A 57063-nucleotide genomic window follows, 5' to 3' on the forward strand; every position below is an offset into this window, starting at 1 on the left:
GCCGGGATGGCCATGAGGGAACCCGTCTCGGTGGTCGGGTCCGTGCTCGGCGCGTACCGGTTCACCGAGGCGATGGGCACGCCGAGACGCGCCGCGACCTCCTCGATGCTCAGGTTCTGGGCCCACCGCAGCACGCGGATCTCGCTGATCTGCGCCGTGGTGAGCGCCGGTGCCTGCTCCGCGGGCGCCGCGACAGGCGCGGGGGCGGGGGACGACGCGACCTCGGTGGAGAGCTCCTCCCAGTCGGCGACGGGTGCCTCGACGGGCTGGCTCACCGGCAGGGCGGTCCGGTCCGCCTTCACGGGCGCGTACTTGTCCTGCAGGTGCAGCCGCTCGGCGCTGATCGTCTCGGCGGCCTCGGCCTGGGCCGGGGCCGCCTCCGCGGGGGCCTCCTCGACGCGGGCCTCCTGGGCAGGGGCCTCCTCGTCCAGGACTCCCTCGACCGGGCTCCCGTCCTCCGGGTTGATGGGCAGCGCGAGCTTCGGCAGCACCATCTCGGTCAGGGCGGCGGCGCGCGCGGCGGCCTCCTCCGGGGTGCGCCGGGGCGCGTCGGGCTCCGGCATCCACTCGCCGGCCAGCGTCGCGGCCTCCTGGACGACGTCGCGGATGGTGCGCTCCGACTCCAGGTGCGGGCGTGTCACCTCCGCGGTCACGGCCGCGGGCACGTGCCGGTGGACCCGGCCCACCGCGGCGTTGACGTCGGCGATGCGGGCCGCGCGCTCCTCCTCGGGGGCGATCTGCGCCAGCCGCACCGCGTCGAGCATGTCCAGCACGGCCGTCTGCCGGTCGTTGTGGATCTCCGCGGCCCGGTCGAGGGCGCGCGAGCTGGAGGCCGACTGGAAGAACAGGTGGACCGCGACCGCGGCCAGGACGGGCGCGACGGCGCGGGAGATGGCGAAGATGCCCTCTCCGAGCAGCCAGCCGTGCCAGGCGGCGAGCGCGCCGGAGAGGATGCCGACGACGATCGCGCCGCCGAGCCAGCGGGCGTGCCCGGACACCGGGCGGCCGGTCTCGAGCGCGCGGTCCGCGCGGCGGCGGCCCTCCCAGGCCAGGCCGATCACCAGCGCCTCGTAGGCGACGCCGAGGGCGTAGCCGAGCCGCGGGCCCTCATAGGCAGCGATGGTGTGCGACATGCCGATGTAGGCCCAGGCCGAGAGCCCGAAGGCACCCAGGGCGAAGCCCGGGTTCCTCCGCGTGTCGGCGATGACCGCCGGTACGCGTCGGGGACGTTTCTCCGATGCCATGTTGGGTAAGTCCCTTTCGGTCAGAACAGGTGAGTGACGGTTGGGATGGTGCAAGGCTGATCTTCGTCTACTTTGCGTCCTATGCGCTCTTCACGCCGAAGATCGACCTCAATCTTTTATCGAACGATCTTCCCGGGCGCTCGAATCGGGGCTAAAAGTTATCCACAGATGATCCCGGGTGATCCGGCAAGATCATAGTTCCTGCCGAATGATGTCGCTATGACTTCAACGCTTTTCGCCGCACCCGAACCGGCCGCCGCGCTCGACCTGCTGACGTTGCGCGAGCGTCTCGATCTCGCGACCCGGCTCACCCACCGGCTGGTCGGGCACGTGCTCCGGCCGGCCAACGCCGACGCCGTGGCCCGCCAGGTGGCCTACGTCCGCACCGAGTCGCCCGTGCGCGTGAGCGACGTGGACCCGGAGCAGTACGAGGAGGTGACCCGGGACTGCGCCATCGACATGCTGGTGCACGCCGGACCGCGGGAGACGGGCGGTTCCCTGGTCCGGCGACTGCTCGGGGAGGCCCCGGCCGCCGGGCCGGGCCCCGCTCCCGGGGACGACGGTACAGCCCCGGCAGGCCTGATGATCGACGACGCCGAGCGCGCGCTGCTGGAGCAGTGGCGCGACGGCGGGGTGCTCGGCTACTTCGTCGTGACCGACCTGGTGGACGAGCACGCGGTGCTGCACAACCTGGAGGACGACCTGGAGTACCGCGTCTTCACGGGCCGCTCGGAGATCCGCTCGGTCGCGCTGGTCCCGGGGCTGCTGCTGTCCGGGCGGGTCCTGCCGGTCGGCGCGGCCTGGCTCTTCGCGGGCACGCCGGCGGTCTTCTCGCCGGACGTCATCGACGGCGTGGTGCGCGCCGTCGTCGCGCTGCTGACGTCGTCGCCGTGCCCCGCCTATCGCAACCCGCGCACGCTGGCCCGGGCCCGCGAGCTCGTCGCCGACCACCACCGCACCTTCCGGGACCTGTTCGGGGACGTCGTGGTGGAGGGCACGGCGTCGCACGTCCTGGACTGCTGCCTGCGGTTCAAGGACCGGATCGGCGCCCCGGCGGAGGAGTTCGCCCTGTTCGGCGCCCTGCGCGACGTGCGCCGGCTGCCCGACGACGCCGCCGACCCCGACGACGTGACGTTCGCCCTGGTGCACCACCCGGTGCGGGGGCTGCGGATGCTCGACTGGTACGCGCAGCTCCGCGAGGTGCACACCGCACCGCTGCTGCCGTGGAAGCCCCGGCGGCTCGCGCAGGTGCTCGCCGACCCGGACGCGCCGTCGTGGGTGCTGGCCCTGCTCGCCGAGCGCCACCCGGACCACCTGGACGCGCTGTACCGGGCGGCGTCCGGCCGACCGGGCTTCGTGTGGGCGCGGGACGGCGCCGCGCTCCTGCGGGACCGCGAGCCGGAGGCGGGCCGGGACGAGCCGGGGATCGTCATGGCCTCGTCGATCATGGGGCGGGTGCCGCCGCCGGAGGTCGGCATGACGGATGTCATCCCGACCTCGTGACACCCGGCAGCAGTACCGCCCGCGGCGCCGCAGCAGGGTGGAGGCATGACAACGACCAGCAGCTACGCCATCGAGGCCAGGGGCCTCGTCAAGGAGTTCCGCGGCGCCCGAGGCACCGTCCGCGCCGTCGACGGGCTGGACCTCGTGGTCCGGCCCGGTGAGGTGGTGGCCTTCCTGGGGCCCAACGGCGCCGGCAAGACCACCACCGTCGACCTGGTCCTCGGCCTGGCGGCCCCCACGGCGGGGACGGTCCGCGTGCTCGGCAAGGAGCCGGCCCGGGCGATCGCCGACGGCCAGGTCGCCGCGGTGATGCAGACCGGCGGCCTCCTGCGGGACATCACGGTGGGGGAGAGCGTCGAGCTCACCGCCGCACTGTTCGGCCGCACGAGTCCGGCCGGGCCGTTCCTGGAGCGCGCCGGGATCGCCGACCTGGCCGATCGCACGGTCGGCAGGTGCTCCGGCGGTCAGCAGCAGCGCCTGCGGTTCGCGATGGCCCTGGTCTCCGAGCCGGACCTCCTCCTGCTCGACGAGCCCACCGCCGGCATGGACGTGCGGGGCCGGCGCGACTTCTGGACCGCGATCCGGCACGACGCCGAGGCCGGCCGCACCGTCGTGTTCGCCACGCACTACCTCCAGGAGGCCGAGTCGTACGCCGACCGGGTGGTCCTGATCAGCCAGGGCCGCCTGGTCGCGGACGGCACCGTGGCCGAGGTCAGGGCCCTCGCCGGGTCCGGCAGCCTCGAGGACGTCTTCCTCGATCTCACCGCGGAACCCGCCGCGGACCCCTCCGCCCGAACCACGGCCGAAGGAGGCACCCGATGACCGCCGTCTCCCAGCCCGTCGCGATCCGCGCCTACGTGCGGCTCGAGCTGCGCCGCACGCTGCGCGACCGCCGCACCCTGCTCTTCTCGCTCCTCGTGCCGCCCGCCGTGTTCCTGTGGGCCGGCACCTCCGCCGACCACAGGGCCACCGAGGTCGGCCCCGGCACCAACCTCACGGCCTCGCTCCTGGTCTCCGTCGCGCTGTACGGCGCGCTCCTGACGGCGGCGTCGGGCGGCGCGGGGGTCGCCGTGGAACGTGCCCAGGGCTGGACCCGCCAGCTCCGCCTCACACCGCTCGCGCCGTGGGCCTACGTGCAGGCCAAGGTGCTCGCCGCGATGGCCGTCGGCGCGGGCTCCGTGCTCGTCACCCTCGCGGTGGGCGCGTTCGCGGGAGCCCGGATGCCGGCGTCCGCCTGGGTCCTGTGCGCGGTCGTGGCCTGGGCCGGCTCGCTCGTCTTCGCCGCGTTCGGTCTGCTCATGGGGTACCTCCTGCCCACCGACGGCGTGCTCAGGTACCTCAACCTCCTCCTGACGGCGCTGGCGTTCGCCGGCGGCCTGTTCCTGCCCTTCGCCGACGGCACCCCGATGGCCGCCCTCTCCCGGGTGATGCCCACCTACGGCCTCGCCGAGCTCGCCCGCGCGCCGCTGGGCGGCGGTTCCGTGGAGCTCCTCGCCGTGGTCAACGTCGTGGTCTGGGCCGCGGTCTTCCTCGCCGGAGCGGCCTGGCGGTTCCGCAGCGAGACGGCCCGGGTGTGAGGATGACCGCGTGACGACCGACAACGAACCCACGGGCGGGCGCGTCACCGGCCAGGCGCCGCGACGGGCGTGGACCGGCCCGCTGCTGGCCGCGATCTGGATCATCTTCCTCGCCGTGCCGCTGCGCGATGCCGCCGCGGCGGCGAACGTCCCGCTGCGCGTGGCCGGGGTGGCGGGCGTCGCGGGGCTCGGCGTGCTGTTCGCCTGGTCGTTCGTCCGGCACTGGTCCGGCCGGACGACGACGCGGCGCACCGCGGCCCTGGTCGTCCTCGCCCAGCTCGCGTGCGTCGCCCTGGTCGCGCTCGCCGCCGGGCAGGCGGCACTGATCGGCCTCGTGTTCGTGGCGACGACGGTGGTCACGCTCGCGTCCCCGCGGGTCGCCGCGGCGGCAGTCGTCGCCGTCGTGCTCGCGCTGGTGGCGCTGCCCCGCGTGGTGCCCGGCTGGCGGCCCGACGACGGCCTCGTGCTCACCACCCTGCTCGCCGCCCTCGCCATGTACGCCTTCCGCCGCGCCGCCGAGCGCAACCGCCGCCTCCGCCTCGCGCAGGAGGAGGTCGCCGCCCTCGCCGTCGCGCAGGAACGCGACCGCATCTCCCGCGACATGCACGACATCCTGGGCCACTCCCTGACCGTCGTGTCCGTCAAGGGCGAGCTCGCCGCCCGGCTCCTGCGCCGCGACCCGGCCGAGGACGGCGCTCCCGCCCGCGCACCCGGCGTCGAACGCGCCGAGGCCGAGCTCACCGAGATCCAGGCGCTCGTCCGGTCGGCGCTCGCGGACATGCGTGGCATGGTGTCCGGCGAGCGGCAGGTCACGCTCGCGGGCGAGCTCGCCGCCGCCCGCTCGGCCTTCGACGCCGCGGGCATGGCCGCCGAGCTTCCCGGCACGGTGGACGACGTCGCCGAGGACTGCCGCGACGTGTTCGCCTGGGCGCTGCGCGAGGGCACCACGAACGTGCTGCGGCACGCCGCCGCGCGCCGCGTCGTCGTCGCCCTGACCCCGGCAAGCCTCGTGATCGACGACGACGGACGTGGCCTGCCCCCGGACCGGCCCACGTCGTCGGGCGGGAACGGGCTGCGAGGGCTGACCGAACGGGCCCGGGCCGCGGGCCTCGTGGTCGAGACCGGGCCGAGCCCGCTGGGCGGCGTCCGCCTCGCGGTGCACACCGACCGAGAGGACCCCGCATGATCCGCCTGCTGCTCGCCGACGACCAGGCCCTGGTGCGCGGTGCGCTCGCCGCGCTGCTGGACCTGGAACCGGACCTGGAGGTCGTGGCCCAGGTGGGGCGCGGCGACGAGGTGGTCCCGGCCGCGCGCGAGTCGGCGGCCGACGTCGCCCTGCTCGACGTCGAGATGCCCGGCCTGGACGGCATCGCCGCGGCCGCCGCGCTCGCCGCGACCCTGCCCGGCTGCCGGTCGCTGATCGTGACCACGTTCGGGCGCCCCGGCTACCTGCGGCGCGCGCTCGACGCGGGCGCCAGCGGGTTCGTCGTCAAGGACACGCCCTCGGGCCGCCTCGCCGACGCCGTGCGTCGTGTGCACTCGGGACTGCGCGTGGTGGACCCCGACCTGGCGGTCGCGTCGCTGACCGTGGGGGCCAGCCCGCTCACCGAGCAGGAGTCGCGCGTGCTGACCCTGGCGGCCGACGGCGGGACCGTGGCCCAGGTCGCGGGCGAGGCACACCTGTCGGAGGGCACGGTGCGCAACTACCTGTCCTCTGCCATGGGCAAGACCGGCGCGCGGACGCGCGCCGAGGCGGTGCGGCTCGCACGGGAGAACGGATGGCTGTGAGACCGGTCCGGGCCGGCTACTGGCCGGCCGGGACCCACTCGTCCGGCAGCGTGAAGTTCGTGCCGAACTCGGCGGAGCGGTAGCCGTCCCGCTCCGCGGTCACCGTCACCCGGCCCTGGTTGCCGGCGCGGCCGCCCCCGATCCAGATGCGCCGGCCGGGCGGGTAGTCGGCCCACCTGATGGTCTCGTCACGGGTGACGTCCACCCACGACCACGTGTAGGTGACGTTCGGGTCCTGGTCCACCTCGCAGTACGTCATCCAGCCGGAGTTCACCTTGCCGGGGTCCATCCGGATCGAGCACTGCGGCTGCGGCACGGTGGGCTGCGGCACCGTGCCCGTGGCGTCGGAGAGCACCGCGGCCTCGGCGTACCCCGACCGGGTGGCGGTCAGCCGGACCTGGACCGGCTTGCCCACGTCGCCGAGCGCGACGGTGTAGCTGCACGAACCGAGGTTGTCCCGCTCCTCACCGCCGATGCTCCACACGCACGTGGTGCCGGACGGCTCCGGCGACCAGCCGGTCGCCCTCGCGATGATCTTCTGGCCCACCTGGACCGATGCGGGGATCGACACGGTGCCCGGCCGGAACCGGGCGGGGGCGGCCTGCTCCTCGGCGGGCTCGGCCTCCTGCTCGTCGACGGGCGTGGCGGCCGGGGCGCTGGGGGAGGGCGACGGCTTGCTCGACGGCTCGGTCGCGCTGGGGCTGGGGCTCGGCGTGGCGGACGGCTCCGCGGGCGCGGACCCGTCGGCCCGGGGCGTCCCGACCGTGCCGGGCGTGTCGTCGGGGCCCAGGAAGTGCGCGAGCGCCGCCGCGGCCCCGCCGCCGGCCAGCACGAGGCCGAGCGCGACCAGGCCGGTCAGGACCCGGCGCCGCACCCGGCCCGGCGGGCTCTCCTCCGGAAGGTCGGGAGCGGCCACGGGAGCAGCCGGTCCCCGGGCCGGCTCCGACCCCGTGCCCAGCACCGTGTCCGCGCCGGTCAGGCGGGCGCTCGTCAGGCCGGTGACCTCGGGCTCCACGTACGGCAGGTCGGCGAGCGAGGCGAGCACCGCCGCCGTCGTCGGGCGTGCGGCCGGGTCCTTGGCCAGGCACGCGGCCACCAGGCCGCGCAGGCCGGCGGGCACGACGTCGAGGGCGGGCGGCTCGTGCACGATCCGGTAGGTGACCGACGCCAGGCTGCCCGTCCCGAACGGCGGGGTCCCGGACGCAGCGAGGTGGGTGACGGCGCCGAGCGACCACACGTCGGTGGCGGTGGTGACGGCCTCACCGCGGGCCTGCTCGGGCGACATGAACTGCGGCGTCCCCGGCTGGGCGCCCGTGGTGGTCAGCGAGGTGGCGTCGGAGTCCGCGACGACGCCCAGGTCGATCAGGACCGGCCCGTCGGGGCCGAGCAGCACGTTGGTGGGCTTCACGTCCCGGTGGACGAGCCCTTCGCGGTGGATCGCGTCGAGGGCCTCGGTGAGACCCAGGACGAGCTCGCGGACGGCCTCCTCCGGCAGGCTGCCCAGCTCGGCGATGGCGTGCGCCAGGGTGGGGCCGGGCACGTGCTCGGTGGCGAGCCACGGCGTGGCCGCGTCGACGTCGAAGTCGACGACGGCCGCCGTACGGCGGCTGCGCACGCGGGTCGCGGCCGACACCTCGCGGCGGAACCGGGTCCGGAACTCGTTCTCGCCGGTGCGCTCGGGGTGGATCACCTTGATCGCGAGCAGGCGGCCGCTGCGGGTCGCCCCGAGGTACACCACGCCCATGCCGCCCTGGCCCAGCCGGCCCCGGATCTCGTAGCCGCCGATCTCGGGCGGGTCGTCTGCGGCGGTGGGCGTGATCTCGGGCGCGCTGACACGGCGCGCGACGTCGGACAGCACGGAAGGAGCGTAACGGACCTGGTCAGGTTCACCCGCCGCCAGGGGAGTCCTACCCGCCGCTGACGCTCAGCTCGGCCTCGCGCAGCCTGGCCTCGAACTCCTCCGACAGGTCCCGCGAGTCGAGCCAGCCGTACGGCAGGTGCGGGGTCTTGGGGGAGCCCGCGCGTCCGCGGGGGCCTTCGGCGTCCTCGCCGGGGTAGGGCGCGTCCAGGTCCAGGGCGTCGAGCCGCTCGCGGAGCTCGTCCAGGGTGTCGATCAGGGCGAGCGAGTGGCGCTTCTCGCCGCCGACGGCGTAGCCCTTGAGGTACCAGGCCATGTGCTTGCGCAGGTCGCGCATGCCCTTGCCCTCGTCGCCGTCGAAGTACTCGACCATGAGCAGGCCGTGCCGGTAGATCGTGTCGGCCACCTCGCGCAGCCCGGGCCGCACGCGCAGGTCTGAGCCGTTGAACGCGGCGGCAAGGTCGGCGAACAGCCAGGGGCGACCCTGGCAGCCCCGGCCCACGACGACGCCGTCGGCCCCGGTCTCCTCGACCATGCGCACGGCGTCCTCGGCGGACCAGATGTCGCCGTTGCCGAGCACCGGGATGGTGCGCACGGCCTCCTTGAGGCGTGCGACGGCCTCCCACTCGGCCTGCCCGGAGTAGTGCTGGGCGGCGGTCCGGGCGTGCAGGGACACGGCGGCGACGCCGAGCGACTCCGCGATCCGGCCGGCCTCGAGGTAGGTGAGGTGGTCGTCGTCGATGCCCTTGCGCATCTTGATGGTCACGGGCACGCCGTGCGGCTCGGCGGCCTCGACCGCTGCCTTGACGATGTCCGTGAAGAGCTGGCGCTTCCACGGCAGGGCGGCGCCGCCGCCCTTGCGCGTCACCTTGGGTACCGGGCAGCCGAAGTTCAGGTCGACGTGGTCGGCCCGGTCCTCACCGGCGATGATCTTCACGGCCGCGCCCACGGTCGCCGGGTCCACGCCGTACACCTGCGCCGAGCGCGGCGTCTCCTCCGGGCCGAACGTGACGATCCGCAGGGCCTCCACGTTGCGCTCCACGAGCGCGCGGCTGGTCACCATCTCCGCGACGTACAGGCCCGGGTCGAAGCCGGCCGACCGGCCGGCCTCGCGGCAGAGCGTGCGGAAGGCGCGGTTGGTCACGCCGGCCATCGGTGCGAGCACCACCGGCGTGCCCACCGTGATGGGCCCGATCTGGAGGGGCTTGAGCAGCGGGGTCGGGGCGAGCGCGGAAGTCACGGGTCCATTCTGGCGCACACCGCCGGGAGGCCGCTGCGACGCGGGCCACAGGCCCGCCTTGAACGGTGAAACATCTTTTGCCGACCTCTGTCGGACATGCTTCTAATTGCACTGCTGGGACGTCGTGGGGGAGCGACGCTCCGGGACGTGAAACCGGGCAACCGGACCGTGCACGAGCGCATGGGGGTCTCGCGATGGCGCAGCAGTCCGAGAGCAGCACGCAGGATCGCACGGCGAAGATCAGCGTGGCCACGCTCACCGCGATGGTCGTCGGCTCGATGGTGGGCGCCGGCGTCTTCTCGCTGCCGAGCCGCTTCGCCGGCGAGACCGGGGTGCTGGGCGCGCTGATCTCCTGGACGATCGCCGGTACCGGCATGCTCATGCTCGCCTTCGTGTTCCAGCGGCTCGCGATCCGCAAGCCCGACCTCGACTCCGGGGTCTACGCCTACGCGAAGGCCGGGTTCGGCGAGTACCTCGGTTTCTTCTCGGCCTTCGGGTACTGGGCGAGCGCGTGCGTCGGCAACGTCACCTACTGGATCCTCATCATGTCGACGCTGGGCGCGGTGCTGCCCGTGCTGGGGGAGGGCGACACCCTCGTGGCGTTCGTGGCGTCGTCCGCCTGCGTGTGGGGGTTCTACCTGCTCGTGCGCCGCGGCGTGAAGGAGGCGACGACGATCAACCGCATCGTCACCGTCGCCAAGCTGGTGCCGATCATCATGTTCGTGCTCATCGCGGCCTTCCTGCTCGACCCTCAGGTGCTCGCGGAGAACTTCCAGGGCTACGGCATCACCGGCCCGCTGTTCGACCAGGTGCGCGGCACCATGCTCGCCACGGTCTTCGTCTTCCTCGGCGTCGAGGGCGCGAGCGTCTACTCGCGGCACGCGCGGCGCCGGGAGGACGTCGGCCGGGCGACCGTGCTCGGCTTCCTCATGGTGCTCGCCATCTTCGCGTCGGTCACCATCGTGTCCTACGGCATCCTCCCGATGCAGGAGATCGCGGACCTGCGCCAGCCGTCGATGGCGGGGGTCCTGGAGGCGGCCGTCGGCGGCTGGGGCGCCGTCTTCGTGAGCGTGGGCCTGATCGTGTCCGTCCTCGGCGCCTACCTGGCGTGGACCCTGATGTCGTCCGAGGTGCTGTTCGTCGCGGCCAAGGACCGGGACATGCCGCGGTTCCTCGCGACGTCCGACGCGAACGACGTGCCCCGCGCCGCCCTCCTCATGACGACCGTGCTGATCCAGGTGGTCCTGTTCGTCACGCTGCTGTCCGACGACGCGTTCACGTTCGCGCTCGACCTCACCAGCGCGCTGTCGCTCATCCCGTTCCTGCTCGCCGCCGGCTTCGCGTTCAAGCTGGCGCTGGGCCGCGGCGGGCCGGCGGAGGGCAGCCGCACCACGGGCGACCTCGTCATCGCGTCCCTCGCCGTGCTCTACACGGCGTTCCTGCTCTTCGCGGCCGGGCTCACGTTCGTGCTGCTGTCGTTCGTGATCTACGCCCCGGCCACGATCCTGTTCGCGATGACGCGGCGCGAGCAGAACCGGCGGGTGTTCAGCCGGGGTGAGCTGGTGATCTTCGTCGTGTCGGTGGTCGGGGCGGTGACCGGCGTCGTCGCGCTGGCCACGGGCACGATCTCCATCTGAAGGCGATCTCCGTCCGAAAGGGAAGACCATGACGATCCAGAGCGACGACACGACGCGGCCCTCGGCGGCCTACGGGGTGCACTCGGAGGTCGGGCGCCTGCGCAAGGTGCTGGTCTGCCGTCCGGGCCTGGCCCACCGGCGGCTCACGCCCACCACCTCGGACGACCTCCTGTTCGACGACGTGCTGTGGGTGGACCGGGCGATCGAGCACCACGCCGGGTTCGTCGCCGACCTGCGGTCCCGGGACGTCGACGTCGTGGAGCTGCACGACGTGCTCGCCGCGACCATGCGGGTGCCCGGGGCACGGGACTGGCTGCTGGACCGCAAGATCGTGCCGGGCGTGGTCGGCACCGGCATGATCGACGCGACCCGCGAGTTCCTCGAGGGCCTGGCCCCGGAGCAGCTCGCCGAGTACCTGATCGGCGGCCTGGCCACGCAGGACGTGCCCGACCTGCCGGCCGCCCACCGCTCGCTCGCGGAGTACACGCTCGACTCCCGCGAGTACCTGATGGCGCCCGTGCCCAACACCCTGTTCACGCGGGACACGACCTGCTGGCTCTACGGCGGCGTGACGCTCAACCCCCTGTACTGGCCGGCCCGGCACGACGAGACGCTGCTGATGAAGGCCGTCTACGAGTTCCACCCGGACTTCGTGGGGTCCACCGTCTGGTGGGGCGACCCGGAGACCGACCACCAGCGGGCCACGCTGGAGGGTGGCGACGTGATGCCCGTGGGCAACGGCACCGTGCTGGTGGGCATGAGCGAGCGCACCTCCCGGCAGGCGATCACGCAGGTCGCCGCTGCCCTGTTCGCGGGCGGCGCGGCGCAGCAGGTGGTCGTGGCGGGCATGCCCAAGCTCCGCTCGGCCATGCACCTGGACACGGTCATGACCTTCGCCGACGTCGACACCGTGACCGTCTATCCCCGCATCGTCGAGGCGATCCACGCGTTCGTGCTGCGGCCGGGCAGCGACGGGGAGGTCGCCGTCACCGACGAGGGCGCCACCTCGTTCCTGGACGTCGTGGCGCGCGAGACCGGGCTCGGCGAGCTGCGCGTGATCGAGACCGGCGGCGACGTGTACGAGTCCGAGCGCCAGCAGTGGGACAGTGGGAACAACGCGGTAGCGGTGGAGCCCGGGGTCGTGTTCACGTACGACCGCAACACGACCACCAACGACCTGCTGCGCAAGGCCGGCATCGAGGTCATCGAGATCAACGGCGCCGAGCTGGGACGGGGCCGCGGCGGCGGCCACTGCATGACCTGCCCGATCGTCCGCGACCCGGCCTTCTGAGCGCGCGGTCCCGGTTCGCCCCGGCGCCCGTGGCCGGGCAAGATACGGCCTGACCTGATCTTTGGCCATGGGTAGTTCAATCGTGGACGGGCCCCGCGCCCGGGGATACGGTTCGGCTGCGGTATGCCGAGGGTCGTTGACGGGTGTCGAAGAGGGAGTTGCGCATGGCCGGCCGGATTCTGGAGCTTGACGCAAGACAGTGGGCTGCGGTGACGGCCGAGGCGAGGGACGGCGGCGGCACGACCGCCGTGGGCACGGCGCTTGCGGAGCACCTGGGCGCACCCGTGCGCGCGACCCTGATCGCCACGTCCGGCTCGAGCGGCACGGTGACCCGGCTGACCCTGATCGGCGACCACGCGCTGCTGGTGATCCAGGTGATCGCCGAGCGCGACGGGGAGACCTTCCTGGCGCCCGGCGCCGAGCTGCGGTTCGCCACGGCCGACCAGCTGTGGCCCGCGCTGACCGCCGCCCTGCCGCCGTTCGAGGCCCTGCGGGCCCCGGCGTCGGCCGTGCCCGGCCCCGCGCTGGGCTCGACGCCGTCCACCGGCCCGGTCGTCGACCGGGCCGAGCTGGTCCGGCTGCTCGACGACGAGCAGGCGAACCTCCAGGTCAGCGTCGAGGCGTGGGGCGACTCGGACGCTCCCGAGGTGGTCTGGCCGCGGCTCTGGTCCGTGGTGGACGGCCGCCTGCTCGACGTGCGGACCGACGACGGCGCGGTGGCGCCCGTCGAGCGGCCGGCCGGCTCGGTCGCCGCCGAGCTGCAGTGGGCCCTGGTCGGCGCGGTGGACGCCACCACGCCGGAGCCCGGCACCGGTGCCGAGGGTGAGGCACGGCAGTGAGCGACACGATGCAGGGGCAGGATCCGGAACAGGTACGGGCCCTCGCCAAGATGCTCGAGGACGGCGCCTCACAGCTGGAGTCGGTCAAGTCGATCACCTCCGTCGCCGTCTGGGGCTTCGACGGGGCGGGCCCCAACGTCGAGCAGATGCGCGGCGAGTGGGAGTCGCAGCACGCGCCCATGCTCGGCACCGTCGCGGAGTCGCTGACCACCTACGCCCAGCGGGCGAGGGCCAACGCCGACGCCCAGGACCAGACCTCGAACACGTACGACGGCGGCGGCTTCGCCGGGGTCTCGACCCAGGGGTCGGGCAACACGGGCGGGGACGACGACGGCGGCGGCGTGCTCGACTGGCTCGGGGACAAGGCGGGCGACCTCTGGGACGCCGGCGGCGACGCCGTCGACTGGGTCGGGGACAAGGCCGGGGACGCCGCGGGCTGGATCGGCGACCGGGCGAACGACCTCTGGGACGCCGGCGGCAACGCGGTCGACTGGCTCGGCGACAAGGGCTCCGCCGCGGTCGGCTGGCTGGGCGACCGGGGCTCCGACGTCCTGGGCTGGCTGGGCGACCGCGGGAGCGCCATCGGCGGCGCGTTCATGAACGTGGGCGACGCCGGCCTGCAGCTCTGGGACGCGACCGGTGGGGCGATCCTCGACGGCGAGTGGCCACGGACGACGGAGGTGCTCGCGTCCGGCATCCGGCTCGCGGGCACGACGGTCGGCCTGGGTCTCACCGCCGGCTCGCTCGGCATGTTCGATCCCAAGGTCTTCGACGACGGCGACCCGTACGCGGGGGACCCGACGGACGTCGCCGCACCGCGCGAGCCCTCCAGCATCTCGGAGGTCGCGCTCGGCGTGACCGACTCGTACAACGCCGGCGACGGCAACGTCCGGATCACCACGATCGACGGGCCCGACGGCCCGCGCGTCATCGTCAACGTGCCCGGCACCGAGGCGTGGAACCCCTCGGCGGGCGACAACCCCATGGACCTGACCGGCAACCTGGTCACGGCGGGCGGCTCGCGCTCGACCATGAGCGAGGCCGTCATGCTCGCCATGCGGAACGCGGACATCCCGCCGGGTGCCGAGGTCATGATGGTCGGTCACTCCCAGGGCGGCATGACGGTGGCCGACCTGACGTCCGACCCCGGGTTCGTGAGCGAGTTCAACGTCACCCATGCGATGACCTACGGCTCGCCGATCGACAGCGCGCACATCGACCCGTCGGTGAGCGTGCTGGAGATGCAGCACCAGCACGACGTCGTCCCACGCCTGGACCTCGGCGACTCGCGGTTCCCGTTCCTGCCCGGCGGGCAGAACGAGAGCGCCAACCACACCAGCGTCACGTTCGACGACCCGGGCTCCGCCTTCAACGCCGTGGCCAACCACGACCATGCCGAGGCGTACCCGAACTCCATGGCGAACAGCACCGACCCCGGGTACCTCGCCTACCAGCAGGAGCTGCGGGACAGCGGGTTCCTCACGTCTCCCGACTCGAACTCGATCGTGACCGCGCAGGACGTCCACGTCGGCCGGAAGAACTGATGGGCGAAGGCTGGGCGCGCCGCCGGCGCCGGCTCGTGGACCGGCTCTCGGAGTCCGGACCGGTCGGCGGCGGGCTCGCGGCGCTGCTCAGCCTGGGCAAGGCGCGCAACCCGGACTGCGAGGAGCTGCTCACCACGACGGCGCTCGCCGTCGAGGGCGTCGTCTCGGCGGAGTTCGAGTGCAGCGACCAGTTCGGCGGCGGCTGGCAGCGCGGCAAGGTGGTGGTGCGGGCGTCGTCGGAGGACGAGGCGGTGCGGGTGATGGAGGCGCTGCTGCGGGCCTTCGCGGCCGAGCCGCGGCTGGAGCCGCGCTGGGCCACCCCGCAGGAGTACCGGAACGAGGACGGCTCGGTCGTGGTCGGGGCCCGGCACGCGGGGTTCTCCGGCGTGCCGACGATCCGCCAGGTACGGGAACACTACGAAGAGGGACTGGCTGAATGATGCGACGTGACCGAGCGCGGTACCTGCCCGCCGTCCTGGCGGCGGCGCTGGTGCTGCCCTTGTCGGCGTGCTCGTCGGGCGACACCGACCGGTGCGCCGAGGCGTTCACCGAGGCGGCGACGGCGGTCTCCGGCGTGGTCTCGGCCGAGTGGGAGTGCAGCGACAACTTCGGTGGCGGCTGGCAGCGCGGCGACGTGGTGGTCTCGGCGACCACCGAGGACGAGGCCGTCGAGGTGATGGACGGCGTGCTGCGGTCCATCGCCGCGGCAGGCGACCTCGAGGACACCTGGGCGACCCCGCAGCAGTACGCGAACGAGGACGGGTCGATCGTCGTGGGTGCGAACGACCTCGGCTTCAACGGCCCGCCGACCGTCGGCGAGGCCCGCGAGCACTACGGCATCACGCCGGGCTGACCCACCCACTGACCTGTTGCCGGTCGAGCCTGTCGAGACCCGGGTCTCGACAGGCTCGACCGGCCTTCGGAGCAGCGGTGCGTCAGCCCCGCAGCCAGACCGTCGTGTCCGACGGCAGCTCGCCCGAGCCGGCGTCGAGCTCGCCCGAGGCGACCAGCACCTGCGCCCCGGCGGGCAGCGCGAACGGCGTCGCGCCCAGGTTGGCGACCACGACGACGTCGGCCACGCGGAAGGCGACGACGTCCGGGTGCTCGGCCAGGGAGTCGACCCACGAGAGCACGCCCGCGCCGAGGTTCTCGGCCCGGCGCAGGCCGAGGGCCGCCCGGTACATCTCGAAGGTCGAGCCCTCGACGCCGTACTGCTGGTCGGCGGCGAGCTCGGCGTAGACGTCGGGCTGCGGCAGCCAGGTCTTGCCCGTGGGGCCGAACCCGTTGCCCGGCGCGCCACCGACCCACGGCAGCGGCACACGGCAGCCGTCGCGGCCCGGCTCGGCGCCGTTCGTGCGGAAGAAGGACGGGTCCTGCCGCACGTCGTCGGGCAGGGCGGTATGGTCGGGCAGGCCCAGCTCCTCGCCCTGGTACACGTACGCCGAGCCCGGCAGGCCGAGCATGAGCAGCGTCGCGGCGCGGGCGCGGCGCAGGCCGAGCGCGGCGTCGGGCTGCGGGTCGGTCGCGCCGATGCCGTTGAGCTGGCGTCCGCCGATCTCTTCCAGGCCGAAGCGCGAGGCGTGCCGCACCACGTCGTGGTTGGACAGCACCCAGGTGGTGGGGGCGCCGACGGCCTCCATGGTGCTCAGCGACGCGTTGACGACGGTACGAACGGTCGCGGCGTCCCAGGGCGCCGTGAGGAACGAGAAGTTGAAGGCCTGGTGCATCTCGTCCGGGCGCACGTAGCGGGCCAGGCGGCTCAGCGGCTCGACCCAGGCCTCGGCCACGAGGCAGCGGTCGCCGTCGTACTCGGCGAGCACCTTGTGCCAGGCGCGGTAGATGTCGTGCACGCCGTCCTGGTCGAACATGGGGCCGCGGTTGCCCGCGCCCGTGGAGCCGTCCTCGGGGGCACCCGGGTCGGACTCGGAGGCATCCTCGACGGTGCCCTCGACCATCGCGACCTGGCCGTCCCAGTCGGGCAGGCCCGGGGCCTTGATCATGCCGTGCGCGACGTCGACGCGGAACCCGTCCACGCCCCGGTCGAGCCAGAACCGCAGCACGCCCTCGAACTCGGCGCGGACCTCCGGGTTCTCCCAGTTCAGGTCGGGCTGCGTGGAGTCGAACAGGTGCAGGTACCACTGCGGGCCGAGCGGGCCGTCGTCCTCGCGCGGCGCCAGCCGCGTCCACGCCGGGCCGCCGAAGATCGACTGCCAGTTGTTCGGCACCTCGTCGCCGGCGGGACCGCGCCCGTCGCGGAACATGTACCGCTCGCGCTCGGCCGAGCCGGGGGCTGCGGCCAGCGCCTCCTGGAACCAGGCGTGCTGGTCGGAGGAGTGGTTCGGCACGAGGTCGACGATGACCTTGAGGCCGCGCTCGTGGGCGCCGGCGAGCATCTCGTCGAAGTCGGCGAGCGTGCCGAACAGCGGGTCGATGTCGCGGTAGTCGGCGACGTCGTAGCCCGCGTCCTTCTGGGGCGAGCGGTAGAACGGGCTCAGCCAGACGGCGTCCACACCGAGCTGCGCCAGGTGGTCCAGCTTGGCGGTGACACCCGGCAGGTCGCCGGTCCCGTCGCCGTCACCGTCCGCGAACGAGCGCGGGTAGACCTGGTAGATCACCGCGTCGCGCCACCACTCGCCGCTGGTCGCGGGGGTGTGGGCGGGCGCGCCGGCGGTGAGGTCGACGGTGCTGAGCGAGGTCGTGCTGGTCACGTGTGGCGTCCTCAGGGGTCGGGAAAAGGGGCTGTAACGCTTGCAGCAAGCGTACGGGAGGAATCGCCCCCGATCGGCCAGTGTGCTGCGTCAGACAGCCCTCAGGCGGGGGCGTGCGGGGCCGCGCCCGTCGAACCGCGCACCACCAGCTCGGGGGTGAACAACAGTTCCGAGCGCGGCGCGCGCTCGCCCTGGATCTCGGTGAGCAGGGCGCTCACGGCGGCGTGCGCCATGTCGGCCACGGGCTGCCGCACCGTCGTCAGCGGCGGGTCGGTGAACGCCACCAGGGGCGAGTCGTCGTAGCCGACGACGCTCACGTCGTCGGGCACGGAGAGGCCACGGGCGTGCGCCGCGCGCACGGCGCCCAGCGCCATCAGGTCGGACCCGCAGACCACGGCGGTGTGCCCGGCGTCGAACAGCTCGCCTGCCGCGGCCTGGCCGCCCTCCAGCGTGTAGAGCGTGAGGCTGACGTGCGCGCGCGCCTCCTCCTCGGTGTCGGCCAGGCCGTGCCGCAGGAGCTGGGCCACGAAGGCCTCGATCTTACGCTTGGCCGGCACGAACCGGTCCGGCCCGATGGCCATGCCGATGCTGCGGTGGCCCAGCGCTACCAGGTGCCGCACCGAGAGCTCGATGCTGGCGCTGTCATCCGGCGACACGAACGGGGCGTCGATGCCCTCGGCGTAGCCGTTGATGAGCACGATCGGCAGTCCGCGGCCGCGCAGCCGCTGGTAGCGCTCCGTGGAGGCGCGCGTGTCGGCGTGCTTGCCGGACACGAACACGATGCCGTCGACCGCGTGGTCGATCAGGGTCTCGACGTACTCGTCCTCGGTGGTGCCGCCCGGCGACTGCGTGCACAGCAGCGGCGTGTACCCGCGCGAGGCGAGCTGCGACTCGATGGCCTGCGCGAACGCGGGGAAGACCGGGTTGGACAGCTCGGGGACCACCAGGCCGATGAGGCCGGCGGGTCGGGCCCGCAGCGCGGACGGGCGCTCGTAGCCCAGCACGTCGAGGGCCGCGAGCACCGCCTGCCGGGTCTCGCCGGCCACGCCGGGCTTGCCGTTGAGCACGCGCGACACGGTCGCGGTGGAGACCCCAGCCTGCTCGGCGAGGTCGGTCAGTCGGGTGCGCACGCCTGGCAGCCTAAGTGACATGTGACCTCCTCGTCCCGGGTGATCCACGGGTGTCGCGCCCCTGTCGCGCCCCGTGGTCGCCGCCGTCGTCCTGGTAACGGCTGCAAGCGATGCTGAAACTTTATCGCAACTTCTTGCATAATGGGCCGACGTGCCCGTACGGTTCGGGCATCGAAACCCAGGCCCGACGTCGGGCCGCGAACCATCGGGAGTGACGATGCGACGGAGCATCCTGACCGCCGCTGTCCTGACCACGACGCTGGCGCTGGCCGCCTGCGCGGGCGGCGCGGAGGAGAAAGCGGGCGGCGAGGAGTCGGCCGCACCGAACGGCGAGGGTGCCACCCTCACCGTGTGGGTCGACGAGACCCGCCAGGCCGCCGTGGAGGAGGCCGCTGTCGGCTTCGAGGAGACCACGGGCGCCGACGTCGAGGTGGTCCTGAAGAACTTCGAGGACATCCGGCCCGACTTCCTGGCGCAGGTGCCCACGGGCAAGGGCCCGGACATCACGGTCGGCGCGCACGACTGGCTGGGTGAGCTCACGACCAACGGTGTCGTGGCCCCGATCGAGCTCGGCGACACGGCCGACAAGTTCGAGCCGGTCTCCGTCTCGGCCTTCACGCAGGACGGCCAGGTCTACGGCCTGCCCTACGCGGTGGAGAACATCGCGCTCATCCGCAACACGGAGCTCGCCCCGGAGGCGCCCGCCACCTGGGACGACGCGATCGCGGCCGGCAAGGACGCCGGCACCAAGTACCCGCTGCTGATCCAGACCTCCACCGAGGGCGACCCCTACACCTTCTACCCGCTGCAGACGTCGTTCGGCGCCCCGGTCTTCGAGCAGAACGCGGACGGCTCGTACAAGCCCGAGCTCGCCCTCGGGGGCGAGGGCGGCACCGCCTTCGCCGAGTGGCTCGCGGAGCAGGGCGACGCCGGCAACCTGAGCACCGACGTCACCTACGACATCGCGCTGGCGGCCTTCGCCAAGGGCGAGTCGCCGTTCATCGTGGGCGGCCCGTGGATGCTGGAGTCGTTCGGCGACCTCGACCTGTCGATCGACCCGATCCCGAGCGCCGGCGGCGAGCCCGCCCAGCCGTTCGTGGGCGTGGCCGGCTTCTACGTGAGTGCGCAGAGCGAGAACGCGCTGCTCGCCAACGACTTCCTGGTCAACTACATGGCCACCCCCGAGGCGCAGCTCGCGCTGTACGAGGCGGGTGACCGTCCGCCGGCCCTCATCGAGGCCGCCGACACCGCCTCCGAGGACCCGATCACCGCGGGCTTCCGTGAGGTCGGCGCCGACGCGGTCCCGATGCCGTCGCTGCCCGAGATGGGCGCCGTGTGGGCGTACTGGGGCGTGACCGAGGCCGCGATCGTCTCCGGCAAGTCCGACCCGGCGAAGGCCTGGGACAAGATGGTCGCCGACATCCAGGGCGAGATCGGTTGATGTACTCACCCGTGACCCGGGGCTCCGGCCGGACCGGCTGGAGCCCCGGGTTTCTCGTCAAGCTCGTCCTGATCGCCCTGGTCGACGCCCTGGGCGTCTACGCGGTGCTCGCCGCCTGGGGCGCGGAGTCCTGGGGCGTGCTGGCCGCCATGGTGGCGCTCCTGATCGTCGCCAACTGGGCCTACTTCTCCAAGCGCGCGCTGCCGCTCAAGTACATCCTGCCCGGCCTCGCGTTCCTGCTCGTCTACCAGGTGTACGTGGTGGCCTACACGGGCTACGTCGCGTTCACGAACTACGGTGACGGGCACAACTCCACCAAGGAGCAGGCCGTCGAGGCCCTCCTGGTGCAGAACGAGCGCCGCGTGGAGGGCTCGCCCTCCTCGCCCCTGACGGTGGTGGCCGACGGCGACACGCTCGGCTTCGCGATCGTCTCGCCCGACGGCGCGGTGCAGGCCGGCACGGCCGACCAGCCGCTGGAGCCCGTGGACGGCGCCTCCGTCGACGCCGGCCGGATCACCGCGCTGCCCGGCTACGACGTGCTGGAGTACGCCGCCGTCCTGGAACGGCAGCAGGAGGTCACCGAGCTGCGGGTGCCGGTGTCGGACGACCCGAACGACGGCTCGGTCCGCACCCAGGACGCCCGCACCGGCTACGTCTTCACGTCCACGCTGACCTACGACGCGGCGTCGGACACGATGACCGACACCACCACGGGCGTGACGTACACACCCAACGACGACGGCCAGTTCGAGGCCGCCGACGGGACCACCCTGCCCGTGGGCTGGCGCGTGCTGGTGGGCCTGGACAACTTCGTCACCGCGTTCGGCGACGACCGGTACGCCGGGCCGTTCGGCAAGATCCTGGTGTGGACGTTCGCGTTCGCCGTGCTCTCGGTCGCGTCCACGTTCCTGCTCGGCCTGTTCCTGGCGATCGCGTTCAACGACGCCCGCCTGCGCGGCCGCCGGATCTACCGGACGCTCGTCATCCTGCCGTACGCGATCCCGGGGTTCCTCGCGGCCCTGCTGTGGTCGGGCATGCTCAACCGGTCGTACGGGTTCGTCAACGAGGTGCTGCTCGGCGGGGCCTCGATCCCGTGGCTCACCGACCCGGTGCTGGCCAAGCTGGCCGTGCTGGGCGTGAACCTGTGGCTCGGTTTCCCGTACATGTTCCTGATCTGCACGGGGGCGCTGCAGTCGCTGCCGACCGACGTGCTGGAGGCCGCGAAGATCGACGGCGCCGGCCGCTGGCGCACGTGGCGGTCCATCACGCTGCCGCTGCTGCTGGTCGCGACGGCGCCGCTGCTCATCTCGTCGTTCGCGTTCAACTTCAACAACTTCACGCTGATCTACATGCTCACGGGCGGCGGCCCGCGGTTCGACGACGCCTCGGTGCCGCTGGGGCACACGGACATCCTCATCTCGATGGTGTACTCGGTCTCCGGGCTCGACGGCACTGCGGCCAAGGACTACGGCCTGGCCAGCGCCCTGTCGATCGTCATCTTCCTGGTGGTCGCGACCATCTCCGCCATCGCGTTCCGGCGCACCCGATCGCTCGAGGAGATCGCCTGATGAACTCGCGCACAGCACACGTCGCCCGGCGTCCCGGGCAGCGCGCCCGCTGGTTCTCCGAGATCGGCTGGCGGCACCTGGTCGGCATCATCGCCGTGGTCTACGCGGGCTTCCCGCTCGTCTACGTGGTCTCCGCCTCCCTGGCCGACGGCGGCACCCTGACCGGCTCGAACGAGCTGTTCGCGTCGGTGTCGGGGGCCAACTACGCGGCGCTCGCCGGCACGCGGTTCTGGACCTGGATGGCCAACACCCTGGTGGTGGCGGTCGCGACGGGCGCCGGCACCGTGCTCATGGGCGCGGCGGCCGCGTACGCCTTCTCCCGGTTCCGTTTCAGCGGACGCCGCGTGGGGCTCACGGCCCTGCTGATCATCCAGATGTTCCCGCAGATGCTCGCCTTCGTGGCGATCTTCCTGCTGCTCATCTCGCTCGGGAACGTGGTGCCCGGCCTAGGCCTGGACTCCAAGCTCTCGCTGATCTGCGTGTACCTGGGCGGGGCGCTCGGCGTGAACACGTTCCTCATGTACGGGTTCTTCAACACCGTGCCGCGAGAGATCGACGAGGCCGCGAAGATCGACGGTGCCTCGCACGCCCAGATCTACTGGACCATCGTGCTGCGCCTGACCGCGCCGATCCTCGCCGTGGTGGGGCTGCTGAGCTTCATCAGCACGTTCGGCGAGTTCATCATCGCGCGGGTGCTGCTCCAGTCGGAGGACAACTGGACGCTCGCCGTGGGCCTCTACGGCTGGGTCTCCTCGCTGCAGGACGCCAACTGGGGCCTGTTCACGGCCGGCGCCGTGATCTCGGCGGTGCCGGTGCTCGCGCTGTTCCTGTTCCTGCAGAAGTACATCGTGGGCGGGCTGACGGCGGGCTCCGTCAAGGGGTGAGCAGCTCATTCCCCTTTGAGGCCTAAGTTTCTTCGCTTTCCGGTACCGGAAAGCGAAGAAACTTAGGCCTCAAAGATGGGGTCACGGGCACCCTATGAGCCGGTCCACGGTTGGCGGATGAGCCTAGGGGCTGACCAGCCGCCGGTGCAGCGCGATCGCCGACAGGTCCGTCAGCGAGGCGACCTGGTCCACCACCACGCGCAGGCGCGCGGCGTCGTCGGGTGCCGCGCGCCAGTCCGCGGCGAGCGGCGGCTCCAGCTCGTCGGGCCCGCGGTCGGCGAGCACGCGCACCAGGTCGGTCAGGATCTCCCGCTCCCGCAGGTAGCGGGGCTCCTGGCCCCTGGGCGCCATCACGTAGGCCACCGCGATGCCCTTCAGGGCGAGGATCTCGTGCTCGATCTCGTCGGGCACCACGAGCCGCGCGGCGTAGCGCGTCAGCGCGCCGTCGCCGTACTCGGCGCGGGTCGCGTCGATCGCGGCTCCGATGAACCGGCCGATGAGCTGGCTCGTCATGTCCTTCAGCGAGGCCAGCGAGCCGCGCGACCCGTCGAAGGCCCGTACCAGGTGGCCCTCGCCGCGCAGGTACTCCTGCAGCCGGCCGATGGCGGCGTCGATCGCGTCGGCCCGGTACCACTCGCCGTACCAGGACCGGACGTACTCGGCCACGCGCGCCCGCTCCTCGGCGTCGGCCATGAGGTCCAGGTCGACGCGGCCCGCCACGACGCCGTCCTCGACGTCGTGCACGGAGTAGCTGATGTCGTCGGCGAGGTCCATGACCTGCGCCTCCAGGCACTTGACGCCGTCGGGCGCGTCCTTGCGCAGCCAGGTGAACACGGGCGCGTCGTCGGGGTAGACGCCGAACTTGCGGCTCGCCGTGCCGTCCGGCCGGGCCGGGCCCGCGCCGTACGCCCACGGGTACTTGACGCTCGCGTCGAGGCTGGCGCGGGTCAGGTTGAGGCCGGCGGGCACGCCGTCGAACCCGATCACCTTGGGTTCCAGCCGGGTCAGCAGGCGCAGGGTCTGCGCGTTGCCCTCGAAGCCGCCGATCGGCTCGGCGATCTCGGCCAGGGCGGTCTCGCCGTTGTGCCCGAAGGGCGGGTGCCCCAGGTCGTGCGTGAGGCAGGCGGTGTCGACGACGTCGGGGTCGCAGCCGAGCGAGCGCCCCATGCCGCGGCCCACCTGGGCCACCTCGAGGGAGTGGGTCAGGCGCGTGCGCACGAAGTCGTCGTGGCCGGCGCCGAGCACCTGGGTCTTGGCGCCGAGCCGGCGCAGCGCGGAGGAGTGCACCACGCGCCCGCGGTCGCGTTCGAACGGGGTCCGGGCCCGCGACTTGGGCGGTTCGGTCACCCAGCGCTCGACGTCCTGCGCGCTGTACGACGGCGGGATGCTCTTCCCGGGGGCTTGCTCCACGCTGGCCACTCTAGCCACGCGGCCGGGAATCCCGGAATCACGCGGCTCCGTGGCCTCGGTCGACGGGCCGTCGCCGGCGGAGGCAGGGCACTGCCTCCGCCGCGCCGCGTCACTTGTTGTTGCTGTACCAGCTCAGTCCGCCGGGGAGGTTGATCGAGTGCTTCTTGGTCTTGGAGTTCCAGGTCCAGGGACCCACCTTGAAGCTCATCGACGACAGGCCCCGCTGCGTGATGTTGAACTTGAGCGGCCCGAACGACAGCCGCTTGCGATACCTGATTCCCATGGTGCTTCTGTTCCTCCCTGAGTCGGGGCAAAGCGTACCGAACCGCGCTAGCCCGGCAAACCGCATCAGGGAGCGTGTCAGACGGCCGTCAGTCGCGGGCCGCGACCCAGGCGTCGCTGGCGCGCTGGACGTCGTCGGGCGTGACCGACTCCGCGACCGTCACGAAGTACCAGCGGTGCCCGAACGGGCAGCGCACCGCGGCCTGCCGGAACCCCTCGAACCAGTCGGCCGGCTCGGCCACGCTGCTTGCGCCGGCCTCGATCGCACGCGCGTAGGCGGTGTCGGTGTCCTCGACCGGGATCGTGAAGCTCGCGTGCGTCGGCGCGCCCGGCTCGGGAGCCGCCGAGTCGGGCGGGAAAGCGCCGGCCACGGTGAACGTGGACTCGCCCGCGGCGGACCGCAGGATCAGGTCGGAGTGGATCACGGCGTCGCCGGCGGTGATCACGTCGAGCGTCTCGGCGCCCAGCGCGGCCTCGTAGAACGCGATGGCGGCCCGGGCGTCGGACACGGCGATGTTGGGGTGCAGGGCTGAGTTCTTCATGTGACCGATGCTCGCGCGTCCCGGGTGTGCCAGTCTTGGAAGAATGCGACAGGTGTTCGACGGCGAGATCTCGGCGGGCGCGCTCTCGGCCGGAGTCTCAGCCGGAAGCGCTGCGGGCAGCGCCCTGGAGTCCGGTCCCACGCTCGGCATCGTGAACCCCGTGCGGGCGCGCGACCGGTTCGCGCTGGCCCGCGTCGAGCCCGCGCCCGACCTCGCCGACCTCGTGGACTGGCACTGGGTGATCACCTGGGACCTGCCGCCCGGCGTCACGTTCACGCAGAACGTCCTGCCGCACCCGGTGGGCCAGGTGGTCGCGGAGCGCACGGGCTATCTCGCCTACGCCATGCCGCTCGCGCCGGTCGACCGGCGCACCCTGTCCGGGACCGGCGCCGTGGTCGGCACCAAGCTGCGCCCCGGCGGCTACCGCGCCCTGCTCGGGCTCGCGCACGCGGGCGAGCGCGGCGCCGTCGGGCCGGCCGCGTTCCTCGGCCCGACGGCGCCACGCACCTGCGCCGAGGCGCTCGCGCAGGCCTCGGCCGGGCAGCCCGACGCCGCCGTCCGGACCGTCACCCCGTTGCTCCAGGCCGCCGCAGAACGGGCCCGGACGCCGCGGTCCACTGCTGCGCTGGCCGCGCTCCGTGAGGCGTTCGCAGCCATCGCCGACGCCGTGCCCGGCAGCACCGTCGCGGCGCTCGCGACCGGGCTCGGCACCACGCCGCGCTCGCTGCAGCGCCTGTTCGCCGACTGGGTCGGGGTGAGTCCCAAGTGGGTGCTGCGGCGGCACCGGGTGCACCTCGCCGCAGAGCTGCTGGGTCGTGACCCGGCCCTGGACCTGGCGGGGCTCGCGGCCGCCGTCGGCTACTACGACCAGGCGCACTTCACCGGGGAATTCGTGCGCGCGGTGGGTGTCGCGCCGGGCGAGTACGCGCGGAGCTGCGCGGCGGCGCTCGGCGCCTGAGCAGGTCGCCCTAGCGCGACTCGATCCGGCCCAGCGGGTTGCTGCTCGTCGCCAGGTCCGCGCGGGCCGCCGCCCAGCTCGATCCCTCGATACCGAGCGCGTCACGCAGGTAGGCCCAGGTGAGCCGCTGGATCAGGGCCACGCGCTCGGGGTGCTCGTCGGTGGTCTCGCTGATCGCGTAGCCGCCGATCCCGCCCAGTGAGTGCTCCGCCCCGAACAGGGTGAGCAGGGTCTTGGTCCCCGGGCTGAGAAAGTACGGGTCGGTCGTCCAGTCCGGCCCGCGGACGCTCAGCGGGAGCTCGTCGTGGTCGCCGGCGACCACCAGGGCCTGCGTCGACATCTCGGCGAAGCTCGGGTTCCGCAACCACGGGAAGTTCTCGGCGGCGTACGGCGTCAGGTCCGCCCCGCCCCGGCCGGCCGTGGCGAACAGCACGCCGGCCTTGATGCGCGGGTCGGACAGGTCCTCAGCCTTCGTGCCCTCCGGGCCGCTGCCCTCGGGCCCGCCGTCCGGGTCGCCGACCCGCAGGCCCAGCAGGATGCCCGCCGTCTGGCCGCCGAAGGAGTGCCCCGCCGCGGCGATACGGTCCCGGTCGAGGCGCCCGGCGAGGCCGGGCACGGCGGCTTCCAGGACGTCGAGGTGATCGAGGACGCGCTTCATGTCGTCGACCCGATGACGCCAGAACCGTGGCCTGCGGGGGTCGTCCTGCGCGAGGCCGAGGGTCCTGGAGTCGAGGTGGGTCGGCTGGATCACCGCGAACCCGTGCGCGGCCCAGAAGTCGGCCAGCGGGCCGTAGCCGTGCAGCGACGAGCCGAATCCGTGCGACAGGACGACGACCGGCAGGTTCCGCCCGGTCGCCGGGGCCGAGACCTTGACCTGGAGGTCCACGCCGCGGCCTGGTGCGTCCAGCGTCACGGGGTAGGCCGAGACGACGAGGTCTCCTGTGCTGCCGCCCGTCGCCGCGGTCTCCGGTGCTGCTGTCTCTGATGTGGTCATGGAACGAACTTCCTCTCCGGCGGGGCCGGCGGGCGGTCGACGACGGTGGCGACGTCTGGCCGACCCGCAGCCCCTCTCTCGTTCTGGTCGTGAGAACGCTGATCTGGCATCATGTTTAACCGGGACAGCGTCCCGATTAAACATACGGGACACTGTCCCGTTTATCAACGAGGTGCTGGAGGGAAGCCGTGGTGAGTGACAGCGAGCTGGAGGCGGTGCGTGTGGCCAGGCCCAAGCGGGCGGACGCGCGACGCAACGAGAAGGCGCTGCTCGACGCCGCCGCAGCGGTCTTCGTCACCTCGGGTGTGGAGGCTCCGATCCGGGACATCGCGTTCCGGGCCGGCGTCGGGACGGCCACGATCTACCGCCATTTCCCGACGCGGGCGGACCTCATCGTCGCCGTCTACCGACATCAGGTCGAGGATCTTGCCGAGGCCGGCCCGGCGCTCCTGGCGAGCAGCGCGACGCCGTATGCGGCGCTGGGTGGCTGGATGGACGCCTTCGTCGACTTCGTGGTGACCAAGCAGGGGCTGGCCACGGTGCTGCAGTCCGACGACCCGTGCTACGACCCGCTGCACACCTACTTCGTCGAGCGGCTGGAGCCGGTGTGCGCGCGCCTGCTCGACGCCGCGGCGTCGTCCGGCGAGATCCGGCCCGGGCAGGACGCCTACGAACTGATGCGCGGGGTCGGGGGCCTCTGTGCGGGCGCCGGGACCAATCCCCGCTATGACGCGCGCCGCCTGGTCGGGCTCCTCGTCGCGGGCCTGCGCGCCTGACCGTGCCGGGGGTGTGGACGACGGCGTCGTAGCCCGCCGCGCGAGCATAGACTTCGGAGCGTGGCCGGGCTGATCAGACGTGAGGATGTGGACCAGGTCCGCGAACGAGCGCGGATCGACGAGATCGTCTCGGCGCACGTGACCCTCAAGCCTGCCGGGGTGGGCGCGCTGGTGGGCCTGTGCCCCTTCCACGACGAGCGCAGCCCCAGCTTCAACGTGCGGCCCAGCGTGGGCCGGTACCACTGCTTCGGTTGTGGCGAGGGCGGCGACGTCATCGAGTTCGTCATGAAGATGGACGGGCTGAGCTTCACCGAGGCCATCGAGTACCTCGCGGGCAAGACGGGCGTGACGCTGCGCTACGAGGAGGGCGGCAACGCCCGTCCGCGGGAGGAGCCGGGCAAGCGCCAGCGCCTGCTGGAGGCGCACCGGGTGGCCGCGGACTTCTACGCGGAACAGCTCATGGGGCCTGACGCGACGGCGGCGCGCGCGTTCCTGGCGGAGCGCAGCTTCGACCGGTCCGACGCCGAGCGGTTCGGCGTGGGCTTCGCGCCCAAGGGCTGGGACTCGTTGCAGCGCCACCTCCAGGGCCGCGGGTTCACGCAGGCGGAGCTGGTGGCCAGCGGCCTGATGTCGCAGGGGCAGCGCGGTATCTACGACCGGTTCCGCGGGCGTGTCATGTGGCCCATCCGGGACGTGACGGGCGCGGTCATCGGGTTCGGCGCGCGGCGCCTGTTCGAGGACGACCAGGGCCCCAAGTACCTGAACACCCCCGAGACGAGCCTCTACAAGAAGTCGCACGTGCTGTACGGGATCGACCTGGCCAAGCGGGAGATCGCCAAGGGCAAGCGCGTGGTGGTGGTCGAGGGGTACACGGACGTCATGGCGGCGCACCTGTCGGGTGTGACGACGGCGGTGGCCACCTGCGGTACGGCGTTCGGCGGCGACCACGCCAAGGTGGTGCGGCGCCTGCTGGGTGACACGACGGCGGGCGGCGGCATGCAGCTCGCGTCGGGCGGCACCGTGGGCGGCGAGATCATCTTCACGTTCGACGGCGACGCGGCGGGCCAGAAGGCCGCCGAGCGCGCCTACGGCGAGGACCAGCGGTTCTTCGCGCAGACGTACGTGGCCGTGGCCGACGGCGGGATGGACCCCTGCGACCTGCGCATGGCCAAGGGCCCGGAGGCGGTGCGCGCGCTGGTCGACGGCCGCAAGCCGCTGTTCGCGTTCGTCATCCAGGCCAAGCTCAAGCAGTACGACCTCAACACGGTCGAGGGCCGCGTGCTCGCGGTGCGGGCGGCCGCGCCGGAGATCGTCGGCATCCGCGACCGCAGCCAGCGCGACGGCTACGTGCGCCAGGTCGCAGGCTGGATCGGCACGGAGATCGAGGAGGTGCGCCGCGAGGTGGCACGCGCGGCGTCGACGCCGTCGCAGCGCCGCCCGGCGGACCGGCCGGACGGCGCCCGGCCACCGTCGGGGGCGACGCCGGTGGCCGGTGCCCCCGGTGGGGGCCGCCCTGCGCAGGTGGCGCAGCTGCCCGCGCCGGACCCGCGCGACCCGGTGGCGCGCGACGAGCGGCTCGCGCTCGTGGCGGTGCTCCAGTACCCGCAGCACGTGCCGGCGTCGTTCGACGAGCTCGGCGAGGACGCGTTCGCGGTGCCGGCCTGGCGCGCGGTGCACGCGGCGATCCGGGCGGCCGGGGGTGTGGCCGTCGGGCGCGAGCTGTCGGCCGCGCAGTGGGTCGCCGCCGTCCTGGAGCAGTCCCCCGAGTCGGTGGCGATCGTGGTCACGCAGCTCTCGGTCGCGTCCCTGCCGGAGGACCGGGAAGCGGCCGTCGCGGCGTTCGTCGAGGGCCTGGTGCGGCGCGTCGTCGACCTGGGCCTCAAGCGCCGGGTCGACGACGCGCGCAGCCGCCTGCAGCGCCTGGACCCGTCCGACGAGAGCGCCTACAACGCGGCGTTCGCCGAGCTGCTCGCGATCGAGAGCGAGCGCAGGGCGCTGCGCGAGAGCGCATGAGGGCCGGGTCGGCTGCTGAGGTCGCCACTCTCCTTGCACGCTGATTCTGAGGTCGGCAGTCTGCATCGAGATCGGTCCAGCGCTGGACCGATCTCGATGCAGACTGCCGAACTGGCAGGTTCGGGGTCAGGGGAGTGCCGACCCGCAGCGGGTCAGGCCGGCGTCGGCGCAGGGTGGTCCCTGCCCAGGAGGTCCGCGTCCAGGGACACCGCCGCGAGCTGGCCCGACGCCGCCGCCATGAGCACCGACGCCATCGGCCCCGGCATCGCCGCGGTGTGCGCCATGTCGCCGGCCGCGAACACGCCGGGCAGGCTGGTGCGGGCCATCGCGTCGACCTCGACGGCACCCGACGGCAGCAGCGTCAGCCCGAGCTGCTCCGCGAACGGCGCCCGCTGACCGAACTCGGCGGCCACGAAGATGCCGCCCACCTCCTCGTCCGGCCCGTCCGCGAGGACGACGCGGGCGCCGTCGGCCGTGGGCACGAGCTCCTTGACGGGCTCGGGCCGCACGGCCACCCCGCCGTCGGCCAGGAGGGCGCGGGTGTCGGCGTCGAGGTCGCCGCCGTCGGCCAGGACGGTCAGGCGGCTCGCGATGCGTTCCAGCAGGAACGCGACCCGGGCGACGTGCGGGCCGCTGCCGAGGACGGCGACGGGCCTGCCGCTGAGCTCGTGCCCGTGGCAGTAGGGGCACACGGCCGCGACGGTGCCGAACAGCGGTTGCAGCCCGGGGATCGAGGGCAGGGTGTCGCGCAGGCCGGTCGCGAGCACGACGCCGCGGGTGGTCAGGTGCTCGCCGCCCACCTCGACCCGGAACCCGGCCCCGTCGGATACGACGGCGGTCGCGGCGCCCTCTCGGACGGTCACCGTCGCGTAGGCGGCGAGCTCGCCGCGGGCCACGGTGCGGAACTCCGCCGGGGGCCGGCCGTCGTTGGTCACCACGTTGTGCATGTGCTCGGCGGTGGCGTTGCGGTACTCGCCGGAGTCGAGCAGCAGCACGCGCCGGTGCATGCGGCCGAGGGTGAGGGCGGCCTGCAGCCCGGCGGGACCGCCGCCGATCACGACGGCGTCGTAGGAGTTCAGTGGGGGTGTGGCAGACATGGCAGGGCTCCGTTTCCCGGGACGTCTTGCGGTACCACCCCAGGATGTGACTTCATGTTGACATGAAGTCAAGCGAGACCTGGTCGGTCGGCGAGACGGCCCGTCGGTTCGGGCTGGAGACCCATGTGCTGCGCTACTGGGAGGACGAGGACCTGCTGCGGCCCGCGCGCGACGGCGCCGGGCGGCGGCGCTACGGGCGCGACGACGTCGTGCGGGTGGGCGTCATCGTGCGCAGCAAGGCGGCGGGCATGAGCCTGGAGCAGGTGCGGGTCATGCTCGACGCCGGGGCGTACGACCGGCACCAGGTCCTGGAGGCGCACATCGCGGACCTGGACCGCCGGATGGCCGACATGGCGGCGTCCCGCGCGATGACGGAGCACGCGCTGCAGTGCCGCGCGCACGACATCGCGACCTGCCCCGGGTTCCGCAAGCACGTGCAGGACGTGCTCGACGGAGTCCGGGAGGGCTTCGCGGTCACGCCGACCGCGTAACCGTTACACGGACTGTGTGACCTTCGGGTTGTCGCGGGGGAGCAGCAGCACCGTCACGATCATCACCGCGGCGCAGGCCACGACGCACCAGAAGACCAGGTGCATCGCGTGCGCGAGCCCGGCCCCCTCGGGCGTGCCGTCCGCGCCGACGACGGTCAGGGCGTTGACCACCGCGCCGAGCGCTGCGACGCCGACGGCCTGCCCGATCGACCGGGCGAACATGTTGGTGGCGGTCACCGCCCCGCGCTCGCCCCAGCCCACGCTGTGCTGGGCGGCGAGCAGGGTCGGCACGGCCACCAGGCCCATGCCCAGCCCGATCACGAACACGGCGGCCGAGATTTGCCAGACGGCGGCGTCGGCGTCGAGCAGGAGGGTGAGCAGCGCCCCCGCCAGCACGACCACCGAGCCGATGGTGCTGGTCCAGCGGAAGCCGATCGCGAGGTAGACACGTCCCGACAGGGTGGCCGCGATGGGCCAGCCGAGCGTGAGCGCGGCCAGCGCGAACCCGGCCACCAGCGGTCCGACGCCGAGCACACCCTGCGCGTAGATCGGGATGTAGGTGGACAGGCCGAGCGTGATGACGCCGACCATCAGCGACGCCGCCGTCGACGCGCCCACCACGCGGCGGCGCAGCAGCCGCAGGTCGAAGATGGGGTGCGGGTTGCGGCGCGCGGCCAGGGCGAACGCGACCAGCAGCGCCACCGCGGCGACGAAGATCGCGATCGACTGCGCGGAGGCCCAGCCCCAGGCGTGGCCGCCCTCCAGCAGCCCGAGCACGAGCAGCGTGCTGCCACCCGTGAGCAGGACGGCGCCCACGTAGTCGACGGGCTCGCGGGCGCCGTCGCGCTCCTTCTCGTGGAACTTGCGCCAGATCGCGAACAGGGCCACGGCCCCGATCGGCACGTTGACCCAGAAGATCCAGCGCCAGCTCACGAACTGGCTGAACACGCCGCCCAGCGTCGGGCCGAGCACCGAGGAGACCGCCCACACGCTGGCCATGTAACCCTGCGTCCTGGCGCGCTCGGCGAGCGTGTAGATGTCGCTCGTGATCGTCATGGACATCGGCAGGATCGCGCCCGCGCCCAGGCCCTGCAGCACCCGGAACCAGATCAGGGCCGGCATGCTCCAGGCCACGGCGCACAGGACCGACCCGAGCACGAACAACGCGATGCCGACGAGGATCACGCGCTTGCGGCCGAACACGTCGGCCAGCCGCCCGTACAGCGGCACGGTCACGGCCTGGGCCAGCGTGTACGCGGAGAAGAGCCAGGGGACCTGCTCGAACGCGCCCAGCTCGCGCGCGATCGTGGTCGAGGCCGTGGCGAGGATCGTGGCGTCGAGCGCCACCAGCGCCGTGGCGAGCATGAGCGCGCCGAGGATGGGACCACGGTCGCCGCGCAGGCCGAGCCGCGTGTCGGTGGTGGTGGACGTCGCGGTCATGCCTGGGGTTCCGGGGTGTGCTGCACGACACCTACAAGGTTGCCCGGGGCACCGCCTATTCCCGGTCACCGGGTGTTTTATTCCCGGCGGTTGCCCGGCCAGCCCTCCGGCAGGATGTCGCGCCCGCCGTCAGGTACGGAGTCGGCAAGGCGGGTGAGCGTCGCGAAGAACGCCCCGACGTCGTCCTCGCCGGGGCCGATCGCGTCCCGCAGGGTCCGGTCGAACTCGATCGCCTGCGTCTTGAGCCGGCGGAAGAGCGCCTCGCCCGCCTCGGTGACCTCGATGTGCTGCACGCGCCGGTTGTTCTCCTGGCGGCTGCGGACGATCAGCCCCCTGTCCTCCATGCCGCGCAGGTGGTGCGTGAGGGTGGCCTCCCGGATGCCGACGGCGTGCGCCAGCTCGCGCTGGGTGGCGGGTGTGCCCTGCTGTACGGCGAGCAGGATGTGCCAGACCTGCCAGGTCGCGCCCTGCTCCGAGAGGTGCGCGTCGAACGCCCGCATCACGCGGTGCACGGACTGCCACATCGCGACCGCGACGGGGACCGGACCCGGGTTCACCCCCTGTGCGGTGTCGCCTGGATCGCCGTCCGCCCGCCCGCTTGGTTGCATGGACGAAGGGTAGTTCGACCGTCACCGAAATGCATTGACGCCTAATCCTTAGATGCCTAACGTTGGCGGCCTGGAAGTTTCGGCACCTCAGACGGAGGCTCGACGATGGCCACGCAGGAAACCCCCGGCACCACAGGCACCTCACCCGAGGCGCTCGACGAAGCCCTCGCACCGCTGGCGGCCGCGCTCGGCGACCGCCTCCTCACCCCCTCGGCGGACACGTTCGCCGACACGGCGGCAGTGTTCGTGGGCGGCCCGCCGCTCACCCCGGCCGCCGTCGCGCGCGTCCGGACCACCGACGAGGTCGTGACGGCGCTCGCGGTCGCGCGGGACGCGGGCCTGCCGCTCGCGGTCCGCAGCGGCGGGCACCACCAGGCACGGCACGCCCTGGTCGACGGCGGGCTCGTGCTCGACCTGCGGCTCCTGGACGGCGTCGAGATCGACACCGCGGCCGGCGTCGGGCGCGCGCATGGCGGCGTGCTCGCGGGCGCGTACACGGCCGCGGCCGGCGCACACGGCCTGGCCACCGGGTTCGGCGACACGGCGACCGTCGGCGTCGGGGGCATCTCCCTCGGCGGCGGGATCGGCTACCTCAGCCGGCGCGACGGGCTCACGGTCGACAACCTGCTGGGTGCCGAGGTCGTCCTGGCGGACGGCAAGGTGGTCCAGGCCGACGCCGACAACAACCCCGACCTCTACTGGGCGCTGCGCGGCGGCGGCGGAAACTTCGGTGTCGTCACGCGACTGGACCTGCGGCTGCGCGAGGTCGGCACGGTCACGGGCGGCATGATGATGTGGGAACCCACCCCGGCGAGGCTCGCCACGGTCCTGCGGGCGTTCGCCGAGGGGCCGGAGGAGTTCTCGGGCATGGTGAACGTGATGCTGGCGCCGCCCGTGCCGATGATCCCGGCCGAGCTGCACGGCAAGCCGGTGCTCATGGCGCTGTTGTGCCACTCGGGCTCGGCGGAGGACGCGGCCGAGGTGTTCGGGCCGCTGCGAGCGCTGGGCACGCTGCTCGACGGCGTCCGAGAGATCCCGTACACGGCGCTGTTCGAGGGGCCGGGCGGGCCGCCGGCGGGCGGCGTCGGCGACGTGCGGACCGGGTTCCTCGGCGAGGGCGTCTGGGCGCCCGGCGAGGACTGGGCCGCCGCCGCGATCGAGGCGGTGGCCGGGGCGAGCGGGCCGTCCGCGGTCAACATCCGGCCGATGGGAGGCGCGATCTCGCGGGTCGACCCGGCCGCTACGGCCTTCGCGCACCGGGACCCGGCGTTCATGGTCTCGGTCGGCGGTACCGCGATGGCGCCGGAGGCGCTGCCCGCGACCACGGCCTGGGTGGCCTCGGCCGCCGAGGCCCTGGGCGTGCGCGGGCGCGGCTACGTCAACTTCATGGGCACGGCCACGGACCAGGACGTCCGCAACGCCTACCCCGAGGCGACGCTGGCCCGGCTCCGCGAGGTCAAGCGGGCCTATGACCCGGGCAACCTGTTCGCGTCGAACCACAACGTGGCGCCCCGGGCCTAGCCGCCGACCGGCACCGGCTGCCCCGTCTCGTCCCGGCGAGGCAGGGCGGCCGCGGCCGCCAGCACGGCGGCCAGGCCGTAGCCGCAGATCCGGACCAGGTCCAGCGCGGCGGCAAGTCGGAGCCCTGAGGCGTCGTCCAACAGGAAGCCGACGCCGACCAGCGCGAGCACGCTGAGCAGCACCGCCGCCGCCACCCGGGTACCGCGGCGCGGGACGCCGAGCAGGGCGGCGGCGACCACGGGCCCGGCACCGGCCAGCGGGTACGACAGCAGGTACCGGCTCAGGTAGGCCAGGTCGACGGCGGGGTCGACAAGGAGCGCCAACGGTGACGCCGTGAGGCCGAGGAGCGCCACAGCGGCCCAACGGAGCGCCGCGCGGTCACTCCGTCCTGGCCCGGGCACGGTGGCCCACGCGAGCGCGAGGGCCAGGCCCAGCACGACGAACGGCAGCAGGTCGTGAAGGGCGAGCCCGCCGCCCGTCGTCATCCGGCTCACTGCCAGGGCGACCGCGAGCCCGGCCGAGCAGGCACTCGCCACGACGAGAACGCCGCGCGTCCTGAGGGTCACCGCGCCGGCCGTCAGCGTCAGCGCCGCCGGCAACGCGGCGTCGACCAGGAGGCCCACCAGCGGGCCCGGGCCCGCGAGCCCGGGACGGATGCCGGGGCCCTGCGCGAACAGCTCCGGGACCTGCACCGCGACCGCGAGCACGAGGATGGCGAGGGCGACCGTGGACAGGCGCCTGACGGGCAACACGGTCGTGGGCGTGGGCGCGGGCGTGGCGACCGGGGGTGCGGCGGGCGGTGCGATGTCGGTCTCGTCGAGCTCGTCGTGGTCGGCGGGCCCCGGGGCCTGGGCCGCCGCGACGAGCGCGCACACGACGGCGGCCGAGATCGCCGCGAGACGCAGCCCGGAAAGCGGCGTCGCCGGAGACAGGATGGAGTCGGCCCACAGGAGACCCGCCCCCGAGAGTGCGATGAGCGCCGCGCCGCCGAGCCGCGCTCCCCGGCCCGGCAGGCACACGAGCCCCGCCGCCAGGACCGTGAGGATCACCGGGACCTGCTGGAGCACCAGGATGCCGATACCGATGATCTGCCACGGACCGTCTCCGGCCTGCCGTGCGTCGACCAGCAGGCCGAGCACGGGGGCCAGGGTGACCGCCAGGAGCGCGATCGCCGGCCGCCGGTCCGCGCGAGTGCCGTCCCACCAGGCCAGCGCGACGCCCACCAGCGCCAGACCGAGCACGACGGGGCCGGACAGAAAGACCTGAGGGTCCTGCGGGCCGTTCGCGGCAGCCGACGCGAGCACGGCCAGGGCCACCAGGTGCAGCGTGGCCAGAGCGGTGGTCAGCAGCAGGAAGATCGTTGATCCGTAGGTCACCGAGGCTGCCACGAGTACCAGGGTGGGCAGCACGGACGCCGGGCCGGCGGCGGCGGCCACCGCCCAGCTGTCGCTGTGGTACTCGGGGGAGAAGAGGCCTGCCGGCAGGGCGGCCAGCCCGGACAGGGCCAGCAGCAGCACGGCGGCCAGGGAGGCGGCGCGCGTACGGCCGCGCGCCTCGGCTCGCCGGCCCGGTGCGGTCTTGGTCATGCCGCACACCCTGGCAGAGCCGCCGGGCGCGGAGAAGGAAAGGGGGCGGTCAGGGGGAAGTTCACCCGGGAGACGCGGTGAGCGACGGGGTGTGTTGCTCTGCGTAGAAGTTGTCTACGCAGAGCAACACACCCCGGGGTCACGTTCTCACCTGCCTGCCTCAGACGGCGCCCGCGTCAGCGGGTCACGGGACCGTGTAGCCCGCCGTCCGGAACATCTCGTACCACTCGGCGCGCGTCAGCGGCACCTCGGAGCCGAGCGCGGCGCCCGCGACCCGCTCCGGGTTGGTGGTGCCGAGCACCACCTGCATCTGCGCGGGGTGGCGCGTGATCCACGCCGTGGCGATCGCGATGGCCGGCACGTCGTACTTCTTCGCCAGGCGGTCGATCACGGCGTTCAGCTCGGGGTAGTCCGGCGAGCCGAGGAAGACGCCGTTGAAGAACCCGGCCTGGAACGGCGACCAGGCCTGCACGGTGATGTCGTGCAGGCGGCAGTAGTCGAGCGTGCCGGAGTCGCGGCTGATCGACTGGTCCAGGCCCTGCATGTTCGCGGCCACGCCCTGCGCCACGAGCGGCGCGTGCGTCACCGAGAGCTGGAGCTGGTTGGCCACGAGCGGCTGCGTCACGGACTTGCGCAGCAGCTCGATCTGGCCCGGCGTGTGGTTGGAGACGCCGAACGCCCGTACCTTGCCCGACGCCGACAGCTCGTCGAACGCGCGCGCCACCTCGTCCGGCTCCACGAGGGCGTCCGGCCGGTGCAGCAGCAGGATGTCGATGTAGTCGGTGCCGAGCGCGGCCAGCGAGCCCTCGACCGACTCGACCAGATGCTCGTACGAGTAGTCGAAGTACGGCCCCTCGCGCACGATGCCGGCCTTGGTCTGCAGCACGATCTGCTCGCGCTCCGACGACGTGAGCTGCATGGCCTCGGCGAACCGGGTCTCGCAGCCGTGCAGGGCCGAGCCGTAGACGTCGGCGTGGTCGAAGAACGAGATGCCGGCGTCGCGGGCCGTCTTGACCAGGGTGCGCACCTCCTCGTCGGTCTTCTCCTGGATGCGCATGAGGCCCAGGACGACGTTCGGGACGGTGAGCTCCGTCCCGGGCAGGGTGAAGGTCTTCACGGGTTCTCTCCTGTGGTGGGTGCGGTCGTGGCTCAGGCCGCCGACAGGCGGGCGACCTCGTCGGCGGTGAGCATCAGCTCGCTCGCCTGGGCCGAGTCGGTGATGCTCTCCGGGCGCGACGCCCCGGGGATCGGCACCACGACGGGCGCGAGTGCGAGCTCCCACGCCAGCGTCACGCGGAACGGCGAGACGCCGTGCGCGTCGGCGATCTCCTGGAACGCCGAGTACTCGGCGCCGAGCTCGCCCGAGCGGGCCAGCGAGATACCGCCCAGGGGGCTCCAGGGCAGGAACGCGATGCCCAGCTCGGCGCACAGCTCCAGCTCGGGCAGCGAGGACCGGAAGCGCGGCGAGAACTGGTTCTGCACGGACACCAGGCGGCCGCCCAGGATGTCGTTGGCCTCGCGGATCTGGTCCGGGTTCGCGTTCGAGATGCCCGCCAGCTCGATGACGCCCTCGTCGAGCAGGTCGCGGATCGCGCCCACCGAGTCGCCGTAGGGCACGTTCGGGTCCGGGCGGTGGAACTGGTAGAGGCCGATGGCGTCGACGCCGAGCCGCTTGGCCGATGCCTTCGCGGCCTCCTTGAGGTACTCGGGGCGACCGTCCTTGGTCCAGGACCCGTCGCCGGGGCGCAGGTGCCCGCCCTTGGTGGCGACCAGGACGCCGGAGGTGTCGCCGCCGTAGGACCGCAGGGCCTCGGCGATGAGCTCCTCGTTGTGCCCCACCTCGTCGGCGAACTGGTGGTAGGCGTCCGCGGTGTCGATCAGGGTGACGCCGGCGTCGAGGGCGGCGTGGATCGTGGCGATCGAGCGCTCGCGGTCGGGCCGGCCCTCGATGGACATCGGCATGCCGCCGAGGCCGATCGCGGAGACGGAACGGCCGCCGATGGAACGGAGCTGCATGGTTTCTCCTCGTGTCGCAACGGGTTCGGACCAGAGACTAGGAAGCGATAACCTAGAAGTCCAACAACTCCTCATCATCATTCCCAGAACTGGTATTTCTTAATGGAACTGCGTCAGATGGAATACCTCGTGGCGCTGGCGGAAGAGCGCCAGTTCACGAGGGCCGCCGAGCTCACCGGCGTCTCCCAGTCCGGGCTGTCCGCCGCCATCCGTAACCTCGAGGTCGAGCTGGGCACCAAGCTGTTCACCAGGACCACCCGCCGGGTCGAGCCCACCGAGGCGGGCCTGGCGCTGCTGCCTTTCGCCCGCTCCATGCTCTCCTCCGCGACGGAAGCTCGCGATGCGGTGGTCCAGGTCTCGCGCGAGCTCGCGGGCACGCTGCGGGTCGGCGCGGAGCAGTGCCTCGGCCTCGTCGACGTCGCCACGCTGCTGGAACGCTTCCACCGGCGCTACCCGCGCGTGGAGATCGCGTTCACGCAGGCGGGCTCGCACGAGCTCCTGGCGGGGGTGCGCGACGGCGACCTCGACGCCGCGTTCGTCGCCACGGCCGACCACGTGGGCGTGCTCCCGCGCGTCGTCCTGGGCGAGGAGCCGGTGGTGTTCCTCTGTCCGCCCGACCACCCGCTGGCCGCCCGCGCAGCCGTGGACCGGGCCGACCTGGGCGGCGACAGCTTCATCGACTTCCACCCGTCGTGGGCGATCCGCCAGCTCAACGACGACGCGTTCGCGGCGCGGGGCGTGCGCCGTCGGGTGCGCTTCACGGTCAACGACGTGCACACGCTGCTGGACCTGGTCGACCGCGGGCTGGGCGTCGCCGTCGTGCCGCGGCACGTCGCGGCCAAGCCGCAGGCCGCCCGCCTGGTCGCCGTGCCGGTCGCGGCGGACGGCGCGGCGGACTGGGTGGTCTCGATGGTCACGACCCCGGACCGCGCGGACTCCCCGGCCCCGCACCTGGCGGAGCTCCTGTCGGACGCGCCGGCCTGCTGACCGCCAACCCCGCGGGGCGTGGCCACCGCGGGTCGGGAGCGCGAACGTAGGGTTGGTCGGCTCGTCAGCGCAGGAGAGCCGACCAACCCTACGTTCGGCCTCTCACGCGCAGCTGAGGTTCAGCGACAGCCAGTCGGCTCGGTCGTTGTAGCCGCCGTCGGACGCGTCGCCCACCTCGAGGGTCAGGTCGCGGATGCCCGTCACGTCCACGTCGAACGCGATCGCCGTGCCGCGCTCGACCGTGCCGCTGCTCCAGAGGGTCTCCCCGTCGCCGACGACGTCGAACGTCGCCGTGCCGCCCTCCGGTCCCACGTTGCCGACGACGTCGTCGATGCCGACGCTCCCGGTCAGCCCGGTGCACGCGGCGCCGAGGTAGTAGCGCACCCGCGACGGGCTGGCGACGCCGAGCCCGGCCTCGTGCACCGTGCCCGCCACCGTGAGCGGCGAGCCGCCGCCCACGCTCTGGTCCACCGTGGGCGTCAGCCAGCCGCTGGTCGCGCTCACCCAGGGGTGCCGGGACAGCACGACGTCGCCGCCCGACGGCGCCCCGGGTGCGATCGTCACGCGCGACGGCGGGGTCGTGACCTGGCCGGAGCCCGAGGTGACGGATGCGGCGACGTCGTACCCGCCGGTCTCGGCCCCAGGCGGCACGGACACGGTGAACGCGACGGTGGCGGAATCACCCGGCCGCACCACCCTGGGCGTGGCGCCGAGCACGCGGGCCGTCCAGCCCTCCGGGAGCACGAGCGCGACGCGCGGGTCGCGCACGGTCGTGCCGCCGTCGTTGTGCAGCGTCACCTCGGCGGAGACCTGGTCCCCGGCGGCCGCCAGTACGTCGGTCGTCGCGACGACGGCGTCCGCCCCCACGGCGGTGAAGGCGGGCGGCGTCGCGACCAGCCGAGGAGCCCCGCCCGGCCGGGACGGCGTGACCCGCAGGAGGGCGGCGCCGTGTGCCGGGACCGCCGCCCGGATCGTGCCCGACGACTGCGTGCGGGCGTCGGTCCAGGTGTCCAGCACCTCGAACGAGCGGCCGCGCAGGCCCAGGTCACGGGCGGTGGTGGCGACCTCGGCGGCCCGGTCGCCGCGGTTCAGCAGCGCGACGGCGACCGAGCCGTCCGCGAGCGGCTTGGCCCACGTCTCGGTGGTGCCCGCCGCGCCGACGCGGGTGCCCTGGACGCCGAGCCGGTCCTGGTCGATCGCCAGTACGTCCTCGTCGAGCAGGATGTCCATCGACTCCGGGCTGAGCGTGCGCGGGTCGCTGGAGATGACCAGCGGCGCGGCCGCGACGGTCCACAGCGACATCTGCGTGCGGAACTCCTCGGTGGTCATGCCGAGCTCCGGCCCCAGGTAGTCGGGGTCGCTGAACCGCCCCGGGCCGGCGACCTCCGGGTGCCGCGCGTTCGCGTCGAAGTTGCGCAGCACGTCCTTGAACTGGATCTGCCCCACGAAGCCGACGTCGGTGTACGTGCGCCACGACTCCGCGATGTCCTGCGCGTACGTCCACGACCAGGTGGACTGCTGCTCCTCGGGGTAGTCGCCCCAGTCCGGCGAGGTCACGGGGTTGCACAGGTTGAAGATCATCGACCGGCCGGAGCTGTTGTCCCGCAGCGCCCGCGCGAACGCGGTGAACGCCTCCTGCGGGTCCAGGTCGGCCGTGATGCCGCACAGGAAGTCGACCTTGACGGCGTCGTAGCCCCACGCCGCGAAGGTGTCGGCGTCGGTCTGGTAGTGGCCGCCGCTGCCCAGGCCGCACGTGCCCGGGATGTACGGGCCCGCGTCGGTGTAGATGCCGGCGCGCAGGCCGCGGTCGTGGATCTCGTCGGCCAGCGCCGCCATGCCGTCGGGGAAGCGCTCGGCGTCGCCCTGCAGCAGGCCGTCGTCGCCGCGCGGCACGTCGGCCTGCCAGCCGCCGTCGAGCCACACGATGTCGTAGCCGGCGTCAGCGAGGCCGGACGAGACGAGGAAGTCGGCCACGTCGAGGACCTCGTCGGCGGTGAAGTCGCCGCCCAGGCCGTAGTAGGTGTTCCAGCCCTGGTAGGGCGTGGGGCTGGGGCTGTCGGTCGCTGGGGTGGCGTCGGAAGGCGCGGGTCGGGCAGCGGGTGCGGCCGGCGCGGCCGAGGCGGCGCTCGCGGCCAGGCCCGAGGCGGCCAGGGCGGTGGTGAGCAGGGCGGCACTGGCTCGCGCCGCCCAGGTCCGTGCGGTGAACATGGGTCTCCTGACGTCGTCGTCGGCTCGGCACGGAGGCCGAGGGAGGGAACCCGCCCAGCAAACCGCTCGCCGGGGCGACGCGGAATGCAGAGGACGACGCACCCGCCTGGACGATCCGACGCGGGGGAGCGTCCGAAAGCCCGCCGAGCGGTCGGCAGAATGTCAGGTGGTCGGCAGCTCGGACTACCGACCACCTGACATTCTGCCGACCATTCGAAGCGGGCCGCGGCCGCCGACCTCAGCGGTCGTGCAGCCCGTTGCGGAAGTCCGTCGGGCTGCAGGAGTGCACGCTGCGGAACTGCCGCGAGAAGTAGAACGGGTCGGGGTAGCCCACCGACCGCGCGATGTCGGCCACGGGCAGCTCGGTGGTGATCAGCAGCTCGCACGCCCGGGCCATCCGCAGCCGCTTGACGTACTCGACCACGCCGCCGCCGGTCGCCGCCCGGAACCGGGCCGAGAAGTGCGACGTGCTCAGCCCGAACCGCCGGGCCAGCGCCGCCACCTCGACGACGGCGTCCAGGTGCGTGCGCAGGTACTCCTGCGCGGCGCGCACGGGCTCGCCCCGCACCGGGCTGCCCGCGGCGGCGTCAGCCCCGAGCTGGGCGAGCACCGACCAGGCGGCACCCGCGCAGCGCAGCAGGCTGGGGTAGGTCTCGTCGGTCTCCAGGGCGTCGACCACACGCTCCAGGTCGGCGACGACGCGCACCAGGTCGTGCACCTCGACGACGGCGACGTCGTCCGGGCCGGCGTGCCGGGCCAGGTCGCGCTCGAACTCGCCTGCGTCATCGCCACGGGCGTGCATCCACCAGATCGTCCATGGGTCGTCGTCGTCCGCCCAGTACTCGTGCGGCACGCCCGCAGGGATGACGAGCGCCTGAGCAGCGCCGATACGATGCAGGCCGCCCGGCGTGCGGCACCAGCCGCGCCCCGCCGAGGACACGATGACGATGGTCCCCACGGCGCCCCGCGCACGGACCCGGCCGTGGTTGGCCGCGTGCGGAAAGTAGCCCGCGTCGGTGACCAGCAGGCGGGAGGTGGGGCCCGCCTGCGACGTCGCGCGGACCACGGTGGTCGGCAGCACCCGCAGGCGCTGTCCGGGGAAGCCGTCACGGATGCGCACCCCTGGAGGGTAGCCCCGGCGGGCCGCCCGCGTCAGCCGCCGTCGCACCCGGTGAATCGTCGGATCGTCCAGGCAGTTAAGTCGATACGTCGCTTCCCGGGGCACCCCCGGGGTTCGTAGCGTCGGTCCCATGCTCGATGTGGAGTCCGTGCTCGAACTGCCCGACCGGCCCGGCGACCTGGCCGGCCGGGCCGCGGCCGCCTGGGAGGCGCCGCTCAACCTGACCACCTATGCGCCCCTGCCGCCCGACCGGTTCCCGGCATACCTGGACCGGCGGGTGTACCAGGGGTCGTCCGGCCGCGTGTACCCGCTGCCGTTCCACCACCAGATCGCCGACGAGCCGCACCAGCGGGCCTGGCGCGCGGTGCACCTGGAGAACGAGTGGCTGCGCGTGGTCGTGCTGCCGGAGCTCGGCGGGCGCATCCACGTGGCCCGGGAGCGCGGCAGCGGCCGCGACCTGTTCTGGACCAACCCGGTGATCAAGCCCGCCCTCGTGGGGCTGGCCGGCCCGTGGGTGGCCGGGGGCGTGGAGCTCAACTGGCCGCAGCACCACCGCCCCGCGACCTACCTCCCGGTGGACGTCGAGATCGAGGAGGAGCCCGACGGCGCCGTCGTCGTCTGGTGCTCCGACCACGACCCGTTCACGCGGATGAAGGGCATGCACGGCGTGCGCCTGCGCCCCGACAGCGCCGTGCTGGAGCTGACCGTGCGGCTGTACAACCGCAGCGAGCTGCCGCAGTCGTTCCTCTGGTGGGCCAACGTGGCCGCCAAGGTGGACGACGACTACCAGTCGTTCTTCCCGCACGACGTGACTTACGTGGCCGACCACGCCCGGCGCGCGATCACCGCGTTCCCGCACGCCGACCGTCCCTACTACGGCGTGGACTACCCGGCGCTGGCGAGCCGGGGCGGCGACCGCCTCGACTGGTACCGCAACATCCCGGTGCCGACGTCGTACATGTGCCTGGGCAGCGACGAGGAGTTCTTCGGCGGGTACGACCACGCGTCGGGCCTCGGGTTCGTGCACGTGGCGGACCGCGCCATCTCGCCGGGAAAGAAGCAGTGGACCTGGGGCAACGCCCCGTTCGGGCACGCCTGGGACGCCAACCTGGCCGACGACGGCTCGCACTACGTGGAGCTCATGGCCGGGGTGTTCACCGACAACCAGCCCGACTTCGCCTATCTCGCCCCCGGCGAGACCAAGGTGTTCTCCCAGTACTGGTACCCGGTGCGCGACGTCGGCCCGGTGGACCGGGCCACGCTCGACGCCGCGGTCCGGCTGGAGCGGTCGGGTCCGGACGGCGCGGCGACCACGGCGCGCGTCGGCGTCGTCGTGCCGCGGCCCCTGGACGATCTGACGGTCACGCTGTCGGCAGACGGCACGGTGCTCACGACCGACGTCGTCGACGTCGACCCGACGCGCCCGGCGCTGCTGGAGCACGAGGTCCCGGCCGGGACCGGGCCCGTGACGGTGACGGTCACCCACGGCGATCGGGTACTGGTCGCCTGGACCGAGATCGCGGCCGAGGGTGGCGCGGCCAGGGGCGGGGCGGCCGACGGCAGCGAGCCCGACCCCGCCGAGGAGCCTCCCGCCCCCGACGAGGTGGGCACCGTCGAGGAGCTGGCCCTGATCGCCGCGCACCTGGACCTCTACCGGCACGCCACGCGCGCCCCCGAGCCGTACTGGCACGAGGCGCTGCGCCGCGACCCGGGGCACGTGGACAGCCTGGTGGGCCTCGGCCGCCGCGCCTACGTGGCGGGCGACCCCGAGCGGGCTCGCGACCACCTGGAGCGCGCCGTCGAGCGGCTGACCCGGTTGCACCGCAGCCCCCGCGACACGACGGCGCTCTACCTGCTGGGCCTGGTGCGCGAGCAGCTCGGCGACGACACGGGCGCCTACGACGCGTACGCACAGGCCGCGTGGTCGCGGGCCTGGCGTGCCCCCGCCGGGTACCGGATGGCGCGCCTCGACGCGCGCGCCGGCCGCCACGAGCGCGCCCTGGCCCGGCTCGACGACGTGCGCCGCACCGAGCCCGACCACCTCCAGGCGCTCGCGCTGACCGTGGTGTGCCACGGGCGGCTGCGGCAGCACGCGGCGGCGACGTCGGCGCTGAGGGCGGCCCGCACGCTCGACCCGCTCGACGCCTGGCTGCGCCACCTGGACGGGCAGGCCGCCAGCGGCGACGCCCAGACCCTGCTCGACGTCGCGATCGAGCTCGCGGGGGTGGGGGAGCACGAGACCGCGCTGGCCTGCCTCGACGAGGCCGAGGTCCGCGAGGACCACCGGCCCGCCGGGCAGACCGCCGCGCGGCCGCTGCTCGCCTACCACCGCGCCCACGTGCTGGCGCTGGCCGGTCGCGCGGAGGAGGCCGCTGCCGAGCGGGCCCGGGCCCACGGCCTGGACGCCGACTGGTGCTTCCCGGGCCGGCTCGCCGACGCCGCCGTGCTGCGCGAGGCGGCCGACGCCGACCCGGCCGACGCCCGTGCACGGTCGCTCCTGGGCCACTGGACCTACGCCGCCGGACGCCGGGCCGACGCCCTGGCGCTGTGGCGGTCCGCCGTCGCCCTGGACCCGGCTGACGCCGTGGCCTGGCGCAACATCGGCGTGGCCGCCGTCAACCACGAGCGGGACCTGGCTGCGGCGGGCGAGGCCTACGAGCGTGCGCTCGCGGCGGCACCCGGCGACGCCCGGCTCCGGTACGAGAGCGACCAGCTCGCGGCGCTGACCGGGGAGACCCCGGCGGCGCGGCTCGCGAAGCTGCTGGGTGGCGGGGGTCTCGACCAGCGGGGCGGCGCCCTCGACCGCGACGACCTCGCCGTCGAGGCACTGCACCTCATGGTCACCGAGGGCCGCGCCGACGAGGCCCTGACGATCCTCGGCGGCCGCCGCCTGCACCCGTGGGAGGGCGGCGAGGGCCAGGCGCTCCTGGCCTGGGACCGCGCGCGGACCCACCGCGCGCTCGACGCGCTCGCGGAGGGCCGGCCGGACGACGCCGTCGCCCACGTGCGCGCGGCCCTGACCCCGCCGGCGAACCTGGGCGAGGCCCGCCACCCCCTGGCCAGCACGGCGAACCTGCACCTGCTGCTGGGCGACGCCCTGGCGACGGTCGCCGACGGGACGGGCAGCGCCGCCGACGCCTGGCGCACCGCCGCCGCCCAGCGTGGCGACTTCGTCGAGATGAGCACCCAGGAGCACGGCGAGCAGACGTTCTGGACGGTCCTCGCGCTGCGTCGCACCGGGGACGACGGCGCCGCGGATGAGCTGACGGCGGCGCTGCGCGCCTACCGCGACCGGTACGCCGTCGAGGTGCCGCGCGTGGACTACTTCGCGACGTCGCTGCCCGACCTGCTGCTGTTCGAGGAGGACCCGCTGCGCGTGCGCGACCGGCGCGTGCTGTTCCTCGACGCCCAGCTCGCGCTGCTGGCCGACGACGCCGCGACGGCCGACGCGCTGCTGCGCCGGCCGGAGCTGTTGGCGTCGCGGCACGCGGCCGACCTGCGCCACGCCGTCGCGCGCCGGGGCGAGGCGCTGCTGCACGGGCCTGCCGCCGTCGTCGGGGAGGCTGTGCACCAGGCCCCGGGAATCTGACGGGCGCGGACCGACCCGCGCCCGTGATCGGAGAGGTACCAGGTGCGCCAACGAGGGCGCACGAAGGAGGAACAAGGATGTCCAAGCGAACCACGACTTACAAGCGAGCACTGACCCGCCGCGAGCTTCTCGCGGGCGGTATGACGCTGGGCGCGGCGAGCCTGCTGGCCGCGTGCGTGGGGACGACGTCGGGCGGCAGCGGCGGGGGCGGGGGCGGCACGAGCTCCGGCCTCATCACCCTGCAGAACTCGATCCAGGACGCCGACCCCAAGGCCGCCCTGGAGGCGCTGGTCAAGGCCTACCCCGGTGGCGACGTCACGATGAACTCGGTCGCCACCGAGCAGTTCCGGGCCCAGCTGACGAACTACCTGCGCTCCGGCGACTCGCCCGAGGTGCTGAGCTGGTACGCCGGGTCGGTGGCCCGGTCCTACGCCGAGGAGGGGCTGCTGCTCGACGTGTCCTCGCTGTGGGAGGGCGACGGCGCGTGCGCCGGGTACTCCGACGCGCTGCGCAGCCTGTCCTCCGACGCCGCGGGCAAGCAGATCTTCGTGCCGACCAGCTACTACTGGTGGAGCGTCTTCTACAAGAAGTCGGCGTTCGAGAAGTGGGGCGTGGAGCCGCCCACGTCGTGGGACGAGTTCCACGCGCTGTGCGAGAACCTCAGCGGCCAGGGCATCGTGCCGCTGACCAACGGTCTGTCGTCCACGCCGTGGATGGCGTCGGGCTGGTTCGACTACCTGGACCTGCGGATCAACGGCGCGCAGTACCACCGGGAGCTGCTGGCCGGGGAGCACGCCTTCAACGACCCCGAGGTGGTGGCCGTCATGGAGGAGTACAAGCGGCTCATCCCGTACTTCGACAAGAACGCGGCGTCGTACACCGCGCAGGACGCCGCGACCCCCGTCGCCCAGGACAAGTCGGCCATGTACCTCGTCGGGGCGTTCGTCTCCGGCTACTTCCCCGAGGACCAGCGCGACGACCTCGACTTCTTCTCCGTGCCGGTCATCAACGACTCGGTGCCGACGGCGGAGGAGGCCCCGACCGACGGGTTCTTCGCCGCCGCGCGGAGCGACAACCACCAGGGCGCCCTGGACCTGCTGAGCTACCTCGCCTCGGCCGAGTCGCAGCAGCAGTACATCGAGCAGTCGAAGTCGTCGAACCTGCCCACCTCGCCCGACGTCGACACGTCGTCGTTCAGCCCGCTGGTCCAGAAGGGCATCGAGCTGCTGAACAACACCGAGGAGATCACGCAGTTCTTCAACCGTGACTCCTCCGACGCCCTCCAGGCCACCGCCGACACCGCCCTGACCAAGTTCCTCGCCCAGCCGGACTCCATGAAGAGCATCCTCGACGAGTGGCAGACGGCGGCCGAGGGGGTCTTCGCGTCGTGAGCGCGCAGCCGTCCACCGCGACCCGCCGCCCGAGCCGGTTCGCGCGCGTCCCGCTGCTCGTCTGGGTGTTCCTGCTGGTCCCGCTCGTGGTCGAGCTGTTCTGGGTCTTCTGGCCGGCGGCCAACTCGTTCTCGCTCGCCCTGACCCGCTGGGACGGGATCGGCCTGGCCGAGCCCGTGGGCCTGCAGAACTTCCGCGACCTGGCCGCCGACCCGATCTTCCTGACCGCCCTGCAGAACAACGTGATCTGGGTGCTCGGGTTCGGCGGTCTGTCCGTGGTGGGCGGCCTCGCCCTCGCGGTCACCCTGAACAAGCCCGGCCCGATGGTGAGCATCTACCGCAGCGCCATTTACCTGCCGATGGTCGTCTCACTCGCCGTCAGCGGCCTGTTCTGGCGCGTCATGTACGCGCCCGACGGGCCGATCAACGGCACCCTCGGCCTGCTCGGTCTCGACCACCTGGAACGCCAGTGGCTCGCCGACCCCACGGTCGCCCTCTGGGCCGTGCTGATCGCGGCCGTCTGGCGCCAGGTCGGCTACATCATGGTGCTGTACCTGGCCGGCCTCAAGGGCACCGACGGCTCGCTGGAGGAGGCCGCCGCCGTCGATGGCGCCAATGCCTGGCAGCGGTTCTGGCGCATTGTCATGCCGCAGCTGCGCGGCGTGAACATGGTCGTCTTCGCCGTGACCGTCATCGACTCGCTGCGCACCTTCGACATCGTCTGGGCGATGACCCGCGGCGGGCCCTACAACGAGACCCAGCTCCTGAGCACCTACATGTTCCAGCAGGCGTTCACCACGGGGAACCTTGGCTACGCCTCCGCCATCGCCGTGGTCATCTTCGCCCTGGCGATCGGCTTCATCATCACCTACCTCGCCCGCCAGGCCCGGACGGAGGACTGACATGTCAGCACTCGCCCCACCCGCCGGCGCACCCGCGGCGGTCCGCGACCGGCCCGCCCCTCGGCTCCGCCGGCCCAAGCCCGCCCGCTCGCCGTGGCTGCACGTCGCGATGGTCCCGGTCACGCTGCTGTGGCTCAGCCCCATCGTCTTCGTGCTGTTCGTCGCGATCCGCTCCTACGACGACATCGCGGGCCGCGGCCTGGGCGCGTTCCCGGCGTCGTTCAGCCTCGACGGCTTCGCCACGGCGCTCACCCAGGGCGGCGTACTGCGCTCGCTCGGCAACAGCGTGCTCGTCACCGTGTGCGCCGTCGTCGCCTCGCTCGCCCTGTCGTCCTTCGCCGCCTACGCCCTGAGCCGGTTCGACATCCCGTTCCGGCGGACCATCCTGCTCACCATGCTCGCCGGGAACCTGCTGCCCCCGCAGATCCTGCTCGTCCCGGTCTCGTCCATCACCGAGGCCATCGGCATCGGCGACACGCTCACCGCGCTCGTCGTGGTCCAGGTGGGGTTCGGCATCGGCTTCTACACCTTCGTGCTGCACGGGTTCATGCGCAGCCTGCCGAACGAGGTCTTCGAGGCCGCGCGGCTCGACGGCGCCGGCCCCGGCGGCATCTTCTGGCGCATCGTGCTGCCCCTGTCGCGGCCGTCGCTGGCGGCGCTCGCGGCCCTCGCCACCACCTGGATCTTCAACGACCTGATCTGGGCGATGACGGTGCTGCGTACGGAGGCCAAGTTCCCCATCACCGCGGCCCTGCTCAACCTGCAGGGCGGGTTCGCGAGCGCGTGGAACGTGGTCGCGGCGGGCGCGCTGATCGCGGCCGTGCCGACGGCGATCGTGTTCTTCCTGTTCCAGAAGCAGTTCGTGTCCGGACTTCTCGTAGGAGCCAACAAGTGACCTGGATTCTCCCGACCCGCACGGGTCAGTACGTCGTGGGCGAGGCCCCGCGTGGGGCCGGGCTGGTCGCCGTCGGCTGGGGACCCGCCGCCGCGGAGACGACGGCGCCCGTGGCGGCGACGTCCTCCTTCGAGGCCGACCTCGACCTGCTCCCGCTGGAGGCCACCGCGCTCGGCACCCGCAACGTGCACGGCGCCGAGCTCGTGGTGCGCCGCGCCGACGGTGTGCGCGGGGCCCGCCTCGCCCGTGCGGGCGAGGTCTCCCTCACCCAGGACGCCGACGGCGGCACGCACCTGGAGTGCCCGCTCGCCGACGACGTGCTGGGCCTGGCCGTGACCCTGCACGTCCGCACCCACCCCGCCCACGACGTCGTAGAGAAGTGGGCCGACCTGCGCAACCACTCGGAGCAGCCGATCGAGCTGCTGCGCGGGTGGGGTGGGGCGTTCAACGTGCCGACGTCGGGACCGGCGCACGTGAATCTACTCGGCGGGGCGTGGTCGCGGGAGTTCACGCCGTTCCGCGCCTCGCTCGGGGCGGGAACGCTGAGTCTCGGGAGCCGCCAGGGCATCACGAGCCACACGTACGCGCCGGTGGTGACGGTCGTGCCCGCCGGAACGGACGGGGCCGTCCGCTCCGCCGGAACGGACGCCCCCGTCCGTTTCGGCGTCGCGCTCGCGTACAGCGGCTCCTGGCGGATGGCGCTCGACGCCGTCCCCTTCGCCGACCACGTCCGGGTCTCCGCCGGGCCGGACGACGAGTCGGGCATCCTCACGCTGGAGCCGGGCGCCGGGCTCACCACCCCGGTGCTGGCGGGCGTGCGCGTCGAGGGCGACGCCGACGACCTGGCCCACGCCTGGCACGCCTACCAGGCGACGCTGGCCCGCACGCGCGGCCCCGAGCACCGGCCCGTCGTCTACAACTCGTGGTTCGCCACCACGTTCGACGTCCGCGTGGAGCACCAGCTCCGCCTCGCCGAGGCGGCCGCACAGGTGGGCGCGGAGGTGTTCGTGGTGGACGACGGCTGGTTCCGCGGCCGCACGACCGACCGGGCCGCACTCGGCGACTGGGAGGTCGACACCGCGCGCATCCCCGGTGGCCTCGGGCCGCTCGCCGACGGCGTCAAGGCTCTCGGCATGCGCTTCGGCCTGTGGGTCGAGCCCGAGGCGGTGAGCCCCGACAGCGACCTGTACCGCGCGCACCCCGAGTGGGCGCACCACGTGGACGGGCGTCCGCTGGAGACGCTGCGGCACCAGTACATGCTGAACCTGGGCCTGCCCGAGGTCGAGCAGTGGGTGCTCGGCACGCTGCGCCGCCTGCTCACCGAGACCGACATCAGCTACCTCAAGTGGGACATGAACCGCTCGATCGCCGACGGCGGGCGTACGGCCCCCGGCGGCGACGACTGGTCCTGGCGGCACACCCAGGCGTACTACCGCGTGCTCGACGCGCTGCGCGCCGAGTTCCCGCACGTCACCGTCGAGGCCTGCGCGGGTGGCGGCGGCCGGATCGACCACGCGGTGCTCGCCCGGACCGACGTCGTCTGGCCCAGCGACGAGACCGGACCACGCGACCGGCTCGCGATCCAGCACGGGTTCCTGGGCGTGCTGCCCGCGTGGACCATGAGCTCGTGGGTCACCGACCTGCCCGACCTCCTCGACCGCGACCGGGAGAGCGGGCCGGCGAGCCTGGAGTTCCGGTTCGTGGTCGCCATGGCGGGGGTGCTCGGCATCGGTTCGGACCTGCTGGCCTGGGACAGCGCGACCCGGGAACGGGCGGCGTCGTTCGTCGAGCTGTACCGCGAGATCCGGCCGGTGGTGCACACGGGGCTGACCCGGCGGCACGGCTCGCCGGCCGACCCCGCGTGCGCGGTCCAGTACACGGGGGAGGACGCCGTGGTCGTGCTGGCCTGGCGCCGTGCCGGGGAGGCCCCGCTCACGGTCCACCTCGGCGACCTCGACCCGGACGCCCGCTACCGGGTCCGGGGCACCGACGAGACCCGCACCGGCAAGGAGCTCGCGGCCGACGGCCTGGTCGTCCCGTGGACCTGGCGGGACTGCGACGTCGTGACCCTGGACCGGGTGTGACCGAATCCGGTGTGACCGAACCCGGTGCGAACCGACGGCCGCTCACCGTCCGCACCGACCCGGCCCTGGGCGGCCGCTGGACCTCGCTGGCGACGCCGGAGCGCGAATGGCTCTGGCACAACCCGCGGGTTCCGGCGGACGCCCGGGCCGGCGTCGCGCCCGGCGACCCGTTCGTCGACGCGGGCGGCGGCGAGGAGTGCCTCCCCACGATCGGCGGCCCGAGCGACCACGGCGAGGTGTGGTCACGACCCTGGGCTGCCCACGGCGGCGACGGCACGGCGGCCCGGGTCGAGGCCGGCGACCTCGCCCTGACCCGCCGCCTCACCACGCACGACGGCACGGTCCGCGCCGACTACACGATCACCGGGCCGCCGGGCGCAGGGCTGTTGCACGCCGTCCACCTCCTGCTCGACGTCGGCCCGGACGCCCGCCTGGAGGTGCCCGGTCGCCCAGGCACGCTCGTCGTTGAGTGGCCCGAGCCGGGCGCGACGACCCCCACCACGTGGCCCGACGGCGGGGGAATGCCGCTCGACGTGCTCGGCCCGGACGACGGCACCGCCCGCTGCGCCGTCGTCGCGACCGACCGGCTCGACGTCGTGGACGGTGCCGACCGGCTCCGGCTGCGCTGGGGCACGCCCGCCGCGGCCCCGCTCTCCCTGGTCGTGTGGCGCAACCTGGGCGGCTGGCCGGAGGAGGCCCCGTACCGATCGATCGGCGTCGAACCCATGCTCGGCGCCGAGACGAATCTCGACCGCGCAGGCCCGGACCGGCTGGCCCGCCTGGACCGGGCGGGCCGGCTGACCTGGTGGCTGACGGCGACGGCAACGCTTTCGGCGAAGAATCTTCCACTGTAAGAATTTCGTCGATAGGCTCGTCGGCGGCTCACCGACGAGCCGGGTTCACCGACGAACTAGGGGGTTCCATGCCGACGACGACGCCGACATCCGTGCAGCTCTACTCGGTCCGAGACGCAGTCGCCCACGACCTTCCCGGCACCATCGCGCGCCTCGCCGAGATCGGCCTCGGGTACGTGGAGCCGTACGCCTTCCACGAGCGCACCGACGAGTTCCGGCGGGCGTTCGCGGCGGCGGGCGTGGCCGCGCCGTCGGGCCACGCGCCCGTGCTCGCCGCGGAGGAACCCGCGGCGATCTTCGACGCGGCGGCCGCACTGGGGATGGACACCGTGATCGACCCGTTCCTGCCCGCGGAGGAGTGGCGGACGGCCGACCAGGTGGCCCGGCTCGCCGAGCGGGTGAACGCCCTGGCGGCGCTCGCGGCCGAGCGCGGGCTGGAGTTCGGGTACCACAACCACGCCTGGGAGCTCAGCACCCGCATCGACGGCCGGCACGCCCTGGAGGTGTTCGTGGACCACCTGGCGCCCGGGGTGGTCCTGGAGGTGGACACGTACTGGGCGGCCGTCGGGGGAGCGGACGCCCCGGCCCTCCTGACCGCGCTGGGCGACCGGGTGCGCCTCATCCACGTCAAGGACGGCACGCTCGACGGCGACGTCGACCGGCAGCAGCCCGCCGGCGCGGGCGAGGTGGACGTGCCCGCCATCCTGGCGGCCGCCCCGGCGGCGACCCGCGTCATCGAGTTCGACGCGTACGGCGGCGACGTCTTCGACGGCATCGCGCGGTCGCTGGCCTGGCTGACGGAGCACGACCGATGAGCCGGCCGGGCGCCGCGGGCGTCGGCATCGTCGGGGCGGGCAACATCTCGACCCAGTACCTGGAGAACCTGACCCGGTTCGCCGACGTCGAGGTCCGGTTCGTCGCCGACCTCGACCTCGCGCGCGCCGCCGAGCGGGCACAGGAGTACGGCGTGGCGGCGTCGGGCAGCGTGGACGAGCTGCTGGCCCGGGACGACGTCGACGTCGTCGTCAACCTCACCGTCCCCGCGGTGCACACCGAGGTGGGGCACCGCATCCTGGCCGCGGGCAAGCACGTGTGGAGCGAGAAGCCCGTCGCCCTGGACCGGGACGCCGCGGCGGCCCTCCTGGCGGACGCCGAGGCGCGCGGCCTGCGCGTCGCGTGCGCCCCGGACACGGTGCTGGGCGCGGGCATCCAGACGGCGCTGCGGGCCGTCGCGCGCGGCGACATCGGGGAGCCGCTCACGGCGACCACGATGTTCCACGTGCCCGGCCCGGAGTCGTGGCACCCCAGCCCCGACTTCCTGTTCGCGCGCGGCGCAGGCCCGCTGTTCGACATGGGGCCCTACTACGTGACCACGCTCGTGCACGTGCTGGGCTCCGCGACCCGCGTCCAGGCGGTGGCCTCGACCTCCCGCCAGAGCCGCACCATCGGCAGCGGCCCCCGCGCCGGCGAGGCGTTCCCCGTCGAGGTGCCGACCCACCACGCCGCCCTGATCGAGTTCGGCGAGGGACGCTCGGCCCAGTCCACGTTCTCGTTCCAGCACGCGCTGCCCCGCAGCGGGTTCGTCGAGGTCAACGGCACCGAGGGCACCATCGTGCTGCCCGATCCCAACGGGTTCGACGGCGCCTCCACGCTGTGGACGTACGGCTCCGACGAGCCGACGGCGCTGCCGGCCGCGGGCCCCGAGTTCGGCCGCGGCGCCGGTGTCGTCGACCTGGTGCGCTCGATCCGCGACGGCGGCACCGAACGGGCGTCGGGCGCCGTCGCGGCGCACGTCCTGGACATCCTGCTCGGCGTCCGGGACGCGGCGGAGGCGGGACAGCCGGTGAAGATCGGCTCCGCCGTCGACCCGATCGCCCCGCTCCCGGAGGGCTGGGACCCGGCGGCGGCTACGGGGTAGGGCCGGGCAGGAGCCGCTCCAGCAGGGCCAGCGACCGCCGGACGTCGACGGCCTCCGGGTCCAGCAGCCACTGGAGCTGCAGCCCGTCCGACGCCGCCGCGACCAGCGCGGCGGCGTCGTCCGGGTCGATGTCGGCGGCGACCGCGCCGGAGGCCTGGCCGGCGCGCACGCGCTCGGCCAGGTCGGCGCGCACGCGCCGGAACCGGGCGTGCACGAACTCGCGGGTCTCCGGGTGCTGCTCCGCCTGCAGCGCGTCGGTCGTGAGCGTCGCGTACAGCTCGACCAGGCCGGGGATCGACGCGTTGCGCTCGGCGCTGCGCTCCATCATCGCCACGGCCGACACCTCCTCGGGCGCCGATGGCTCGTGGGCCGTGGCCTCCCGCACCGTGGCCTCGTGCGCCCGGTACACCTCGATCAGCAGCTCGTCGCGGTGCGCGAAGTAGTAGCGCAGTGCCGCGTGGGAGACGCCGATCGCCTCGCCGATCGCCCGCAGGGACGCACCCACGCCTCGTTCCACGAAGACGGCGATGGCGCTCGCGAGGATCTGCGCGCGCCGCTCCGGGGCCTTCCGGTACGACCGTGCCCGGTCTGCCGTGTCGCCGTTCACCATGGGGGCCATCGTACGAACGGCAACCGGGCGCGGAGCGGGTGGAATGCTGCGCGCCGTCCCGGGGTTGCCGCTCGTATGACTACGTTCGGCATCATCGGAGCAGGGAACATCGGCAGCCAGGTCGCCCGCGTGGCGATCGCGCAGGGCAACGAGGTCGTGATCGCCAACTCGCGCGGTCCCGAGACCCTCGCCGACCTGGTGGCGGAGCTCGGGCCCAAGGCCCGCGCGGCGACCGCCGAGGAGGCAGCCGCCGCGGCCGACGTCGCCGTCGTCTCGGTGCCGCTGAAGGCCTACCGTGACCTCCCGGTGGAGCCGCTGGCCGGCAAGGTCGTGCTCGACACGAACAACTACTACTGGGAGCGCGACGGCCACATCGAGGCCCTCGACCGCGGCGAGGCGACGGTCTCCGGCCTGCTCCAGGAGCACCTGCCGACCTCCAAGGTCGTCAAGGCGTTCAACCAGATCGTGGCCGCCGCGATCACCACCGACGGCACCCCGGCCGGCACGCCGAACCGCCGCGCCCTGGCCACGGCGAGCGACTACCCCGAGGCCGTCGAGCTGGTCACCGCGTTCTACGACGCGGCGGGCTTCGACACCGTCAGCGCCGGCCCGCTCAGCGAGTCGTGGCGCTTCGAGCGCGACCGCCCGGCCTACGTCTCCCGGCAGAACGCCGAGGAGCTCCGGGAGAACCTGACCAAGGCGCAGCGGGTCCTCTGATCCGGTGAGCACCGCCGACCCCTGGTCCGCCGTCGCCGACGACTGGGGCCGCTACTGGGGCACCTTCGCCCGCCCGGTCTGGGAGCCGCTGCTCACCACTGCGGCGACCGGCCCGGGCAGCCGCGTGCTCGACGTGGGCTGCGGCAGCGGCGAGCTGCTCGAGCACCTCCAGGACCGGGGCGCCCGGGCCGGCGGCGTCGACCCGGCGGCCCGGATGGTCGAGCTCGCGCGGGCCCGCGCCGTCGGCGCCGACGTGCGCCGCGGTGACGTCGAGCACCTCCCGTTCGACGACGACGCCTTCGACACCGTGCTCGCCGTCAACGCGGTGCAGTTCGCCGACGACCTGGACGACGCGCTGGCCGAGATCGCCCGGGTGCTGGCGCCGGGCGGCGTCGTCGGACTGGCCGGCTGGGCCGACCGGAGCCGCAACGACCTGGACGCGATCAACGTGGCGCTCGCGGAGGCCGACGACGAGGACCCGCCCGAGGACGGCCCGCTGCGCCTGCCCGGCGGCCTCGCCGACCTCCTGGCCGACGCCGGCTGGACGGTGCTCGACCACGGCGTGGTGCCGGTCCCGTGGACTGCCCGGAACGCCGACGACCTGGTGCGCGGCATCCTGTTCGGCGAGGGCGACGCGACGGTCGCCGACCTCGCACCCGTCGTCGTCGAGGCCGCCGCGCCGTTCCGCCGTCCGGACGGCGGCTACCGCCTGCTGAACGCGTTTCGCTGGGCGGTGGCCCGGCGTCCCTGAACGGCGTCGGTAGGGTGAGGCCACGTGAGCCTCCCGACCGACCCCGACCAGCCCATCCTGCGCGTACCCGGGATCGGGGCCCTGGTATGGATGTCGCTGTGCGGGTTCGCCGGCTACGCGCTCCTGCTGCCGACCGCGCCCCTGTGGGCCATCCACGGCGGCGCCGACGAGGCCGGCGCGGGGCTCGTGAACGCCGTGCTCATGGCGGCCACCGTCGCCTTCCAGACCACCGTGCCCTGGGCCCTGCGCCGGCTGGGGTGGCGCAGCACGCTCGTCGCGGGCGTGCTCCTGCTCGGCCTGCCGTCGCTGGCGCTCGTGCTCACCGACCAGCTCGGCTGGATCCTCGCCGCCTCCGCCGTGCGGGGTGCCGGGTTCGCCGTCGTCACGGTCTGCGGCGCGACGGCGATCGCCGAGCTCGTCGGCGCCGCCCGGCGCGGCCGGGCGATCGGCGTCTACGGTCTCGCGGTCGCGGCCCCGCAGGTGTTCCTCACCCCGAGCGCCGCCTGGGTCGCCGAGTCCGTCGACTTCCGGGTCGTGTTCGTCGTCGGCGCGCTGCCCGCGCTCGCCGTGCCCTTCGCGGTGGCCCTGGGCAACCGGCTGGACCTGCTCACCGCCGGCCACGCGGACGCCGTCGCGCCACACGTGCACGACGGCGCACCGGCCGGCCGCGCGCGGATGCTGCTGCCGCTGGTGCTGCCCTCGCTCGTGCTGCTCGCCGTGACCACGCCCGGGGGCGCGCTGCTCACGTTCGCGCCGCAGCTCGGGTACGGCGCGCTGGTCGCCATGGTGGGGCTGCTCGGGCTCACGCTCGCCGCCGCCCTGTCCCGCTGGCTCGTCGGCGGCCTGGCCGACCGGTTCGGGCCCAGCCGGTTCGTGCCGCCGCTCCTGCTGCTCTGCGCGGCGGCCCTGGTGCTGTGCGGCTGGTCGATCACCGGCTCGGGCCCCGGCGCGGCCTGGCTCGTGGTGGGCATGACGCTCGTGGGCGTCTCGTACGGCAGCCTGCAGAACCTCACGCTGGTCACCGCGTTCGCCGCCGTGCCCGACCGGGAGC

General features: G+C 73.5%; 49 protein-coding genes (2 of these 49 cut by a window edge). 31 read left to right on the top strand and 18 right to left on the bottom strand.

The annotated features are described in order from the left end of the window. A protein-coding gene (locus ACH47X_RS21120; RefSeq protein ID WP_397406659.1) for a hypothetical protein crosses the window boundary here: on the bottom strand, positions 1-1244 show its 5' portion. The gene continues 13 nt to the left of window position 1, outside the view; 1244 of the gene's 1257 nt are visible here — the first part of the coding sequence; its start codon is at positions 1242-1244; its stop codon lies off the left edge, out of view. A gap of 219 nt (positions 1245-1463) precedes the next feature. Here ACH47X_RS21120 and ACH47X_RS21125 point away from each other — a divergent pair, with 219 nt between their 5' ends. The 5 genes from ACH47X_RS21125 to ACH47X_RS21145 are packed head-to-tail and all read left to right on the top strand — an operon-like array spanning position 1464 to position 6112. Beyond that, a complete protein-coding gene (locus ACH47X_RS21125) occupies positions 1464-2747 on the top strand; it encodes a hypothetical protein (RefSeq protein WP_397406661.1) in 1284 nt (427 codons plus the stop codon). A gap of 45 nt (positions 2748-2792) precedes the next feature. Next, positions 2793-3569: an ABC transporter ATP-binding protein gene (locus tag ACH47X_RS21130; RefSeq protein WP_397406664.1), complete on the top strand. Its 777-nt coding sequence runs from the start codon at positions 2793-2795 to the stop codon at positions 3567-3569. Next, positions 3566-4324, top strand: a complete 759-nt coding sequence (locus ACH47X_RS21135) for an ABC transporter permease (protein WP_397406666.1) — start codon at positions 3566-3568, stop codon at positions 4322-4324. The genes ACH47X_RS21130 and ACH47X_RS21135 overlap by 4 nt, the downstream gene beginning before the upstream one ends. A gap of 10 nt (positions 4325-4334) precedes the next feature. After that, positions 4335-5510 (top strand): sensor histidine kinase, encoded by a 1176-nt coding sequence (locus ACH47X_RS21140; protein ID WP_397406668.1) that lies wholly within the window; start codon positions 4335-4337, stop codon positions 5508-5510. Continuing rightward, positions 5507-6112 carry a response regulator transcription factor gene (locus ACH47X_RS21145; protein ID WP_397406670.1) on the top strand — a complete coding sequence of 202 codons (606 nt, stop codon included), beginning with the start codon at positions 5507-5509 and terminating at the stop codon, positions 6110-6112. The genes ACH47X_RS21140 and ACH47X_RS21145 overlap by 4 nt, the downstream gene beginning before the upstream one ends. A gap of 16 nt (positions 6113-6128) precedes the next feature. Here the strand turns inward: ACH47X_RS21145 and ACH47X_RS21150 are convergent, their stop codons facing one another. Then, positions 6129-7970: a serine/threonine-protein kinase gene (locus ACH47X_RS21150; RefSeq protein ID WP_397406671.1), complete on the bottom strand. Its 1842-nt coding sequence runs from the start codon at positions 7968-7970 to the stop codon at positions 6129-6131. Between the two features lie 49 nt (positions 7971-8019). Then, on the bottom strand, positions 8020-9210 hold the full coding sequence (gene dusB / locus ACH47X_RS21155; RefSeq protein ID WP_397406674.1) for a tRNA dihydrouridine synthase DusB: 1191 nt from the start codon (positions 9208-9210) through the stop codon (positions 8020-8022). Positions 9211-9404: 194 nt separating this feature from the next. On the opposite strand from dusB, the gene ACH47X_RS21160 reads away from it, so the two are divergent. The 6 genes from ACH47X_RS21160 to ACH47X_RS21185 all read left to right on the top strand — a co-directional run bounded on the left by ACH47X_RS21160 (position 9405) and on the right by ACH47X_RS21185 (position 15374). Beyond that, positions 9405-10847, top strand: a complete 1443-nt coding sequence (locus ACH47X_RS21160) for a basic amino acid/polyamine antiporter (protein ID WP_397406676.1) — start codon at positions 9405-9407, stop codon at positions 10845-10847. Positions 10848-10875: 28 nt separating this feature from the next. Continuing rightward, positions 10876-12138: an arginine deiminase gene (locus tag ACH47X_RS21165; RefSeq protein ID WP_397406678.1), complete on the top strand. Its 1263-nt coding sequence runs from the start codon at positions 10876-10878 to the stop codon at positions 12136-12138. Positions 12139-12347: 209 nt separating this feature from the next. Next, positions 12348-12977: a hypothetical protein gene (locus ACH47X_RS21170; RefSeq protein ID WP_397406680.1), complete on the top strand. Its 630-nt coding sequence runs from the start codon at positions 12348-12350 to the stop codon at positions 12975-12977. Then, positions 12974-14521 (top strand): hypothetical protein, encoded by a 1548-nt coding sequence (locus tag ACH47X_RS21175; RefSeq protein WP_397406682.1) that lies wholly within the window; start codon positions 12974-12976, stop codon positions 14519-14521. Before ACH47X_RS21170 ends, ACH47X_RS21175 begins: the two co-directional genes overlap by 4 nt. Then, positions 14521-14961 (top strand): hypothetical protein, encoded by a 441-nt coding sequence (locus tag ACH47X_RS21180; RefSeq protein ID WP_397406683.1) that lies wholly within the window; start codon positions 14521-14523, stop codon positions 14959-14961. Before ACH47X_RS21175 ends, ACH47X_RS21180 begins: the two co-directional genes overlap by 1 nt. Beyond that, complete coding sequence (locus ACH47X_RS21185) at positions 14958-15374, top strand: hypothetical protein (protein WP_397406685.1); 417 nt, start codon at positions 14958-14960, stop codon at positions 15372-15374. The genes ACH47X_RS21180 and ACH47X_RS21185 overlap by 4 nt, the downstream gene beginning before the upstream one ends. 82 nt (positions 15375-15456) lie before the next feature. Here ACH47X_RS21185 and ACH47X_RS21190 read toward each other — a convergent pair whose 3' ends face one another. Both ACH47X_RS21190 and ACH47X_RS21195 read right to left on the bottom strand, forming a co-directional pair. Next, positions 15457-17229, bottom strand: coding sequence for a glycoside hydrolase family 13 protein (locus tag ACH47X_RS21190; RefSeq protein ID WP_397406686.1), 1773 nt, complete (start codon positions 17227-17229; stop codon positions 15457-15459). A gap of 101 nt (positions 17230-17330) precedes the next feature. Next, a complete protein-coding gene (locus ACH47X_RS21195) occupies positions 17331-18380 on the bottom strand; it encodes a LacI family DNA-binding transcriptional regulator (RefSeq protein WP_397406688.1) in 1050 nt (349 codons plus the stop codon). 196 nt (positions 18381-18576) lie between these two features. Between ACH47X_RS21195 and ACH47X_RS21200 the strand changes: the two genes are divergently transcribed. From ACH47X_RS21200 to ACH47X_RS21210, 3 genes are read left to right on the top strand one after another with little or no spacing between them, the layout of a single operon-like run. Continuing rightward, the gene (locus ACH47X_RS21200; RefSeq protein ID WP_397406691.1) at positions 18577-19800 is read left to right on the top strand and encodes a sugar ABC transporter substrate-binding protein; all 1224 of its coding nucleotides are present in this window, start codon (positions 18577-18579) and stop codon (positions 19798-19800) included. Then, the gene (locus tag ACH47X_RS21205) at positions 19800-21368 is read left to right on the top strand and encodes an ABC transporter permease subunit (RefSeq protein WP_397406693.1); all 1569 of its coding nucleotides are present in this window, start codon (positions 19800-19802) and stop codon (positions 21366-21368) included. The genes ACH47X_RS21200 and ACH47X_RS21205 overlap by 1 nt, the downstream gene beginning before the upstream one ends. After that, the gene (locus tag ACH47X_RS21210) at positions 21368-22252 is read left to right on the top strand and encodes a sugar ABC transporter permease (protein ID WP_397406695.1); all 885 of its coding nucleotides are present in this window, start codon (positions 21368-21370) and stop codon (positions 22250-22252) included. The genes ACH47X_RS21205 and ACH47X_RS21210 overlap by 1 nt, the downstream gene beginning before the upstream one ends. 123 nt (positions 22253-22375) lie before the next feature. Here ACH47X_RS21210 and ACH47X_RS21215 read toward each other — a convergent pair whose 3' ends face one another. From ACH47X_RS21215 to ACH47X_RS21225, 3 genes are all read right to left on the bottom strand, one after another. After that, positions 22376-23671 carry a deoxyguanosinetriphosphate triphosphohydrolase gene (locus ACH47X_RS21215; RefSeq protein ID WP_397406776.1) on the bottom strand — a complete coding sequence of 432 codons (1296 nt, stop codon included), beginning with the start codon at positions 23669-23671 and terminating at the stop codon, positions 22376-22378. Between the two features lie 100 nt (positions 23672-23771). After that, positions 23772-23945 (bottom strand): DUF4236 domain-containing protein, encoded by a 174-nt coding sequence (locus ACH47X_RS21220; RefSeq protein WP_020014001.1) that lies wholly within the window; start codon positions 23943-23945, stop codon positions 23772-23774. An 88-nt stretch (positions 23946-24033) separates the two neighbouring features. Next, the gene (locus ACH47X_RS21225; protein WP_397406697.1) at positions 24034-24486 is read right to left on the bottom strand and encodes a VOC family protein; all 453 of its coding nucleotides are present in this window, start codon (positions 24484-24486) and stop codon (positions 24034-24036) included. Between the two features lie 43 nt (positions 24487-24529). On the opposite strand from ACH47X_RS21225, the gene ACH47X_RS21230 reads away from it, so the two are divergent. Next, positions 24530-25444 (top strand): helix-turn-helix domain-containing protein, encoded by a 915-nt coding sequence (locus ACH47X_RS21230; RefSeq protein WP_397406699.1) that lies wholly within the window; start codon positions 24530-24532, stop codon positions 25442-25444. A gap of 10 nt (positions 25445-25454) precedes the next feature. On the opposite strand, the gene ACH47X_RS21235 is transcribed toward ACH47X_RS21230, so the two are convergent. Next, positions 25455-26438 (bottom strand): alpha/beta hydrolase family protein, encoded by a 984-nt coding sequence (locus ACH47X_RS21235; protein ID WP_397406701.1) that lies wholly within the window; start codon positions 26436-26438, stop codon positions 25455-25457. Positions 26439-26629: 191 nt separating this feature from the next. On the opposite strand from ACH47X_RS21235, the gene ACH47X_RS21240 reads away from it, so the two are divergent. Together ACH47X_RS21240 and dnaG are read left to right on the top strand one after the other, a co-directional pair. Continuing rightward, positions 26630-27214, top strand: coding sequence for a TetR/AcrR family transcriptional regulator (locus tag ACH47X_RS21240; protein WP_397406702.1), 585 nt, complete (start codon positions 26630-26632; stop codon positions 27212-27214). A 60-nt stretch (positions 27215-27274) separates the two neighbouring features. Beyond that, positions 27275-29227: a DNA primase gene (dnaG, locus tag ACH47X_RS21245; protein WP_397406704.1), complete on the top strand. Its 1953-nt coding sequence runs from the start codon at positions 27275-27277 to the stop codon at positions 29225-29227. Positions 29228-29379: 152 nt separating this feature from the next. Here the strand turns inward: dnaG and ACH47X_RS21250 are convergent, their stop codons facing one another. Further along, entirely contained in the window at positions 29380-30324 is a 945-nt protein-coding gene (locus tag ACH47X_RS21250; protein WP_397406706.1) for an NAD(P)/FAD-dependent oxidoreductase, read from the bottom strand. A gap of 62 nt (positions 30325-30386) precedes the next feature. Between ACH47X_RS21250 and ACH47X_RS21255 the strand changes: the two genes are divergently transcribed. Then, positions 30387-30815, top strand: a complete 429-nt coding sequence (locus ACH47X_RS21255) for a helix-turn-helix domain-containing protein (protein ID WP_020014006.1) — start codon at positions 30387-30389, stop codon at positions 30813-30815. 3 nt (positions 30816-30818) lie between these two features. Here the strand turns inward: ACH47X_RS21255 and ACH47X_RS21260 are convergent, their stop codons facing one another. Then, positions 30819-32255, bottom strand: coding sequence for an MDR family MFS transporter (locus ACH47X_RS21260; RefSeq protein ID WP_397406708.1), 1437 nt, complete (start codon positions 32253-32255; stop codon positions 30819-30821). Between the two features lie 77 nt (positions 32256-32332). Next, complete coding sequence (locus ACH47X_RS21265) at positions 32333-32863, bottom strand: MarR family winged helix-turn-helix transcriptional regulator (protein WP_397406710.1); 531 nt, start codon at positions 32861-32863, stop codon at positions 32333-32335. 105 nt (positions 32864-32968) lie between these two features. Here ACH47X_RS21265 and ACH47X_RS21270 point away from each other — a divergent pair, with 105 nt between their 5' ends. Beyond that, positions 32969-34384 (top strand): FAD-binding oxidoreductase, encoded by a 1416-nt coding sequence (locus ACH47X_RS21270; protein ID WP_397406711.1) that lies wholly within the window; start codon positions 32969-32971, stop codon positions 34382-34384. Here ACH47X_RS21270 and ACH47X_RS21275 read toward each other — a convergent pair. The 3 genes from ACH47X_RS21275 to ACH47X_RS21285 all read right to left on the bottom strand — a co-directional run bounded on the left by ACH47X_RS21275 (position 34381) and on the right by ACH47X_RS21285 (position 37986). Next, the gene (locus ACH47X_RS21275; RefSeq protein ID WP_397406713.1) at positions 34381-35970 is read right to left on the bottom strand and encodes a hypothetical protein; all 1590 of its coding nucleotides are present in this window, start codon (positions 35968-35970) and stop codon (positions 34381-34383) included. The two genes, ACH47X_RS21270 and ACH47X_RS21275, sit on opposite strands and share 4 nt — an antisense overlap. A 184-nt stretch (positions 35971-36154) precedes the next feature. Beyond that, complete coding sequence (locus ACH47X_RS21280; protein WP_020014011.1) at positions 36155-37087, bottom strand: aldo/keto reductase; 933 nt, start codon at positions 37085-37087, stop codon at positions 36155-36157. A 32-nt stretch (positions 37088-37119) separates the two neighbouring features. Further along, a complete protein-coding gene (locus ACH47X_RS21285) occupies positions 37120-37986 on the bottom strand; it encodes an aldo/keto reductase (protein WP_397406715.1) in 867 nt (288 codons plus the stop codon). Positions 37987-38088: 102 nt separating this feature from the next. Between ACH47X_RS21285 and ACH47X_RS21290 the strand changes: the two genes are divergently transcribed. Beyond that, positions 38089-38973, top strand: a complete 885-nt coding sequence (locus ACH47X_RS21290; RefSeq protein ID WP_397406717.1) for a LysR family transcriptional regulator — start codon at positions 38089-38091, stop codon at positions 38971-38973. Between the two features lie 102 nt (positions 38974-39075). Here ACH47X_RS21290 and ACH47X_RS21295 read toward each other — a convergent pair whose 3' ends face one another. Beyond that, entirely contained in the window at positions 39076-41181 is a 2106-nt protein-coding gene (locus tag ACH47X_RS21295) for an NPCBM/NEW2 domain-containing protein (RefSeq protein ID WP_397406719.1), read from the bottom strand. A 238-nt stretch (positions 41182-41419) separates the two neighbouring features. Then, positions 41420-42301: a helix-turn-helix domain-containing protein gene (locus tag ACH47X_RS21300; RefSeq protein ID WP_397406721.1), complete on the bottom strand. Its 882-nt coding sequence runs from the start codon at positions 42299-42301 to the stop codon at positions 41420-41422. Between the two features lie 130 nt (positions 42302-42431). Between ACH47X_RS21300 and ACH47X_RS21305 the strand changes: the two genes are divergently transcribed. The 8 genes from ACH47X_RS21305 to ACH47X_RS21340 all read left to right on the top strand — a co-directional run bounded on the left by ACH47X_RS21305 (position 42432) and on the right by ACH47X_RS21340 (position 53934). Next, a complete protein-coding gene (locus ACH47X_RS21305) occupies positions 42432-45890 on the top strand; it encodes a DUF5107 domain-containing protein (RefSeq protein WP_397406723.1) in 3459 nt (1152 codons plus the stop codon). Positions 45891-45967: 77 nt separating this feature from the next. Then, a complete protein-coding gene (locus ACH47X_RS21310) occupies positions 45968-47281 on the top strand; it encodes an ABC transporter substrate-binding protein (protein ID WP_397406725.1) in 1314 nt (437 codons plus the stop codon). Next, positions 47278-48183, top strand: coding sequence for a carbohydrate ABC transporter permease (locus ACH47X_RS21315; protein ID WP_397406727.1), 906 nt, complete (start codon positions 47278-47280; stop codon positions 48181-48183). Before ACH47X_RS21310 ends, ACH47X_RS21315 begins: the two co-directional genes overlap by 4 nt. A gap of 1 nt (position 48184) precedes the next feature. Further along, positions 48185-49078 (top strand): carbohydrate ABC transporter permease, encoded by an 894-nt coding sequence (locus ACH47X_RS21320; protein ID WP_397406729.1) that lies wholly within the window; start codon positions 48185-48187, stop codon positions 49076-49078. Next, positions 49075-51162: an alpha-galactosidase gene (locus ACH47X_RS21325; RefSeq protein ID WP_397406731.1), complete on the top strand. Its 2088-nt coding sequence runs from the start codon at positions 49075-49077 to the stop codon at positions 51160-51162. The genes ACH47X_RS21320 and ACH47X_RS21325 overlap by 4 nt, the downstream gene beginning before the upstream one ends. Then, the gene (locus ACH47X_RS21330) at positions 51159-52016 is read left to right on the top strand and encodes a hypothetical protein (protein WP_397406732.1); all 858 of its coding nucleotides are present in this window, start codon (positions 51159-51161) and stop codon (positions 52014-52016) included. The genes ACH47X_RS21325 and ACH47X_RS21330 overlap by 4 nt, the downstream gene beginning before the upstream one ends. A gap of 68 nt (positions 52017-52084) precedes the next feature. Continuing rightward, positions 52085-52831 carry a sugar phosphate isomerase/epimerase family protein gene (locus ACH47X_RS21335; protein ID WP_397406733.1) on the top strand — a complete coding sequence of 249 codons (747 nt, stop codon included), beginning with the start codon at positions 52085-52087 and terminating at the stop codon, positions 52829-52831. Beyond that, a complete protein-coding gene (locus ACH47X_RS21340; protein ID WP_397406735.1) occupies positions 52828-53934 on the top strand; it encodes a Gfo/Idh/MocA family protein in 1107 nt (368 codons plus the stop codon). Before ACH47X_RS21335 ends, ACH47X_RS21340 begins: the two co-directional genes overlap by 4 nt. Here ACH47X_RS21340 and ACH47X_RS21345 read toward each other — a convergent pair. Then, complete coding sequence (locus tag ACH47X_RS21345) at positions 53924-54544, bottom strand: TetR/AcrR family transcriptional regulator (protein WP_397406737.1); 621 nt, start codon at positions 54542-54544, stop codon at positions 53924-53926. The two genes, ACH47X_RS21340 and ACH47X_RS21345, sit on opposite strands and share 11 nt — an antisense overlap. Positions 54545-54619: 75 nt before the next feature. On the opposite strand from ACH47X_RS21345, the gene ACH47X_RS21350 reads away from it, so the two are divergent. The 3 genes in view from ACH47X_RS21350 to ACH47X_RS21360 are tightly spaced (at most 24 nt apart) and all read left to right on the top strand, a layout consistent with a single transcriptional unit that may run on beyond the window. Next, positions 54620-55261: an NADPH-dependent F420 reductase gene (locus tag ACH47X_RS21350; RefSeq protein ID WP_397406739.1), complete on the top strand. Its 642-nt coding sequence runs from the start codon at positions 54620-54622 to the stop codon at positions 55259-55261. Positions 55262-55265: 4 nt separating this feature from the next. Then, positions 55266-56012 carry a class I SAM-dependent methyltransferase gene (locus ACH47X_RS21355; RefSeq protein WP_397406741.1) on the top strand — a complete coding sequence of 249 codons (747 nt, stop codon included), beginning with the start codon at positions 55266-55268 and terminating at the stop codon, positions 56010-56012. A 24-nt stretch (positions 56013-56036) separates the two neighbouring features. Next, a protein-coding gene (locus tag ACH47X_RS21360; RefSeq protein WP_397406743.1) for an MFS transporter crosses the window boundary here: on the top strand, positions 56037-57063 show its 5' portion. It continues 191 nt past the right edge of the window; only the first 1027 of its 1218 coding nucleotides appear in the window; the start codon lies at positions 56037-56039; the stop codon falls past the right edge of the window.

Origin of the sequence: Promicromonospora kroppenstedtii (assembly GCF_044389675.1) — a bacterium.
Taxonomy (GTDB): Bacteria; Actinomycetota; Actinomycetes; order Actinomycetales; family Cellulomonadaceae; genus Promicromonospora; species Promicromonospora kroppenstedtii.

Excerpts from the sequence above, each read along its gene's own strand:
- ACH47X_RS21125 (WP_397406661.1), top strand. The coding sequence starts at position 1,464 with ATGACTTCAACGCTTTTCGCCGCACCCGAACCGGCCGCCGCGCTCGAC.
- ACH47X_RS21130 (WP_397406664.1), top strand. The coding sequence starts at position 2,793 with ATGACAACGACCAGCAGCTACGCCATCGAGGCCAGGGGCCTCGTCAAG.
- ACH47X_RS21135 (WP_397406666.1), top strand. The coding sequence starts at position 3,566 with ATGACCGCCGTCTCCCAGCCCGTCGCGATCCGCGCCTACGTGCGGCTC.
- ACH47X_RS21145 (WP_397406670.1), top strand. The coding sequence starts at position 5,507 with ATGATCCGCCTGCTGCTCGCCGACGACCAGGCCCTGGTGCGCGGTGCG.
- ACH47X_RS21160 (WP_397406676.1), top strand. The coding sequence starts at position 9,405 with ATGGCGCAGCAGTCCGAGAGCAGCACGCAGGATCGCACGGCGAAGATC.
- ACH47X_RS21165 (WP_397406678.1), top strand. The coding sequence starts at position 10,876 with ATGACGATCCAGAGCGACGACACGACGCGGCCCTCGGCGGCCTACGGG.
- ACH47X_RS21180 (WP_397406683.1), top strand. The coding sequence starts at position 14,521 with ATGGGCGAAGGCTGGGCGCGCCGCCGGCGCCGGCTCGTGGACCGGCTC.
- ACH47X_RS21185 (WP_397406685.1), top strand. The coding sequence starts at position 14,958 with ATGATGCGACGTGACCGAGCGCGGTACCTGCCCGCCGTCCTGGCGGCG.
- ACH47X_RS21195 (WP_397406688.1), bottom strand. The coding sequence starts at position 18,380 with ATGTCACTTAGGCTGCCAGGCGTGCGCACCCGACTGACCGACCTCGCC.
- ACH47X_RS21200 (WP_397406691.1), top strand. The coding sequence starts at position 18,577 with ATGCGACGGAGCATCCTGACCGCCGCTGTCCTGACCACGACGCTGGCG.
- ACH47X_RS21205 (WP_397406693.1), top strand. The coding sequence starts at position 19,800 with ATGTACTCACCCGTGACCCGGGGCTCCGGCCGGACCGGCTGGAGCCCC.
- ACH47X_RS21210 (WP_397406695.1), top strand. The coding sequence starts at position 21,368 with ATGAACTCGCGCACAGCACACGTCGCCCGGCGTCCCGGGCAGCGCGCC.
- ACH47X_RS21220 (WP_020014001.1), bottom strand. The coding sequence starts at position 23,945 with ATGGGAATCAGGTATCGCAAGCGGCTGTCGTTCGGGCCGCTCAAGTTC.
- ACH47X_RS21225 (WP_397406697.1), bottom strand. The coding sequence starts at position 24,486 with ATGAAGAACTCAGCCCTGCACCCCAACATCGCCGTGTCCGACGCCCGG.
- ACH47X_RS21230 (WP_397406699.1), top strand. The coding sequence starts at position 24,530 with ATGCGACAGGTGTTCGACGGCGAGATCTCGGCGGGCGCGCTCTCGGCC.
- ACH47X_RS21235 (WP_397406701.1), bottom strand. The coding sequence starts at position 26,438 with ATGACCACATCAGAGACAGCAGCACCGGAGACCGCGGCGACGGGCGGC.
- ACH47X_RS21250 (WP_397406706.1), bottom strand. The coding sequence starts at position 30,324 with ATGTCTGCCACACCCCCACTGAACTCCTACGACGCCGTCGTGATCGGC.
- ACH47X_RS21255 (WP_020014006.1), top strand. The coding sequence starts at position 30,387 with ATGAAGTCAAGCGAGACCTGGTCGGTCGGCGAGACGGCCCGTCGGTTC.
- ACH47X_RS21260 (WP_397406708.1), bottom strand. The coding sequence starts at position 32,255 with ATGACCGCGACGTCCACCACCACCGACACGCGGCTCGGCCTGCGCGGC.
- ACH47X_RS21265 (WP_397406710.1), bottom strand. The coding sequence starts at position 32,863 with ATGCAACCAAGCGGGCGGGCGGACGGCGATCCAGGCGACACCGCACAG.
- ACH47X_RS21270 (WP_397406711.1), top strand. The coding sequence starts at position 32,969 with ATGGCCACGCAGGAAACCCCCGGCACCACAGGCACCTCACCCGAGGCG.
- ACH47X_RS21275 (WP_397406713.1), bottom strand. The coding sequence starts at position 35,970 with ATGACCAAGACCGCACCGGGCCGGCGAGCCGAGGCGCGCGGCCGTACG.
- ACH47X_RS21285 (WP_397406715.1), bottom strand. The coding sequence starts at position 37,986 with ATGCAGCTCCGTTCCATCGGCGGCCGTTCCGTCTCCGCGATCGGCCTC.
- ACH47X_RS21290 (WP_397406717.1), top strand. The coding sequence starts at position 38,089 with ATGGAACTGCGTCAGATGGAATACCTCGTGGCGCTGGCGGAAGAGCGC.
- ACH47X_RS21295 (WP_397406719.1), bottom strand. The coding sequence starts at position 41,181 with ATGTTCACCGCACGGACCTGGGCGGCGCGAGCCAGTGCCGCCCTGCTC.
- ACH47X_RS21305 (WP_397406723.1), top strand. The coding sequence starts at position 42,432 with ATGCTCGATGTGGAGTCCGTGCTCGAACTGCCCGACCGGCCCGGCGAC.
- ACH47X_RS21310 (WP_397406725.1), top strand. The coding sequence starts at position 45,968 with ATGTCCAAGCGAACCACGACTTACAAGCGAGCACTGACCCGCCGCGAG.
- ACH47X_RS21320 (WP_397406729.1), top strand. The coding sequence starts at position 48,185 with ATGTCAGCACTCGCCCCACCCGCCGGCGCACCCGCGGCGGTCCGCGAC.
- ACH47X_RS21335 (WP_397406733.1), top strand. The coding sequence starts at position 52,085 with ATGCCGACGACGACGCCGACATCCGTGCAGCTCTACTCGGTCCGAGAC.
- ACH47X_RS21340 (WP_397406735.1), top strand. The coding sequence starts at position 52,828 with ATGAGCCGGCCGGGCGCCGCGGGCGTCGGCATCGTCGGGGCGGGCAAC.
- ACH47X_RS21345 (WP_397406737.1), bottom strand. The coding sequence starts at position 54,544 with ATGGTGAACGGCGACACGGCAGACCGGGCACGGTCGTACCGGAAGGCC.
- ACH47X_RS21350 (WP_397406739.1), top strand. The coding sequence starts at position 54,620 with ATGACTACGTTCGGCATCATCGGAGCAGGGAACATCGGCAGCCAGGTC.